The sequence below is a fragment of the Streptomyces sp. NPDC111507 genome (assembly GCF_055638955.1).
Genome location: NZ_JBVKBU010000008.1, coordinates 1 through 46,530, shown reverse-complemented (window position 1 = coordinate 46,530; position 46,530 = coordinate 1). Strand labels below are relative to the sequence as shown.

The 46,530-nt window shown below is 71.0% G+C and carries 41 protein-coding genes and 6 pseudogenes; 29 read left to right on the top strand and 18 right to left on the bottom strand.

What is annotated here, in order from left to right:
- Positions 1 to 270, bottom strand: a pseudogene (locus tag ACZ7M2_RS29610) (hypothetical protein); the annotation flags it as partial.
- A gap of 334 nt (positions 271 to 604) precedes the next feature.
- Here ACZ7M2_RS29610 and ACZ7M2_RS29605 point away from each other — a divergent pair.
- The 6 genes and pseudogenes from ACZ7M2_RS29605 to ACZ7M2_RS29580 all read left to right on the top strand — a co-directional run bounded on the left by ACZ7M2_RS29605 (position 605) and on the right by ACZ7M2_RS29580 (position 7,772).
- Positions 605 to 1,921, top strand: a complete 1,317-nt coding sequence (locus ACZ7M2_RS29605; protein WP_471597870.1) for an aminotransferase class V-fold PLP-dependent enzyme — start codon at positions 605 to 607, stop codon at positions 1,919 to 1,921.
- Positions 1,922 to 2,184: 263 nt separating this feature from the next.
- Positions 2,185 to 3,198: a serine/threonine-protein kinase gene (locus tag ACZ7M2_RS29600; RefSeq protein ID WP_471597869.1), complete on the top strand. Its 1,014-nt coding sequence runs from the start codon at positions 2,185 to 2,187 to the stop codon at positions 3,196 to 3,198.
- A 249-nt stretch (positions 3,199 to 3,447) separates the two neighbouring features.
- Positions 3,448 to 4,722: pseudogene (locus ACZ7M2_RS29595) on the top strand (DUF6777 domain-containing protein); the annotation flags it as partial.
- A gap of 1,060 nt (positions 4,723 to 5,782) precedes the next feature.
- Complete coding sequence (locus ACZ7M2_RS29590; protein WP_471597868.1) at positions 5,783 to 6,379, top strand: hypothetical protein; 597 nt, start codon at positions 5,783 to 5,785, stop codon at positions 6,377 to 6,379.
- A gap of 185 nt (positions 6,380 to 6,564) precedes the next feature.
- A complete protein-coding gene (locus ACZ7M2_RS29585; RefSeq protein ID WP_471597867.1) occupies positions 6,565 to 7,029 on the top strand; it encodes a DUF1153 domain-containing protein in 465 nt (154 codons plus the stop codon).
- Between the two features lie 152 nt (positions 7,030 to 7,181).
- Positions 7,182 to 7,772 carry a hypothetical protein gene (locus tag ACZ7M2_RS29580; RefSeq protein WP_471597866.1) on the top strand — a complete coding sequence of 197 codons (591 nt, stop codon included), beginning with the start codon at positions 7,182 to 7,184 and terminating at the stop codon, positions 7,770 to 7,772.
- A gap of 236 nt (positions 7,773 to 8,008) precedes the next feature.
- On the opposite strand, the gene ACZ7M2_RS29575 is transcribed toward ACZ7M2_RS29580, so the two are convergent.
- On the bottom strand, positions 8,009 to 8,191 hold the full coding sequence (locus ACZ7M2_RS29575) for a hypothetical protein (RefSeq protein ID WP_471597865.1): 183 nt from the start codon (positions 8,189 to 8,191) through the stop codon (positions 8,009 to 8,011).
- 46 nt (positions 8,192 to 8,237) lie between these two features.
- On the opposite strand from ACZ7M2_RS29575, the gene ACZ7M2_RS29570 reads away from it, so the two are divergent.
- Positions 8,238 to 9,473 (top strand): PP2C family protein-serine/threonine phosphatase, encoded by a 1,236-nt coding sequence (locus ACZ7M2_RS29570; RefSeq protein ID WP_471597864.1) that lies wholly within the window; start codon positions 8,238 to 8,240, stop codon positions 9,471 to 9,473.
- 26 nt (positions 9,474 to 9,499) lie between these two features.
- On the opposite strand, the gene ACZ7M2_RS29565 is transcribed toward ACZ7M2_RS29570, so the two are convergent.
- Entirely contained in the window at positions 9,500 to 12,061 is a 2,562-nt protein-coding gene (locus ACZ7M2_RS29565; RefSeq protein ID WP_471597863.1) for a SpoIIE family protein phosphatase, read from the bottom strand.
- 309 nt (positions 12,062 to 12,370) lie between these two features.
- On the opposite strand from ACZ7M2_RS29565, the gene ACZ7M2_RS29560 reads away from it, so the two are divergent.
- Positions 12,371 to 12,601: a response regulator transcription factor gene (locus ACZ7M2_RS29560; protein ID WP_470059153.1), complete on the top strand. Its 231-nt coding sequence runs from the start codon at positions 12,371 to 12,373 to the stop codon at positions 12,599 to 12,601.
- 183 nt (positions 12,602 to 12,784) lie between these two features.
- On the opposite strand, the gene ACZ7M2_RS29555 is transcribed toward ACZ7M2_RS29560, so the two are convergent.
- Both ACZ7M2_RS29555 and ACZ7M2_RS29550 read right to left on the bottom strand, forming a co-directional pair.
- Entirely contained in the window at positions 12,785 to 13,531 is a 747-nt protein-coding gene (locus tag ACZ7M2_RS29555; protein WP_471598159.1) for a hypothetical protein, read from the bottom strand.
- A 2-nt stretch (positions 13,532 to 13,533) separates the two neighbouring features.
- A complete protein-coding gene (locus ACZ7M2_RS29550; protein WP_471598170.1) occupies positions 13,534 to 14,010 on the bottom strand; it encodes a hypothetical protein in 477 nt (158 codons plus the stop codon).
- 160 nt (positions 14,011 to 14,170) lie between these two features.
- On the opposite strand from ACZ7M2_RS29550, the pseudogene ACZ7M2_RS29545 reads away from it, so the two are divergent.
- Positions 14,171 to 14,407 (top strand): annotated as a pseudogene (locus ACZ7M2_RS29545) (serine hydrolase); the annotation flags it as partial.
- A gap of 326 nt (positions 14,408 to 14,733) precedes the next feature.
- Positions 14,734 to 16,614, top strand: a complete 1,881-nt coding sequence (locus ACZ7M2_RS29540; RefSeq protein WP_471597862.1) for a glycoside hydrolase family 15 protein — start codon at positions 14,734 to 14,736, stop codon at positions 16,612 to 16,614.
- Positions 16,615 to 16,633: 19 nt separating this feature from the next.
- On the opposite strand, the pseudogene ACZ7M2_RS29535 reads toward ACZ7M2_RS29540, so the two are convergent.
- Together ACZ7M2_RS29535 and ACZ7M2_RS29530 are read right to left on the bottom strand one after the other, a co-directional pair.
- Positions 16,634 to 17,359, bottom strand: a pseudogene (locus tag ACZ7M2_RS29535) (transposase family protein).
- Positions 17,360 to 17,408: 49 nt separating this feature from the next.
- The gene (locus ACZ7M2_RS29530) at positions 17,409 to 17,921 is read right to left on the bottom strand and encodes a GNAT family N-acetyltransferase (RefSeq protein WP_099925061.1); all 513 of its coding nucleotides are present in this window, start codon (positions 17,919 to 17,921) and stop codon (positions 17,409 to 17,411) included.
- 298 nt (positions 17,922 to 18,219) lie between these two features.
- Here ACZ7M2_RS29530 and ACZ7M2_RS29525 point away from each other — a divergent pair, with 298 nt between their 5' ends.
- Positions 18,220 to 18,756, top strand: coding sequence for a hypothetical protein (locus tag ACZ7M2_RS29525; protein ID WP_471597861.1), 537 nt, complete (start codon positions 18,220 to 18,222; stop codon positions 18,754 to 18,756).
- A gap of 30 nt (positions 18,757 to 18,786) precedes the next feature.
- Here ACZ7M2_RS29525 and ACZ7M2_RS29520 read toward each other — a convergent pair whose 3' ends face one another.
- Positions 18,787 to 19,608: a maleylpyruvate isomerase family mycothiol-dependent enzyme gene (locus tag ACZ7M2_RS29520; RefSeq protein ID WP_471597860.1), complete on the bottom strand. Its 822-nt coding sequence runs from the start codon at positions 19,606 to 19,608 to the stop codon at positions 18,787 to 18,789.
- Positions 19,609 to 20,031: 423 nt separating this feature from the next.
- On the opposite strand from ACZ7M2_RS29520, the gene ACZ7M2_RS29515 reads away from it, so the two are divergent.
- The 3 genes from ACZ7M2_RS29515 (at position 20,032) to ACZ7M2_RS29505 (ending at position 21,933) form a co-directional block, all read left to right on the top strand.
- A complete protein-coding gene (locus ACZ7M2_RS29515) occupies positions 20,032 to 20,505 on the top strand; it encodes a carboxymuconolactone decarboxylase family protein (protein WP_471597859.1) in 474 nt (157 codons plus the stop codon).
- A 40-nt stretch (positions 20,506 to 20,545) separates the two neighbouring features.
- Positions 20,546 to 20,929, top strand: coding sequence for a DoxX family protein (locus ACZ7M2_RS29510; protein WP_471597858.1), 384 nt, complete (start codon positions 20,546 to 20,548; stop codon positions 20,927 to 20,929).
- Between the two features lie 80 nt (positions 20,930 to 21,009).
- Positions 21,010 to 21,933, top strand: a complete 924-nt coding sequence (locus ACZ7M2_RS29505; protein WP_471597857.1) for an RNA polymerase sigma-70 factor — start codon at positions 21,010 to 21,012, stop codon at positions 21,931 to 21,933.
- 58 nt (positions 21,934 to 21,991) lie between these two features.
- On the opposite strand, the gene ACZ7M2_RS29500 is transcribed toward ACZ7M2_RS29505, so the two are convergent.
- Positions 21,992 to 22,135, bottom strand: a complete 144-nt coding sequence (locus ACZ7M2_RS29500; protein ID WP_471597856.1) for a hypothetical protein — start codon at positions 22,133 to 22,135, stop codon at positions 21,992 to 21,994.
- Positions 22,136 to 22,253: 118 nt separating this feature from the next.
- Positions 22,254 to 22,988, bottom strand: a complete 735-nt coding sequence (locus tag ACZ7M2_RS29495) for a hypothetical protein (RefSeq protein WP_471597855.1) — start codon at positions 22,986 to 22,988, stop codon at positions 22,254 to 22,256.
- Between ACZ7M2_RS29495 and ACZ7M2_RS29490 the strand changes: the two genes are divergently transcribed.
- From ACZ7M2_RS29490 to ACZ7M2_RS29475, 4 genes and pseudogenes are all read left to right on the top strand, one after another.
- A complete protein-coding gene (locus ACZ7M2_RS29490) occupies positions 22,987 to 23,349 on the top strand; it encodes a hypothetical protein (protein WP_471597854.1) in 363 nt (120 codons plus the stop codon). The two genes, ACZ7M2_RS29495 and ACZ7M2_RS29490, sit on opposite strands and share 2 nt — an antisense overlap.
- Positions 23,349 to 23,841, top strand: a pseudogene (locus tag ACZ7M2_RS29485) (transcriptional regulator); the annotation flags it as partial. The gene ACZ7M2_RS29490 and the pseudogene ACZ7M2_RS29485, both read left to right, overlap by 1 nt.
- A gap of 175 nt (positions 23,842 to 24,016) precedes the next feature.
- Positions 24,017 to 24,557, top strand: a pseudogene (locus ACZ7M2_RS29480) (transcriptional regulator).
- Between the two features lie 123 nt (positions 24,558 to 24,680).
- On the top strand, positions 24,681 to 24,851 hold the full coding sequence (locus tag ACZ7M2_RS29475; protein WP_037652668.1) for a hypothetical protein: 171 nt from the start codon (positions 24,681 to 24,683) through the stop codon (positions 24,849 to 24,851).
- A 328-nt stretch (positions 24,852 to 25,179) separates the two neighbouring features.
- Here the strand turns inward: ACZ7M2_RS29475 and ACZ7M2_RS29470 are convergent, their stop codons facing one another.
- Positions 25,180 to 26,034 (bottom strand): NmrA/HSCARG family protein, encoded by an 855-nt coding sequence (locus ACZ7M2_RS29470; RefSeq protein WP_471597853.1) that lies wholly within the window; start codon positions 26,032 to 26,034, stop codon positions 25,180 to 25,182.
- 269 nt (positions 26,035 to 26,303) lie between these two features.
- Positions 26,304 to 27,467, bottom strand: coding sequence for an RNA-guided endonuclease InsQ/TnpB family protein (locus ACZ7M2_RS29465; RefSeq protein WP_471597852.1), 1,164 nt, complete (start codon positions 27,465 to 27,467; stop codon positions 26,304 to 26,306).
- 47 nt (positions 27,468 to 27,514) lie between these two features.
- Between ACZ7M2_RS29465 and ACZ7M2_RS29460 the strand changes: the two genes are divergently transcribed.
- Complete coding sequence (locus tag ACZ7M2_RS29460) at positions 27,515 to 27,700, top strand: Arc family DNA-binding protein (RefSeq protein WP_471597851.1); 186 nt, start codon at positions 27,515 to 27,517, stop codon at positions 27,698 to 27,700.
- An 84-nt stretch (positions 27,701 to 27,784) separates the two neighbouring features.
- A complete protein-coding gene (locus tag ACZ7M2_RS29455; protein ID WP_471597850.1) occupies positions 27,785 to 28,726 on the top strand; it encodes a DUF5996 family protein in 942 nt (313 codons plus the stop codon).
- A gap of 84 nt (positions 28,727 to 28,810) precedes the next feature.
- On the opposite strand, the gene ACZ7M2_RS29450 is transcribed toward ACZ7M2_RS29455, so the two are convergent.
- Positions 28,811 to 29,509 carry a TMEM175 family protein gene (locus tag ACZ7M2_RS29450; RefSeq protein WP_471597849.1) on the bottom strand — a complete coding sequence of 233 codons (699 nt, stop codon included), beginning with the start codon at positions 29,507 to 29,509 and terminating at the stop codon, positions 28,811 to 28,813.
- A gap of 218 nt (positions 29,510 to 29,727) precedes the next feature.
- Here ACZ7M2_RS29450 and ACZ7M2_RS29445 point away from each other — a divergent pair, with 218 nt between their 5' ends.
- Entirely contained in the window at positions 29,728 to 30,114 is a 387-nt protein-coding gene (locus ACZ7M2_RS29445) for a hypothetical protein (RefSeq protein ID WP_351431277.1), read from the top strand.
- Positions 30,115 to 30,226: 112 nt separating this feature from the next.
- On the opposite strand, the gene ACZ7M2_RS29440 is transcribed toward ACZ7M2_RS29445, so the two are convergent.
- Entirely contained in the window at positions 30,227 to 30,766 is a 540-nt protein-coding gene (locus tag ACZ7M2_RS29440) for a hypothetical protein (RefSeq protein ID WP_471597848.1), read from the bottom strand.
- A gap of 367 nt (positions 30,767 to 31,133) precedes the next feature.
- On the opposite strand from ACZ7M2_RS29440, the gene ACZ7M2_RS29435 reads away from it, so the two are divergent.
- From ACZ7M2_RS29435 to ACZ7M2_RS29405, 7 genes are all read left to right on the top strand, one after another.
- The gene (locus ACZ7M2_RS29435; RefSeq protein ID WP_471597847.1) at positions 31,134 to 31,517 is read left to right on the top strand and encodes a hypothetical protein; all 384 of its coding nucleotides are present in this window, start codon (positions 31,134 to 31,136) and stop codon (positions 31,515 to 31,517) included.
- A 259-nt stretch (positions 31,518 to 31,776) separates the two neighbouring features.
- Positions 31,777 to 32,820 carry a LacI family DNA-binding transcriptional regulator gene (locus ACZ7M2_RS29430; RefSeq protein WP_471597846.1) on the top strand — a complete coding sequence of 348 codons (1,044 nt, stop codon included), beginning with the start codon at positions 31,777 to 31,779 and terminating at the stop codon, positions 32,818 to 32,820.
- A gap of 347 nt (positions 32,821 to 33,167) precedes the next feature.
- Entirely contained in the window at positions 33,168 to 34,565 is a 1,398-nt protein-coding gene (locus ACZ7M2_RS29425; protein WP_471597845.1) for an ABC transporter substrate-binding protein, read from the top strand.
- Positions 34,566 to 34,567: 2 nt separating this feature from the next.
- Positions 34,568 to 35,503: a carbohydrate ABC transporter permease gene (locus ACZ7M2_RS29420; protein ID WP_471597844.1), complete on the top strand. Its 936-nt coding sequence runs from the start codon at positions 34,568 to 34,570 to the stop codon at positions 35,501 to 35,503.
- Positions 35,500 to 36,435, top strand: coding sequence for a carbohydrate ABC transporter permease (locus ACZ7M2_RS29415; RefSeq protein WP_471597843.1), 936 nt, complete (start codon positions 35,500 to 35,502; stop codon positions 36,433 to 36,435). The genes ACZ7M2_RS29420 and ACZ7M2_RS29415 overlap by 4 nt, the downstream gene beginning before the upstream one ends.
- 35 nt (positions 36,436 to 36,470) lie before the next feature.
- Positions 36,471 to 38,618 (top strand): beta-galactosidase, encoded by a 2,148-nt coding sequence (locus ACZ7M2_RS29410; RefSeq protein WP_471597842.1) that lies wholly within the window; start codon positions 36,471 to 36,473, stop codon positions 38,616 to 38,618.
- Between the two features lie 80 nt (positions 38,619 to 38,698).
- The gene (locus ACZ7M2_RS29405) at positions 38,699 to 40,438 is read left to right on the top strand and encodes an RICIN domain-containing protein (protein WP_471598158.1); all 1,740 of its coding nucleotides are present in this window, start codon (positions 38,699 to 38,701) and stop codon (positions 40,436 to 40,438) included.
- A gap of 180 nt (positions 40,439 to 40,618) precedes the next feature.
- Here the strand turns inward: ACZ7M2_RS29405 and ACZ7M2_RS29400 are convergent, their stop codons facing one another.
- From ACZ7M2_RS29400 to ACZ7M2_RS29390, 3 genes are all read right to left on the bottom strand, one after another.
- Positions 40,619 to 41,338, bottom strand: coding sequence for an SDR family oxidoreductase (locus ACZ7M2_RS29400; RefSeq protein WP_471597841.1), 720 nt, complete (start codon positions 41,336 to 41,338; stop codon positions 40,619 to 40,621).
- 3 nt (positions 41,339 to 41,341) lie between these two features.
- Complete coding sequence (locus ACZ7M2_RS29395) at positions 41,342 to 42,166, bottom strand: alpha/beta hydrolase (protein WP_471597840.1); 825 nt, start codon at positions 42,164 to 42,166, stop codon at positions 41,342 to 41,344.
- Between the two features lie 114 nt (positions 42,167 to 42,280).
- Entirely contained in the window at positions 42,281 to 44,758 is a 2,478-nt protein-coding gene (locus tag ACZ7M2_RS29390) for a SpoIIE family protein phosphatase (protein ID WP_471597839.1), read from the bottom strand.
- A 529-nt stretch (positions 44,759 to 45,287) separates the two neighbouring features.
- Here ACZ7M2_RS29390 and ACZ7M2_RS29385 point away from each other — a divergent pair.
- Entirely contained in the window at positions 45,288 to 46,016 is a 729-nt protein-coding gene (locus ACZ7M2_RS29385) for a hypothetical protein (RefSeq protein WP_471597838.1), read from the top strand.
- A gap of 38 nt (positions 46,017 to 46,054) precedes the next feature.
- Here ACZ7M2_RS29385 and ACZ7M2_RS29380 read toward each other — a convergent pair whose 3' ends face one another.
- Entirely contained in the window at positions 46,055 to 46,399 is a 345-nt protein-coding gene (locus ACZ7M2_RS29380; protein ID WP_471597837.1) for a hypothetical protein, read from the bottom strand.
- Positions 46,400 to 46,530 lie beyond the last annotated feature (131 nt).

Genomic DNA, 46,530 nt, shown 5'->3' with positions numbered 1-46,530 from the left:
GGTGGCGGTGGTCTTGGGCCAGCCGATGTTGCCGTTCGCCGAGACGACGGTGGCCTTGGGCCAGCCGATGTCGTCGGTGGCGGAGGCGGTGGTGGCGGTGGTCTTGGGCCAGCCGATGTTGCCCTCCGCGGAGGCGGCGGTCGTGGTGCTCGCCGCCTTGGGCCAGCCGATGCCGTCCGCGGCGGTGCTGATGCCGCCCGCGGTGAGTACGGCGGAGGCGACGGCGGCGGTGGCGGCGGTGACGGCGAGGCGGGCGACGAGGTTCTTCATGACAGCTCCTCCGTGGCAATGAAGCGAATCTGCGTTGGTAACTTCTTGCCAAGAAGCTTGGCAACGCCTCCTCGGGATCTGCTCGGTATTCGCTGGAGATGGGCTGGAGGCCGGCGAGAGACGCCGTACCGCCTGCGCAGATGCCTGGCAAAGTTTGTCAAACACCCCGCTCCGCGGGTCGTGCGGAGCCGGACCCGAGGGGGTTGAACAGCGCTTTTGCGGCCCCTCCGCTAGAGCGCCGCCGGAGCCCCCGTTGTCATCACGGCCTCAGGTTAGGCAATCTATTGCCAAGCAAGTTGGCAATATTTGGCGACAGCGGGGGGAGGCCCCGGAAATGAACGCGACGCCGTCATCCACGGACCACAGGGACCACACGTACGGCACGGACCGCACGGAGCCCGCGGACCAGGAGGGCCGGACGGTCCACCTGGACACGGCGGGCTGGGGCGCCATGCCCGCCGCCGTCCGCGCACTCGTCGCCGACTGCGCGAGCCGCGAGGACCGCTACGGCCCGCACGAGCTCGAGGAGGACCTCGAGGACGTCCTGCGCACCGAGGTCCACGAGCGTCTCGGCGCGCTGCTGGGCGTACCGGCCGCCGACACCGTCGTCGTCACGGACGCCGCCGGCGCCTTCGACGCGCTGGTCTCCCGCCTCACCCCCGGCCGCGGCGAGCGCGTCTGGACGACCCCCTACGAGAGCGCCGCCCGCCTGACCTCCCTCTACGCCCTGCGCGACCGCACCCGCTGCACGGTGGAGGTCGTCCCGCTGCGCGAGGACGGCGACCTGGACCTGGAGTGGATGGCCCGGCACATCGACGACGACGTCGCGCTCGTCTCGGTCGTCCACGTCCCCTCCGGCTGCGGAATCGTCAACCCGGTCGAGGAGATCGGGCAGATCCTCGCCCCGTACCGGTGCGTGTACGCCGTCGACGCCTCCTACTCCGTCGGCCAGATCCCCGTGGATGCCGGCCGCATCGGCTGCCAGCTGCTGACGGGGGACGGCTGGCGGTTCCTGCGCGGCCCGTACGCCGTCGGGTTCGCCTTCCTGGCGCCCCGGCTGCGTGCCGCGTTCGAGGACGCCGCCGCCCACCGCCCCCTGCCGCCGAACGCGGCCGTCGCGGGCCTGAACGCCGCCCTGGCCCACCACACCGCCACCGCCACGGCCACCCCCGACGGGCCCGACGGCCCGGCCGGGCAGGGGCTCCTGCCCGCCCTGCGCGCCGCCGTCGAGGAGTGCCCCGGCACCGAACTGATCACCCCCGGCCGGGTCCAGTCCGCCATCCTCGCCTTCCGCCACCGCGACCTGCCCGCCGCGCTCGTCCGCCGCCGGCTGGCGGCCCGCGGCGTCGTCCTGTGGAAGACGGTCGCGCAGGAAACCCCGCTCCACCTGCCCCGCTCCGGCGCCACCACCGCCCTGCGCGCCTCCCTCGGCCCCGACACCACCCCCCAGGACATCGCCCGCTTCGGCCGCGTCCTGCGGGAAGTCGTCCGCGAGGAGACCGCCGGTGCGCAACGCCCCCGCCCCGCCCGCACCCTCCCTCCCGCCCCCACTCCCGCCCTCGCCTCTGCCCCGGCCCCGGTCCCGCCCGCGGGGCCCCGGCCCCGGCCGTCCGTCGCCCGCCGCCACCTGACCCTGTGCCCCACGCCCTGACCCCGGCCCGACCCCGACCCCGACCCCGCCCCCGAATCCGAATCCGAACCCGAAGGATGCGTCCGGGACGCCCGTCTGCGGACCGGCCGTGATCAAGCGCTCGGAGATAGCGCTGGATAGAATTCGGGCATGGGTGAGCGGCCCGTCCACACGGCTGCGCAGGGACCCGCTCCGGGAGTCGGTTCCGGCGGCGCGGGGGGCTGTCCCGGGGCGCTCGCACGGTGGGCCGGCGGCGGTGTGTGATGGGTGCGGCGTCGGGGGGCATGGAGCTGTACTCCGGCCGGGCCTCGGGCCTGATCGGGGCGCAGATCGCGGGCTACCGGGTGGAGCGCGAGATCGGCCGCGGGGGCATGGCCGTCGTGTACTGCGCCAAGGACCTGCGTCTGGACCGTACGGTCGCGCTGAAACTGCTCGCCCCGGAACTGGCCCGCAACGACACCTTCCGGCGCCGCTTCACGCACGAGTCGCTGGTGGCCGCCGCCATCGACCATCCGCACATCGTGCCGGTCTTCGAGGCCGGTGAGACGGACGGTGTCCTGTACATCGCCATGCGGTACGTCTCGGGGCTGGATCTGCGGGCCCTGCTCGACCGGGACGGCCCGCTGCCGGTGACGACCGCGCTGCGGATCGCCGGGCAGGTGGCGTCGGCGCTGGACGCGGCCCATGAACACGACCTGGTGCACCGGGACGTCAAGCCCGGCAACATCCTGGTGGCCCGGGGTACGGACAGTGATCATCCCGAGTACGTCTACCTCACGGATTTCGGGCTGACGAAGAAGTCGCTGTCGCTGACCGGGTTCACGACCGTCGGCGAGTTCGTCGGCACGCTCGACTACGTGGCCCCGGAGCAGATCTCGGGCCGCCCGGTGGACGGCCGGTGCGACCTGTACGGCTTCGCCTGCGTCGTCTACGAAACCCTCGCGGGCGGCCCGCCCTTCCAGCGGGACGACGACATGGCACTGCTGTGGGCGCACCAGTACGACCAGCCGCCGCCCCTGAGCGGGCAACGGCCGGGTATCCCGCCGGCGCTGGACGGCGTGCTGGCCAAGGCCCTGGCGAAGGTCCCCGAGGACCGTTACGACTCCTGCCTGGAGTTCGTGGCGGCACTGCGGGCCGCCGCGAGCGGCGCGGACACCGCTGCCGCTGTCGGCAAGGACGTGCACGCGCCGACCCAGGTGGTCCCCGCGGTCGCCGAACCCGCGCGGGCACCCGATCCGGAGCCGGTGCCGGATCCGCCGCGGTGGGCCCGGCCGGTCTTCGGCCGTACGCCCGGATAGCCGCACGCCGTACACCCGGTCGGGGCGCGCCCGTACGCCCCGGTCCGGCCCTGCCCGCTCCTGCCGGGGTGCGGGGCCGTCGGCTTGCGAGGTGTGCGGGACGGCCGCACACAATGGTGTGAAGAGGAACCGACGGCCGGAGGGTGAGGGGGCGGGCGCGGGGCCGACGGCAGGAGGTTGTGTTGCGGGTTTCCTGAGGCTGTGCCGCTGGCCTGTGTGCCGCAGGCCCCGATGCCGGGAGTGGAGCTCGTGAGCATCGAACCGTCGTCGTCCCAACCGTCGTCCGACCGTCCCAAAGGTCCTCCGTCGGGGCCGCTGGCGGGGCCTTCCCAGACGGACCGGCCCATACCCCCGGAGGCCGAGACCCGCCCCGGCGGCGGGCGGTCGGGTCCGCCGGCCGGACCGCCCGGCGGACCCGGCGGCGGGGGCCGGGGCGGCGACGAGGGCCCGCACCACCCGTGGTGGAAGTCCGCGCCCCGGGTGGCCGTGGTCGCCACCGCGATCGTGGCCGCGGTGGCCCTGATCCTCGTGTTCACCCGCTCCGACGACACCTCGAACCAGCAGCGGGGCGAGGTCTTCCTGCAGTCCGCCGGGAGCACGGGCGCGGACCCGTTCACGGAGTCGACCGCGAAGGAGAGCACCGCGCCGACGGCGACACCCTCGCTGCCCTCCACGGCCACGGCCACGGGCACGGGCACCGCGGTACGGAGCGTGAGCGGTGACGCCCCCGGCCTCTACGGCGGGACACGCAACGTCGCCAGCTGCGACGTGGAGAAGCAGATCACCGCTCTCAAGGCGGACCCGTCGAAGAACGCGGCCTTCGCCTCGGTGCTGGGCATCCAGCCCTCCGCCGTCCCCGGCTATCTGCGCACCCTCACCCCCGTACGGCTACGGGCGGACACCCGGGTCACCAACCACGGCTACCGCAACGGTTCTGCCACCAGCTATCAGGCCGTGCTGCAGGCGGGGACCGCCGTCCTGGTCGACGACCGCGGGGTACCGCGGGTGCGCTGCGCCTGCGGGAATCCGCTGACACCGCCGGCCGCGCAGCAGAGTGCCGCCCCCAGGCCGGTGGGCCAGTCGTGGTCCGGCTACCGGTCCTCGCACGTGGTCGTCGTCGCACCGGCGCCCCGCCCGGTGAAGAAGTTTGTCGTGGCGGACCAGAAGAAGGGCGAATGGTTCACCCGGAAGCAGGGCGACCACCGCGGCGAGCACGACAAGAAGACGACACCGCCCCCGCCCCCACCAAAGCCGTCCACGCCGGGCAGGGAACAGACACCCTCGAACGGCAACACCTCGCAGGGACCGGGCAACCCGTCCAAGCCGTCGGAGTCGGGCAACCCGTCGAAGCCGTCGGAGTCGGGTAAGCCGTCGGAGTCGGGCAAGTCGTCGAAGTCCTCCGAGTCGGGTAAGCCCTCCAAGCCGTCGGAGTCGGGCAACCCGTCGAAGCCGTCGGAGTCGGGTAAGCCGTCGGAGTCGGGCAAGTCGTCGAAGTCCTCCGAGTCGGGTAAGCCCTCCAAGCCGTCGGAGTCGGGTAAGCCGTCGAAGTCCTCCGAGTCGGGTAAGCCGTCGGAGTCGGGCAAGTCGTCGAAGTCCTCGAAGCCGGGTAAGCCCTCCAAGCCGTCGGAGTCGGGTAAGCCGTCGAAGTCCTCCGAGTCGGGTAAGCCGTCCAAGCCGTCGAAGTCCTCCGAGTCGGGTAAGCCCTCCAAGCCGTCGGAGTCGGGTAAGCCCTCGAAGTCCTCCGAGTCGGGCAAGCCGTCCGAGTCGGGTAGGCCGTCGAAGTCCTCGAAGCCGGGCAAGCCGTCCAAGCCGTTGGAGTCGGGCAAGTCCTCGAAGTCCTCGGAGTCGGGTAAGCCGTCGGAGTCGGGTAAGCCGTCGGAGTCGGGCAAGTCGTCGAAGTCCTCGGAGTCGGGTAAGCCCTCCAAGCCGTCCGAGTCGTCGAAGTCCGGCAAGGAGTCGTCACCGTCGAAGGACAAGTCCTCGTCGGAGTCGGGCAAGCCGTCCTCTCCGTCGTCGCAGCAGTCGGCGCCGTCGTCCAAGGAGTCCTCGAAGCCGCAGGCCCCGTCCTCCGAGCCGCCCTCCTCGCAGCCAAAGACGTCCGCGCCCCAGACCTCCGCGCCTCCGCCCCTGTCCTCGGCCCCCCTGTCCTCCGCGCCCCAGAACACGGCGCCCCAGAATTCCGGACCCCCGCCCGCCGACACAGGACGGCAGCAACAGCAACAGCCCGGCCCCGAGGGGTCCTAGCAGCGCTGGCGCACATACGCCGCACGGTGTCCCAGGACCACCGTGCGGCTTCTTTTTGCGTGCTTTACCCGACTCGTCCCGCTGGGTCAAGTCACGACTCCTCGGAACGTGACCGTGCGGTGCCCGTGGGGCCTACTTGAAGTGCGGGCCTCGCCGGAAAGGAAATCCGGAAAATAAATGAGGCAGGACGGTAGGACGGAAATCTTCGGCAGAGGGTTTTCTCTTTCACCGAAACCGCGAATTATCCCGGTGTGGCGGTCCCGGTAAAACGGTCCGCCGGCTGTCGTCCCGAATTTCCGGGGCGGGCAGAAGAGTCCCCTTAATCGGTAGGAGAAAACCCATGACCCGTATTTTTCACACCCACAGCGATGTCCGTTCCAAGCGCCGGGGCTTCCGCCTCGCGACACTCGCCGCCTCGGCCGCGGTGATCACCGGGGGCATCGTCCTTCCGGCGTCCGCCGCGATGGCCGCCCCGATGCCTGCCGCGCATGTCGTGAGCTTCGTCCACGGCGGTGGCGCAGGCGGTGACGGCGGTGCCGGAGGCGGCGGCTTCGTCGGCGGCGGCGGTGGCTCCGGTGGCTCCGGCGGCGGCAGCGTCCTGGGCGTCGGCGGCGACGGAGGCAAGGGCGGCAACGGCGGCGACGGCATCCTGTCCGGCGGCGGTGGCGGCGGCGGTGGTGGCGGCGGCGACGGTGTCATCGGCGGCAACGGAGGCAAGGGCGGCGACGGTGGCACCGGCCTGTTCGGCGGCAGCGCCGGCTCCGGCGGCTCCGGCGGCGACGGCATCCTCAAGGGCGGCAACGGAGGCAAGGGCGGCAACGGCGGCTTCGGTGTCTTCCAGGGCGGCAGCGGCGGCAAGGGCGGCGCGGGCGGGCTGGGCGTCCTCTTCGGCGGCCTGGGCGGCGGCGGTGGCGCCGGCGGCGGCAGCATCTTCTGACCGTTTCGCCCCGCGCGGGGCGGAGGCCCGCACGGCCTCCGCCCCACCCGGAGCCCTCACCCCCCGCACCCCCTCACTCCCGCACCCCCTCACTCCCGCACCCCCATTGACCAGGACGCGGAGCCGGACGGCCGGCGCTGCGCCCGCAGAACCACAACTTCGCTCAAGGAAAACGGAGAACCCCCATGTCCAGAACTCGCTGGCAGCGTCCGCTCGTCCTGGCGGTGGTCTCGGTGGCCCTCGCCACCGGCACCGCGTGCGCAGCCCAGGCGGCGCCGGGTGTGACCACAGGCACCAGCCAGATGGCCCCGGCCGACCCGTCCCACTGCGGCCATGGCGGGAAGGGCGGGGAAGGCGGCAAGGGAGGGGAAGGCGGCAAGGGCGGTGAGCCCGGTCAGCCGGGGGAGCCCGGCAAGCCCGGCCAGTTCGGCTGCTTCAAGTTCGACGACCTGCCCGACAAGCCCAAGTCGGAGCTCACGGGCGTGGACAAGATACGGATCGTGCTGACCGTGGAGTCCGGGCAGGCGAAGAAGGCCGACGTCGCCAAGAAGTACAAGATCTCCGAGAAGGAGTTCGACACCTGGGACAAGCAGTTCCGCGACGGGGACTGGGCCGCGCTGATGGGTTTGAATTCCCTCTTCGGCTCCTGAGGAACTTTCTCTGACGCCCCGGCCCGGTGCGGGCCGGGGCGTTCCTGTCAAGCCCCGAATTCACGGGCCGTGACGACGAGGCCCTTGATCGGGTTTATTCGATACAGCGGAAACCGCGGTACGGAAAATAATTCTTTGGGAAGAGGAATGTCATGCGTATGCGTTCTTGGAAGGTCCGTCTCGGTCTCACGGTCTCGACCGCCCTGACCGCCGGTGTGGCGGCTGGCGCGCTGGCGCCGGCCGCGATGGCCGCGCCGGTGCCGCAGAGCCATACGGCGGTGGTGGCCGCCGCCCGGCAGCTCCCCGCCGACGGCGCCCAGCCGGGCGGCGGCCAGTTCACCAGCGGCCAGTTCGGCAGTGGCCAGTTCGGCACCATCAAGGTGGGCGACGGCAACGTGCGGATCGGCGACCAGGTGTGTGCGGGCAACTGCAACGGGACCGTCAACGGGAGCAACGGCGGCGAGGGCGGGATCTGCGCCGGGCTGTGCAACGGCAGCGCCAACGGCGGCACCGGCACGACCGGCGCGCCGGGCCGCGAGGGCGGTATCGGCGGCAAGGGCGGGATCTGCGCCGGGATCTGCGGCGGCAGCGCCAACGGCGGCACCGGCGGCACGGGCGGAGCCGCGGTGGGCACCGGTGACGGCGGCCGCGGCGGCAAGGGCGGCACCGGCGGGATCTGCCTCGGGCTCGGCTGTGAGAGCGGCGGCACGGGCGGCCGCGGCGGCACCGGCGGCGCCGGCTGACGTTTCTCCTCCGCTTGCGCCGGTCTTCGCATCGCGCTCGAGCGGGCCCGTTGCCCCGGAACTCCTGTTGACGGCCCTTCCGCGGCATTCCCCGCGCAACCTCAGTCGAAGGCGTGATCGCGGCTGGTCTGCAGGCGGGGCGGACCGCCTCGTCCTCGGCATGCACGCCAAAGGAGCCACCCTTCGGTGACTCCTCCCCCCCCCCGGATAAATCCGGGGGGCTTCTCCTGTCGTGGCTAGGCCGCGGCGGGAAGGACCAGCCTGGCCCTAATGGCGATGTTGAGTGCGCCGACGTGGTCGGCGTTGGCGGTGTGTCCGTGGAGCTGATCCCGTCGCAGACGGCGGCGCCGGGTGTTCGCCGGCCTCACCGGCCGGTCCCGCAGCGCGGGCGGCCCCGTGTCGTGGTCGAGTGGATTCATGGGCGGGGTGAGGACCGTGACGTCGGGGCGGTAGGGAGCGCGCGTGGTGAGGGAGCGGATCGACTACCGGGCGCTGTTCGCCGCCACCCCCAGCCCGTATCTGGTGCTGGGCCGCGACCTGGTGATCGTGGACGTCAACCGGGCCTACCTCCTGGCGACCGGCCGCCCCCGGACGGAACTGATCGGGCGGTACCTGTTCGACGCCTTCCCCGACAATCCCGCGGACCCGGTCGCCGACGGGGTGCGGAATCTGAACGCCTCCCTGCACTGGGTGCTGCGCTCGAAGGAACCGGACACCATGGCGGTGCAGAAGTACGACATCCCCGTCGCCGACCGTCCGGGCGAGTTCGAGGAGCGCTGGTGGTCGCCGATCAACACCCCGGTGCTCGGGCCGGACGGACAGGTGCAGTGGATCATCCACCGGGTGGAGGACGTGACCGAGTTCGTCCTGTCCCGCCCCCAGCGCGCGCAGAGAATCAGCGTGCTGGGCGAGCGGGAGGCGATGGAGGCCGAGCTGTATGCGCGGGCGCGCGAACTGCAGCAGCTGAACGAGGAACTGCGCAAGGCACACGCCCGGGAACGCCAGATCGCCGTCACCCTGCAGGAGGCCATGCTGCAGTCGCCCGACCTGGCGGGCCACCAGGACATCGCGGTGCGCTACCTGCCCGCCGCCGGGTCCCTGAACGTGTGCGGCGACTGGTACGACGTCGTCGACCTGCCCGGCGGCTTCGCCGTGGCCGTCGGTGACGTCGTCGGGCACGGCCTGGAGGCCGCCGCGACGATGGGCATGCTCCGCAGCGCCCTGTCCGCGGCGGTCCGCGCCCTGCACGAGCCGGCCAGAGCGCTGGAGGTGCTGGGCCTGTATGCCCGCTCGGTGGAAGGGGCGCTGGCCACCACCGCGGTCGAGGTCGTCATCGACAACCGGGGCCACCGCATCCGCTACAGCAGCGCGGGCCATTTCCCGCCCGTTCTGGTGCACCCCGGCGGCTCCTTCGACCTGCTCGACCAGGCCACCGACCCCCCGCTGGGCGCCCGCCCCCGCCATATGTCCCGCCCCCAGGCCGAACTGCCCTACACCCCGGGAGACACCCTCGTGCTCTACACCGACGGGCTGGTCGAACGCCGCGGGGAGGACATCGACGTCGGCCTGCACCGGCTCACCGACACCCTCACCCGCCACACCCGTCTTGCTCCCGAACGCCTGGCCGACACGCTGCTCGCCCGTCTCGGTGTCAGCAGCGGCGGACGCGACGACGTCGCCCTGGTCGTCGTGCGCCTTTAGCGGCCGCGGCCCCGTGCGGGCGGCGGTCAGCCGGGGGAGAGGGACTGCTCGGCCCAGACGGTCTTGCCGGTGAGAGCGTGCCGGGTGCCCCAGCGCCGGGCGAGCTGGCCGACCAGCAGCAGGCCCCGCCCGCCCTCGTCGAAGGTCCGGGCGCGCCGCATGTGCGGGGCGGTGCTGCTGGAGTCGAAGACCTCGCAGGTCAGCGTGGAGTCCTCGTGGATCAGCCGCAGCTGGATGGGCGGCCGGCCGTAGCGGATGGCGTTGGTGACCAGTTCACTGACCGTCAGTTCGGTGATGAAGGCGGCGTCGTCCAGCCCCCAGGCGGTCAGCTGCTCGGTGGCGTGCTTGCGTGCCCGGGCGACGACGGCCGGGTCGGAGGCCAGGTCCCAGGCGGCGACCCGGTCGGCGTGCAGGGCCCGGGTGCGGGCGACGAGCAGGGCGATGTCGTCGTCGGGACGGTGGGTCAGCATGGCGGTGAGGACTCTGTCGCAGACCGTGTCGAGGGTCTTCGCGGGGCGGGCGAGGGCGGCGAACATCTTGTCCAGCGCCTCGTCGATGTCGTGGTCACGGGCGGCGAGCAGCCCGTCGGTGTAGAGGGCCAGGAGGCTGCCCTCGGGCAGTTCGGTCTCGAAGGTCTCGAACGGCAGGCCGCCCAGGCCCAGCGGCGGGCCGGCCGGGACGTCGAGGAAGCGCACGGCGCCGTCCGGGGTGACCGCGGCGGGCGGCGGGTGGCCGGCCCGGGCCAGGGCGCAGCGGCGCGAGACCGGGTCGTAGACCGCGTACAGACAGGTGGTGCCGATGCCCCCGGCACTCTCGGCGGCACCGTCCGCGTGGCCCTCGTCGGCGGACAGGTGCAGGACGAGGTCGTCGAGGTGGGTGAGCAGTTCGTCGGGCGGCAGGTCGACGTCGGCCAGGGTGCGCACCGCGGTGCGCAGCCGGCCCATGGTGGCGGAGGCGCGGATGCCGTGCCCGACCACGTCGCCCACGACCAGGGCCACCCGCGCACCGGACAGCGGGATGACGTCGAACCAGTCGCCGCCCACACCGGCCCGGGTGCCGGCGGGCAGATAGCGGGTGGCGATGTCCAGGGCCCCCTGGTCGGGCAGCGTCTGCGGGAGCAGGCTGCGCTGCAGGGTCATGGTGCTGGTGTGCTCCCGGCTGTCGCGGCGGGTGGTGTGGATGCTGACGGCCGCCTTGGCGGTGAGTTCCTCCGCCAGCCACAGGTCGTCCGCCTCGAAGGGCTCCGCGCGCCGGTGCCGGCCGAAGAGGGCCACGCCGAGCGTGGCGCCGTGGGCCCGCATCGGCACCACCATCACCGAGTGCGTTCCGCTGCCCAGGAGCCGGGCGGCCCCCGGGTCCTGCCGCGCCCACCGCAGGAGGTCGGGATCGGCCGCGTCGTACAGGGCGCCGTGGCCCTGGGCCAGGCACCGGGCCACCGGTGACAGGTCCGGGTAGAGGATCTTTGTGCCCGCCGCGGAGGCGGTGGGGCCGTCCTCGAGGACCGAGCGCCCCGCGCTACGGGTCGCGGCGAGGGGCCTGGCCGGGGCGGCGGGGGAGGGCTCGCCACCGTGCCGGGGGGCGTCCAGCAGATCGACGGCGGCGAAGTCCGCGAGCCGGGGGACGGCGATGTCGGCCAGTTCCTGCGCGGTGCGCCCGCTGTCCGCGGTGGTGCCGATGCGGGCCGAGGCCTCGCTCAGCAGGAGCATCCGCTGCCGGGCGAGATGCTCCTGGAGCCGCTGGTGCGCCGCCAGGCACACCGCGCGCACGCGCCCGGCGGGGTCCTCCAGCGGGACGAGGGAGGTCGACCAGCCGTCGTCCGCCCCGCTGCCCGCGGGGCCTGCGCCCGCCCGCAGATGCTGCGGGCCGCCGCCCTCCAGCACCCGGCGCATCTTCGCCTCGGTCTCGTCGCTCACCGGATGCGGCACGATCTCCGGCAGACGCAGCCCCCGCATCTGCTCCTCGGTGAGTGACAGCACCTGCTCCATACCGGCGTTGGCCCGCACCAGCCGCAGGTCCGCGTCGAAGACGGCCAGGACACAGGGCGCCTGGCGAAACGCCCATTCCCCCAGCCGACCACTCCCGGCTGCCTCGCCCCCGGGCGCCTCGCTTCTGGGCGTCCCGCTTCCGGCTGCCTCGTTCCCGGGCGTCCCGCCCCCGGCTGTTTCTCCTTCGGGCGTGCCGGCGGGCGTTTGTCCCTCGGGTGTGCCGGTCACGGCGGACACCACGAACCACTCGGTGACGGGGCCGTCCGCCGTACGGCGGTGCGCCAGCAGTTCCCGCAGCAGCCGGCGGCCGTCGCGGTGCCGCAGTGCCACGGTCCCGCTCCACCGCTCCCGTCCGGCCGCCTCCCGCAGCACCGCCGTGCCGGCGTCGTCGGCGAGCAGACGGGCGGCGGGCTGTCCCACGACCTCCGAGGGCGGGTAGCCGAGCAACTGCCGGGCGCCTTCGCTCCACTCCGTCACGATGCCCCGCGCGTCGACGGCGGCGGTGGCCGTGGGAGGGGGGGTGGGAGGGGCCGTGCGGGCCGGACCGGGGGAGGCGTCCGACTCGTGTGGCCGCTCACCAGGATGGGTGGGAAGTCGCTCCATCGCCGCTCATCTCGCCCTTCGGGAACCTGCACGGCCGGGGGCTCTCCTGACAAGCATGATCCCGGGGGGCACGGAGCACCAACCCGGCGCCGTCACCGGGGGCGCGGCCCGCCGCCCCGTCCGTGACCGCGCCGCGGCAAACCCGCGGGGGATCGCCTGTGACAGGCCTGTGACAGTCGGCGGACACCGTCATGAAGTCCCCCGGCCACTCTTTATGTAAAGCGGACAAAAAGCCTTATTCGGTCATATGTCCCCTGCTTTCAAGGGTGTGAGCAGCGACGACCGAGCCGACACGTCGGAGGAAATCCCATGAGCCTCACACTCGCCACGTCGCACGCCGAAGCCCCCGTCCCCGCGCTGGCCCCCCGCGAGCAGGAGACGCTGCGACATATCGCCGCAGGACGCACCTACCTGCAGACGGCCCGCCACATGGGGCTTTCCAAGCACACCGTCGACGCCTACCTCCGCCGTATCCGGGCCAAGCTCAACATCAACAGCACCGCCGAACTCACCCGGCTGGCCATCTCCATGGGCCTTTGACCACCACGCTCCCCGAGACCGTGACTACCACGCTCCCCGCGACCGCGATGTGAGCGCCGCGCCGCGCCGCCGCTGCTCACCGGCCCGGGCCGAACCCCCCTCGGCCCGGCCCCGTCAGCAGCGGCACCCCGGCGCCGTCCCCGCGCCGCCCCGGTGTGCCGGAAGACCGTGCCCGGCCACGTCTCACATGCCCGGCCTGGACCGGCCCGCTCGTGCGGCCTGGGACAGGGCGACCCCCGCAAACGCCACGAAGGCGACGCCGCACCCGAGCAGGCCGGTCCGCTCGGGTGCGAGGAGGTCGGCCTCGCTGTCGGAGTAGGTGCAGGTGAGGGAGGGCGGGAAGGCCGTTCTTTCGATGTCCAGTACGTCGATCCGGATCAGCTTGGTTTCCGGCGGGACCGTCTTGTCGTGCAGGCACTCGTCGTAGAGCTCGGTCCGTGAGAGTTCCATCGCGGGGCCGACACCGGTCACCCAGATCATGGCGGCCACCAGCGGCGACCAGATCGCACCGGCCCGCACCCAGCGCGAGGCCCGCGACCTCCGCCCGATCAGGATGACGGAGAGGGCCACGACCAGAATCCCGGTGCCCCCCCACATGACCCACGTGCCCAGGACCGTGGGGTGCGACGGTCCATGGGCCCCCGAGTCGCTCCAGTAGCAGGTGACGTCGGGCGGGAAGGCGTCCACGCGCACGCGCACCAGCGGGAAGTCGTTGTCGAGGGTCTTCTGGCCGCACACCTGCACGGGATCGGCGAAGGCCAGCCCGTACGCCACGGCCCCCGCGTATCCGAGCACCGCCACACCCGCGCCGATGACGGCCCAGCGGGCCTGCCGGGACGGACGGCGCCGGGCCGTCCAAAGGAGGTATGCAACGGATCCGGCCGCGAGCAGGAAGAGGCTGACCAGCGGCACGGCGTAGAACACCAGCATGCTCACGGCCTCCGCGCGCGCTCGTCCGCGGGCCGGGCGGATGCGGACCGGGCGGACACGGACCGGGCGTATACGGCCAGGGCCACTGCGCTGACCGTGAGGCCGGCCAGCGCCGGGTTCACGTATCCGGGGACCTCCCGGTCGTAGGTGGTCCCGTCGCTTCGATGGCACACGAACCGGACCGGTACCCACCAGACGTGGTAGTCGTCGATCCAGTAGTCGCGTTCCTGCACGCCCGTGCGGCACGGCCGGATGGGCGACGAGTTTGCCCCGCCGTCCTCCGCGTCCAGCGCCGCGCCCGCGACGTACAGCATTCCCCAGGCGTACATCACGGCCGCGCCCGCCGCGATGACGTACGCGAGACCGCGGAGCGAGCGCGCGAGCCCGCCTCTCCAGACACAGGCCAGTCCCCGGCCCAGGAACACCACGCCGGAGACGACCGCGACCAGGACGACCAGCAGGCAGAGCAGGAAAGTCACTTCATCTCCCCCCGGCCCTCGTCCTCGAGACGTATGTGACCTCGCACCACGTGATCCCCTCCCGTCACGGTTCCCCCGGGGCGGGGACGATCAAGGGAGGGCGGGCGGTTGCACCGGGCCCGACCCAACGGCCGGCAGCCGGCACCGGGCCGCCCGCCGAGGGAACGGCCTGGGCATCTTCGACGTCCAGGGCTGGATCGGGCACAACGGCTCCCTGCCCGGCTACGAATCCCTGACGGTCTATCTCCCCGCGGCGCAGGCGACCCTCGTCGTCCTGCTGAACACCGACATCGACCACAACGGCGCGGAGCCCAGCACCCTCTTCGGCGAGGCGATCACGAAGATCGTCTCCCCGGGCCACGTCTTCAACCTCCCCGCCCAGCCAGCGGCCCGCTGACCACGCCCGCGAGGCGGCGCCGGCGTGCGGGGGAGAGGAGCGCGTACCGCCGCAGCCCCCGCTCCGCAGGCCCACGGGTGCGACAACTCGCCAGGGCCTGTCCGGCGGATCATGCCGGAGACGCGGGGTCTGGCACGCACCTCTGCGGCGTTGTCGTCACTGGCCGACGCTCCGCGTCGACTCCCTCCTCCGCCTTGCAGCCGCACGCACCAGACCCCGCTCACCTGCGCCGATGAGGCGCCGTTACTTCCCTCCGACCTGATCCGCCGGACAGGCCCTAGCCTGGACACCAGGGGGCGGCTCGGGCGAAGCCCAAGGAGGCTGACGTGGCTGAAGCGACTCCTGAGGCCGGAGCGAAAGACAGCGACCGGACCTACGCCGGCCCCCGCGGCACCGGCACCCCCGGCTACCTGCCCATCGCCGAGCACGGCCTGATCGGCGACCTGCGCAGCGCCGCCCTCGTCGGCACGAACGGCACCATCGACTGGTACTGCTGCCCCCGCTTCGACGCACCCAGCGTCTTCGCCTCGATCCTCGACGCCGAACGGGGCGGATCCTTCGAACTCGCCCCCGACGTCCCCACCCGCACCAAACAGTTCTACTTCCCCGACACCAACGTCCTGATCACCCGCTTCTTCGCGGACGACGGAGTCGGCGAGATCCAGGACTTCATGCCCGTCGTCGACGACTCACGCGAGGCCGACCGCCACCGCCTCATCCGCCGCGTGGTGTGTGTCCGCGGAGCACTCCCCTTCCGCGCCCGCGTCGCCCCCCGCTTCGAGTACGGCACCGCACCCCACACCGTGCACGCCGAGGCCCGCCAGGCGGTCTTCACCTCCGCCTCGCTGCGCCTCGCCCTGACCTCCACCGTGCCCATCGAGGTCGACGGCCCGGACGTCTGGGCCCTGTTCAAACTGCACGAGGGCGAGGCGGCCGTCTTCACCATCGACAAGATCGGCGGCGACGTGGCACCCCGCTTCTGCGCCGTCGCCGAGGCGGAACGAGAATTCAACGCGACCGTGCGCTACTGGCGCCGCTGGCTGTCCCGCTCCCGCTACCGCGGCCGCTGGCGGGAAATGGTCCACCGCTCCGCCCTCACCCTCAAACTCCTCACCTACGCCCCCACCGGCGCCATCGTCGCCGCGCCGACCACCAGCCTGCCCGAACAGATCGGCGGCGAACGCAACTGGGACTACCGCTACGTGTGGATCCGCGACGCCGCGTTCTGCGTGTACGCGATGCTCAGACTCGGCTTCACCGACGAGGCCGAAGCCTTCATGGGCTTCGTCACCGAACACGTCCAGCGCGCCCCCGACGGCCCGTGCGGACCCACCGGCCCCCTGCAGATCATGTACGGCATCGACGGATGCCGTGACCTGCCCGAACGCGAACTGCCCCACCTCGAGGGCTACCGCGGCTCGGCCCCCGTACGCATCGGCAACGCCGCCGTCGACCAGCTCCAGCTCGACATCTACGGGGCACTCGTCGACTCCCTCTACCTCTACGACAAGTGGGGCAAGCCCATCTCCAGCGCCCACTGGGACAGCATCAGCGAGCTCGTCGACTGGGTGTGCGACCACTGGGACCAGCCCGACGAGGGAGTCTGGGAGACCCGCGGCGGCCGCAAGACGTTCCTCTACTCCCGCCTCATGTGCTGGGTGGCGATCGAACGCGCCATGCGGCTGGCCCGGCACCGCGGCCTGCCCGCCGACATGGTCCGCTGGGGCGCCGTCCGCGACACGATCTACCGGCGGATCATGAGCCACGGCTGGTCCGCCGAACGCCACGCCTTCACCCAGTACGAGGACAGCGACATCCTCGACGCCTCCCTGCTGATGATGCCGCTGGCGAAGTTCATCGCCCCGACCGACCCCAAATGGCTCGCCACCCTCGACGCCCTCGGCGAGGACCTGGTGTCCGACTCCCTGGTCTACCGCTACGACCCCCAGGCCAGCCCCGACGGCCTCCAGGGCGAGGAAGGCACCTTCTCGATCTGCTCCTTCTGGTACGTCGAGGCACTCACCCGCGCGGGCCGCCTGGACGAGGCCCGCCTCGCCTTCGAGAAGATGCTCACCTACGCCAACCACCTCGGCCTCTACGCGGAGGAGATCGGCCACACCGGCGAACAGCGCGGCAACTTCCCCCAGGCCTTCACCCACCTCGCCCTGATCAGCGCCGCCTTCAACCTCGACCGCATGCTCGGCTAGACGAGTGGCTCCGAAGTGATCAGTGGTCGTAGGCAATCAGCGATCGGGTGATCGGTGCGTGGGTCTTGTTGTTGTGCCAGATCGTGGCAGCCATGGCCAGGATCCGTTGGGCAACTCGGCGAGGGCCTTCTCGAACGGCTTGGACGCGAAGCCCTTGTCCGAGACGAGCAGGATGCCCTCGCGGCTGGTGACGAGTCGGGCATCAACCTCCGGCATCGCGGCGAGCACCTCACGTCCGCCGATCTTCGGGTTGGCCAGAGCCCACATGATCGGCATGCCCGTCGGGGTGCACACCAGATACAGGCGCAGGCCCCAGAAGAAGCGTGAGTGGGAGGCGCAGGAGCCGTACCCGGCCCAGCCCGCCAGGTGGGAACGCTGCACGGTCGGACGGGACATCCCGCACGGCACCGGGGTCGAGTCGGTGATCCAGTGGTTGTCGAACCAGAAGTCGCTGTCTATCGCCAACTCTCGGATCATGCACTTGACCAGCGGAAGCGCCGAGCGAAGCCGTTTGTTGCAGCCAGCATGCTGCGGCAGGTACGGGAACATGCCGAGCAGGTGCTTGCGCACGTAGCGCAGCCATCGCACCTCGGAATGGTGGCCGAGCAGCGCCTGGGCCAACCGCTAGGCAGACAAGCTCGGAGTTGCTGAGCTGGGGCGGTCGTCCCATCCACCGCGTACCTGCGATCTCGTCGTCGATCTTCACATAGAGTGCGGTCAAGAGGCTCTCAAGGTCTGTCGTCACGCACGGATCGTTGAGGTCCTCGCCGCCTTGGTGGAGCCGAACGTGGGACTTACTCCAGCTCCTCCGCCAACAGGTCCATCAGCAGCCCGTCGTGCCAGCTGCCGTCCGGGCCGCGCTCGTACTGCCGCATGATGCCCACCGGGCGGAAGCCGACCTTGCGGTAGCACCGGATGGCAGCGGCATTGTCTGCGGCCGGGTCGATCACCAGTCTGCGGTATCCGTGATCATCGATCAGATGGCGTGCCAGGGCGCGGACGGCGTCAGTGCCAAGGCCGCGCCCGTGCACCGCCGGGTCGAGATAGATGTCGATGTTGGCATGCCGGTAGTCCGGCTCGTCCTCGGCGCCCCACTGGATAGCGCCGACCACCCGGCCGCCGTGCTCGACCGCGAAGGTCCGGGCCCCGGGATCTTCCAGGTCCTCGGTCACGGCGGCCGTCAGGTCGTCGCCGCCCCGCCAGCGCGTGTACACCTCAGGCGTGGTCCGGATCGCGGCCAGAGCCGGGATATCGCCCACCGTCGACGGGCGAAGCGTCACCAGGGCTCCGCGCAGGACCGTCCGCATGCCACTGATCATCCCCGCCTTCGGATCCACTCGTCCAGAGCGCACACCCGGCCGGCACCAGCAGCCCAGGACGCCGCCTGCCCCCGCGCCCGGCCCGGCCGCCCCGAGCGGCAACACCCGCCCCCTGGCCGCACCGCCCCACCGTCCCTGGCTGTGACGCAGCTCCTGTCGCCCCCGCAGGAGGCCGCCGTACCGTTGTCCGCCACGCACATCCCCGCCCGGGCGCGCAGTGCCCGCGACCGGATCACTCACACCGGAACACCCAGGACAGGCGGGCACACGCACAGGACGGTCCACCATGCCCACCACTCTCTCGCCCGTCATCACCGCCTCCACACGCTGGCTCCTGTCGGCCTTCCCCCCGGCCGCCGGCCCGCTGAACCAGGCCCTGGCCGAAGCCCAGGCAGGGCACGCCGCCACCATCGCCGCCGCCCTGCGCTACCCCACCGCGCTGGACGCCGAACTGCTGGACCTGCTCGGCCCCGGCGGCTCCGGCCGGCTGGACTTCGTCACCGGCGCCGACGCACCCCCGCTGACGGACGCCACCCACGCCTGGCGCACCCAGGTCGACGAGACCGTCGTCAGCTGGGCGGCCTGCCTGCTGGCCGACGCCGACCTCGCCGTCCTGGCCGCCGCCTGCCTGGCCGCCACCCACCACGGCCCCGACAGCGTGGGCGACGCGCGCCGGCTGACCATTCCCAGCCCGCGCGACCACCGCGCGGCCCCCCTGCTGCGCCACCCGGACTTCCTCGGCCCGATCGCGGACCTCCACCGCGAGACCCTCCTCGGCCTCCTCGGCGCCGCCCCGGCCGTCACCGCCCCCCGGCCCAGGTGACCGGCAGCCGGCCGCCGCGGCCCGTCGCGCTCAGGGCGCCTTGAACAGAGCGGGGAAACGAGGAGCGAGCCAGGGCTTGCGCCCCCCGACCAGGATGCGGCCCTGAGCGAGGGCGCCCCACTGGCCCCGGCGCCCGAGTGCCATCAGGAGAAACGTGACCGGCTCGATGAGGATGGTGCAGTCCGCACGCCCCGGCAGCCGCTCATCGACCGACACCGCATCCCCGGCCACCCGCACACCGAACCGGCCGCCGCCCCACAGGCGGATCGCGTAGCAGGCGCTCAGCCCGGCCGTGCGGGCCGTGTCGGTCACCCGTGGCATCGCCGTCATCAAGAACGGCAGCGTCAGCCGCACCCGCTCCCGGTCGATCATGTGCGCACGCCCCAGCGCACGGGCGAGATCGTAACCGTGTCCCAGCATGTGCGTGAGCAGATACGACCCCAGCACATCCGGTCCCATCGGGCCCAGCGGAGTGACCACCGTCCCCTGCGCGCTGCGCTCCTCCAGCGCCTTCACACACGCACCGGCCTGCTCCACGATCATCCCGGCCAGCGGCTCGGCCCCGCGCTCACCGAACACGGCGAGCGCCTGCTCGTTGGCCGCGGCGAGACTCTGCGGCGTGCCGTCCCCGTAGCTGCGCGCACGTCCCGCCGCGATGTCCGCCATCAGCTCGTTGGCCAGTGCCAGATGCGCGGCCGCCTCCCCGACGCTCCACTGCGACTGCGGCACCCGGCGTTCCATGCCGGCGCCCGCGCGCAGCAGTGCGGCGATCTCCTCGGCCGTATCCCGTATCGCCGCACCGAGCCCCTCGGGCACCGCGCCCCGTACGTCCGGTCCCGCCACTGGTTCCACGCCGCCTCATCCTCACTTCTCGTTCCCGTTCCGGTGCCCGGTTTTGCCCGTAGCCGGCGGGCGAACACGCGTCACGGATCACCCCGGCGTACAGAAGACCAGGTGACAAAGGCAGCGACAAGCCTCTGGACCACGCGGCCGGGACCAGACCCCGTCCGCGGCACCGGCCGCTCCTGCCCGGCGCCTTTGCCCTCACCGAGTCCGTTCGCCACGCCGGTTCGGCCGGCCGGTTCGCCAAGTCCGTTCGCTCCGGGCCGTGTTGCGGGGACGCCGCGAAAGGGCAGGTGGTGGGGAACCCTCGCCGAACTTCTCCGCACGGCCGCCGGCGGCGGGGAGACGCGGGTCACATCGGTCCGTGTCACAGGAGGTCGGGCTATCTCGTCTCGGGGGGTGTAGCCACGGACGACCACCAAGGAGCACGCGATGGACGCGCGAGTGAACTACTTCGCCGGCCCGACCGCCGGAAAAGCCCTCAAGTACTTCATATCGGCGGGCAAGGCGCTCAAGGACTCGCCGCTGCCGGCCGCGACGCAGGAACTGGTGGCACTGCGCGTGAGCCAGATCAACGGATGCGCCGTCTGCATCGACATGCACACCAAGGAGGCTGCCGCTGCCGGCGAGACCCCGGTACGCCTCAACCTGGTCGCGGCGTGGCGCGAGGCCACGGTCTTCACCGAGGCCGAGCGTGCCGCGCTGGAGCTGGCGGAGGAGGGGACCCGGGTCGCGGACGCGGCCGGCGGGGTCGGCGACGAGGTGTGGGCGCATGCCGCCAAGCACTATGACGAGGACCAGCTCACCGCCCTGGTGGTCCTGGTCTCCTTCATGAACGCGGTGAACCGGCTGAACATCATCACCCGGCAGCCGGCCGGCAACTACGAGGCGGGGCAGTTCCATTGAGAGGTGGAGGGGAGATGCCGGGCAACAGGAGGGTGACCTCATGAACCTCGCACTGTGGATCGGTGCCGGACTGCTGGCCGTGGTAGCCCTGACCGGCGGCATCAGCAAGACGTTCGTGCCCAAGGAGAGACTGGCCGCGGTCCAGGGCGGGGGATGGACCGAAGACGCCGGCGCCGGCTTCGTCAAGACCCTCGGTGTCCTCGAGCTCCTGGCCGCGGTGGGCCTGATCCTGCCCGCTGCGGTCGGCATCGCACCGGTTCTGGCGCCGGTGACCGCCATGTGCTGGATCTTGCTGATGGCCGGTGCGATGATCACCCACGGCCGCCGCGGCGAATCCCCGTATGTGGTGCTGAACCTGATGTATCTCGTGCTTGCGGCATTCGTGGCATGGGGCCGCTTCGGCCCCGAGTCCTTCAGCGGCTGACCAGTGCCACAGCGCACCGGAAGATGCCTGCGCCGACGGGTGCGGCCGGATGCGGGGCGTTCAAGGGAAGGGGGTTCGGCGTGAGCAAGGTCGAGGAGTTCGAGGAGCTGCGGCCGCTGCTGTTTTCGATCGCCTACCGGATTCTGGGCAGCGTGAGCGAGGCCGAGGACGCGGTGCAGGAGACATGGCTGCGCTTTGACGGCTCGTCGACCCGGCCCACGTCGACCAAGGCCTTCCTGTCGGCCGCGGTCACACGGATCTCCATCGATGTGCTGCGCTCCGCACGGGTGCGGCGGGAGGAGTACGTGGGCCCGTGGTTTCCCGAGCCGCTGCTGAGCGATCCGTATCAGGATCCGGTACAGGCGGTGGAGCTGGCCGACTCGGTGTCGATGGCGGCGCTGCTGCTGCTTGAGCGGCTCAGCCCGCTGGAGCGGGCGGTGTTCGTGCTGCGGGAGGTCTTCGCCTTCGAGTTCGACGAGGTCGCCGCGGCGGTGGGGCGTTCGGAGGCGGCATGCCGGCAGCTGCTGGTGCGGGCGCGGCGGCACATGGAGGCCGGGCGGCCGCGGTTCGAAGCGGACCGGCAGGAGCGGCACGAGCTGGCGAGGCGGTTCTTCGACGCGCTGAAGAGCGGCGATGTGGACGGGCTGCGGGATCTGCTGGCCGCCGACGTGCAACTGGTCGGGGACGGCGGCGGCAAGGCCCCGCAGCTGGCCAAGGCCGTCATGGGCGCGCAGAACGTGGCCCGGGTGCTGGGCACGGTCTTCCCCTTGATGAGCCGGATCGACGTGAGGTTCGAGCCGCACGAGGTCAACGGCCAGCCCGGCGCGATCTTCCGGGACCGGGACGGCAAGGTGCTCCACACCCTGGCCCTCGACGTGCTCGACGGGCAGATCCAGACCATCCGCACGGTGATCAATCCCGACAAGCTCGGCCACCTCGGGCCGGTCGCCGACGCCTGGGCCGTCGACCGCGAGGTGAAGCAGGCCCGCCGGCAGATGAACTGACCCCGGTGCGTGGCGCGGACCGGCTCATCCGCCGGCAGCTCATGTCAGCGGCCAGCGGTCACAGGGCGGTTCCCGACCGCCCTTCGGGCAGACGGCGGGAAGACGACGACAGGCCCTGGCCGATACGGACGAACGTGACCGTGACGGGCGGACTGCTCCAGGCCGGTGTCGCCGACGCCGAACCGGTGGCTGTTCCGCTCATCAGCCTGAAGCGATCACCCCCGTGGCGTGCCCGGATCGACCCGAACCATGGCGCGCCGCCCCCTGCGCGGCACACACGCACCGGCCGCCACTCGCCCGCACGCGGCCACGCGGCCCGGTCACTTGAGGATGTTGACGGCCCGGGCGACCACCAGCACCACCGTCACCAAGGAGACCGAGGACTGCAGCATCATCAGCATCTTGGCCCACCGCGACAGCGGCATCACGTCGGTCGGGCTGAAGGCGGTGGAGTTGGTGAACGACAGATACAGGTAGTCCAGGAACGCCGGCTCCCAGTCCGGCGGCGCGGTCTCCGGGCTCTGCATCTGCACGAAGAGGAAGTCGGCGTACTGACTCCGGCCGCGGACCCGCGCCATCGGCCCGCCGCGGTCCCACTCCCAGTACCACAGGGCGAACACGATGACGTTCGTCAGCCAGATACCGCCGCCGGTCAGCAGCAGCGGCCCGGCCTCCGTCGCTTCGGTGCCGTTGACCAGACCCGCCACCAGCCGGACCGCCGACCAGCCGTTGGCCAGACTGACCACACCGGTCAGAGCCAGCCCCCACCACCGCAGCCACCGGGTGCTCGGTTCGACCCGCCGGGGATTGGCCGCGATCAGACCGGCCAGCAGCACCAACTCCAGAGCCGGCAAAGCCCAGTACGGCTGGAAGGCGAGCCGGTGCGGCAGCATCCACTGCAGAGCGACCGCCACCAGGATCACCGCGGTCACCGCCCAGCGCGGCTCCCCCCGCGTCGCCCGCCGCCACGCGGGCGCCACCTCACGCTCACCGCTCTCCAGCAGCCGCTCGATCCGCGCCAGGCGGCTTTCGGCATCACCCGTACCGTCACTCATGGCGACGATTGTCCTCGGTGAAGGCCGCCCCTTCGAACAGGCCCCGATGCACTGGGCGCCGATGCCGACCAGCCCCGCCAGCAGGCATCGACACCAGCACAAGGGACACATGTTGCCGCCTCTGACGCACACCCTGCGGACCCGCACCGACCGCGGCTGCTCCTGGACGGTCACCGCCACCGGGGCCGACGACACCGGCATCGCGCACCGGGGCGCGGGAGCGGCATGCGACTTCGAGGCGATCGGCCAACTGCTCGCGGCCGCCGCCGAACCCGCCCCCTCCCGCCGGCCGAGCAGCGGCGGGCCCTGCGCGCGGCCCTCGGTCTCTCGCGCGCCGAAGTGGCCCGCGCCCTCGGCGTGAGTGCGATGGCCCTGCTGGACATCACCCGCAAAGGCGGCCGCTACGACATCGTGGCGCACCCCTGGATCCCGGACGTCCCGCGCAAGCAGTCCGCCCGCGGCGCGGACGAGATCTGGGAGGCCCGCCCGGACATGGACCCGGCCCGAACTCCCCGCGGGCCGACACGAGATGACGGCGCCCGACATCAACGGCGCCTATCTCTCCGCGCTCAAGACCCACCTGCCGATCCGCCGGCTGGAACACACCACCGGCCTCCCGCACGACCGCAGCCGCGCCGGAGTTCACCTGATCACACCCCCGGCAGGGGAGCACGAGCACACGCTCCCCAACCCCCTGGGCAGCAGGGACGAACCAGGCCCCCTGCGGGTCACCGAACCCCCCCTGCGCCTGCTGCTGCGCCTGTCCTCCCCGAAGTACGGGCTGTGCGACCCGCCCCAGATCCACGAGTCGTTCACCTCCGGCGCGACGGAGAACCTCTTGGAGAAGTTCCGCGCCCGGACACCGTAGGCCCCAAAGCGGTGCCGGACGACAGGAAAACCATTCCGGACCACTACTGCAGGAATTCACCGAAGCCCACTGCCGCCCCGATCCTGTATTCGTGACTCACCCTGAAATACGCGACGATGAGGCTCCGTCAAGTCGGCTGCCGGGAAAGCGAGGAGACGAAATGCCGGAAAGGAAAAATGATTTCGGCAAATTCGGCGCTCGCGGCATCAAGGGCCACGAGGCCGTGGCCCGGCAACTCGACGCGCTCGCAGGGTTCGTCGCCACCCCGGTCACCGCCCGGCGCGGCCTCCTCGCCCGGCTCCAACTACCTCACCCGCTCGGAGCGTGCCCGCGCCGCGGCCCGAGAGGGCGGTCCGACGGTCACCGGCCGGACGCTGAAGGCCTGGCTGGACGGCAGGCGGAGCCCCTCCAGGAAGAACCTGGGCAACATCGAGAGCGCGTACCTGCAGGTGCGCCGGCGCAACGTCGCGCGTTACCTGCTCGGCCGTCTCCACCGGGAAGGCCGCGGGACCCGCGTGGAGTTCCACCCGCTCAACCGGTCCCAGGTCACCAGGCCCCAGCACCGCGTCGTCGAGTTCCGCACCCTCAACGTCCGTCACTGGGACCGCATCGTCGAGGCCTGGGACGCCGCCGACGACCAGGCCCTCGACGACGCCTGGATCAACGAGGCCGTCGTGGAGGCCCGACTGCCTGACGGGTGAAGCCGGACTGGTGAAGGATTCGGGGCGGTACCGCATTCCCGCGCCGAAGGATAAGAAACCCATAAACTTCGGGTGTATGGCGGGGTGTTGCCGGGGAACTCGCTGCTTCGGAGGTTGATAACTATGGTTCCCCTGCTTCTCGTTCTTCTGCTTGCCCTGGTTCTCTTCGGCGCCGGTTTCGCGCTGAAGGCTCTGTGGATCGTGGCCGTGATCGTGCTGGCCGTGTGGCTGCTGGGTTTCGTCATGCGTTCCGCCGGAACCGGCGGCGGCCGTGGCCGTTGGTACCGCTGGTAGTGAACGGCAGTCCCACCCCCTGGTGCGGGGCGGCCCCGGACGCCAACGTCCGGGGCCGCCCCGCACGCATGTGACTCTTGCGTGAAAATGCCGGCGCCGAGGCGCGGGTGGTGGGGGAGCGGGGCAGGAGAACGGTGTGGCCGGGAGGCCCGCTGTGCGCGCCCGGAACCGCGCACCTCCAACACGGCGGACTTCCCGGGCACACCAGGCCGCACGCCTCGGGCAGAGCGTGGATCACCCCAGGCCGAGGCGGAGAGGCGCTGAGGGCTCGACGCCGCGAGCTCGGCACACGGCGGCGCCGCCTCTCAGTGGACCGGCAGGACCGTTGTCACGGTGCCGTTGCGAAGGCGTTCTCGGCCCAGTCGGCGAACGACGTCCAGCGCAGACGGGGACGGGCGGCGTGCAGCGCCGGCAGGTCGACGCGGTAGCCGGGGCCACGCAGGAATGCCCACATCGCTCGCATGTCGTCGTTGCCGATCTCGTCGAGCTGTACTTCGTTGTGGCGGACGGTCACACCGACTGTCGTGCTCAACGCGGCCGCCATGTCATCGGGCGTGGGGGCGTCGCCGGCCAGCTCGATGCGCTGCCCGGCGAACGCGTCGGGCGCGGCGAAGACGGCGGCGGCGAACTCGCCCAGATCGGGGCGCGCCAGTTGCTGCAGCGGACGGTCAGGTGGCAGGGGCAGATCGAGCACCCCCTGGCGGATCCGGTCCTCGCCGCCGAGGGCATTGTCGAAGAAGTAGGTGGGCCCCAGGATCGTGTAGGGCACCTCGCCCGCGGCCAGTTCCCGCTCGATGACGGCCTTGGTCTCGAAGTGCGGCACGCCGGTGTCCTGGTCGGCACCCGCCACGGAACTGAAGACCAGGTGCGGCACACGAGCATGACGGGCGGCGGCGAGAATGGTCCGGCCCTGTGCGATCTCGGCGGCCGGCCCTGACTCGAAGGGCGTGGTCATCGCGAACACACCGGCTGTGCCCCGCATGGCGGAGGCGAGGGACTCGCGGTCCATGAGATCTCCGCCCACCACCTCGGCGCCGCGCGCGGCCAGATCCCGGGCCGCAGCGGATCGAGGGTTGCGGACCAGGCCACGGACGGCGGCGCCGCGGGACAGCAACGCGCTGACGACGGCGCCGCCCTGCCCTCCGGTCGCCCCGAGAACCAGTACCGACTGGTCGACATTCACGATGAAAGCTCCTTCCGGTCGGCCCCGGAGGGCCCCGCCTCTGGTGGGACCGAGCCGCCGGATCACTCCTTGCGATGCGGGCGCACGGTTGCTCGTGGAGCATGCAACCGTCCCGGTCCGGTGGCCGGTGAGGCGCGCCGGGGGCCTGCCGGGTTGCCTGATTCCCCGGCTGAGGGCAGCGTGGTCGGTGTCGGCCGGCTGTCCCGGCGGGAGAGGAGTGTGCTGTGGCCTTGACATCCTCCCCTCCCTGAAGGGAGGGGATTCCTGGCTCAGACTGCCTCCGGGAGCAGCGCCCCCAGGGGTCTTGCGCCCTCAACACCAGCCGGGATGAGACCAGCCCGGACCAGCATCACACGCGCGGAGTTCTTGTCCCTGGGGGACACGGTTCCGCACGCGGTGCAGGTGTAGGTACGTTCCGAAAGAGGAAGTGCGTGCTTGGTTCTCGCTCCGCACGATGCGCAGTCCATGGTGGTGTGCGCGGGGTGCACGAGGCGGATGTCCCGCCCGTGCTTGCGGCCCATCTCGATCAGGGCCTGCTTGGTGGCGCCGATCGCGGCGTCAGCCGCCTTGCGGGCCATGGTGGTCTTCGCGAGGAACTTCGGCCGGAAGTCCTCGACAGCGACGGCGTCGTGTCCCCGGACGACGGACTTGGCCCACTTGCGGGCGGTGTCCTGCCGCTGCCGGGCGATCTTCGTGTAGGTCTTCGCGCGCCACTTCTTCGCCTCACGGTAGCCCTTCGAGGCCGCCCGGCCCTTCTTCGGCCTGCGGCGAGCCATCATCCGGTCGTACCTCGACAGCTTGGCCTGTGCCTTCCGGCCGTGCTCGGCATGCGGCAGGTCGTACGCGTCGGATGTGGTGGTGGCGGTCTCCTGCACGCCCCAGTCCACGCCGAGGACGGCACCGGTCTGAGGGAGCGGCTGAAGTCCGGTGGCCACGACGAACGACGCCCACCAGTGCCCCACCGCGTCCTGGTATACGCGCACCGAGCTGGGCGCGGCGGAAAGTTCGCGGGACCACACCACGGTGAGGACGATGTCCCCGGCGAGGTGCAGGCGGCCGCCCTTCAGCCGGAAGCCTCGGGTGGTGTAGTTCAGCGTCGGCAGCGCTTCACGCTTCTTCTTGTGCCTGGGCATGCCCGCGCGCTGCCGCATCGGCAGACGGCGTTCGACGTCCTTCAGCGCCTTGGAGCGGGACTTGGCGAAGTCCCTGACCGTCTGCTGCTGGGGGACGCTCGTGCCTTCTCGCAGCCACGGGGTCTTCGCGCGGGCCTCGGTGAGCATTTTGTCGAGTTGCGCCGGACCGCACGTCAGCTTGTCGCCCGGGTGTGCGCGATTGCGGGCGTGCACGGCGCGGGACTTGGCGGCGCATTCGTTCCACACCCACCGGCACCGGTCCCACTCGGCAAGCAGTGCCGTGCGAGCGGTCGACGACACGCGGAGCCGGCACGTGTACCGGGAATGCCCGGGGCCCTCCGATATTTATGGTGTCGTCATGGCATCATTTTGGCATGGCTGACGAGAGAAGAATCTCCCTTCGACTTCCAACGGACCTCCATGGACGGCTGGTTGAGCAAGCACGTACAGACCGGCGGTCCCTCAACTCTGAGATCGTCCACCTGCTTGAGGTCGCGCTCGGTCCGGTGGACGGAGACGACGAACCGCCCTGACGGCGATTCGTCTTTCCTTGCCCTGCTCCGCAGGGGTCCGATTCCTCCCCGGCCTGAAGGCCGGGGCATCCTCGGAGGTACTGGGTGATCTCCGATGGGGCGTCGCGGACGACGTGGCCGCGGCTGCGTGTCGCCGACTGGACCGAGACCCGGGACACACTGCACATGTGGACCCAGATCGTCGGCAAGATCCGGCTGGCCCACGCGCCCCTGGTCAATCACTGGTGGCAGGTCACCTTCTATGTCAGCCCGCGCGGCCTCACTACGTCGGCGATCCCCTACCGCTCAGGGGTCTTCGACATCGAGTTCGACTTCCTCGACCATCAGCTGCGCATCCGCGGCAGCGACGGCGCCGACCGCAGCGTGGCCCTGGAGCCGAGGCCGGTGGCCGACTTCTACCGCGAGACGATGCGGGCCCTGAGTGAGCTGGGAATCGAGACGAAGATCCAGGCGTCTCCCAACGAGGTGGACCCGGCGATCCCCTTCGAGGAAGACGACCGGCACACTTCCTACGACCCCAGGGCCGCGCAGCTCTTCTGGCGGCAGCTGCTGCAGGCCAACCGGGTGATGGGGGAGTTCCGCTCGTACTTCGCCGGCAAGGTGAGCCCGGTGCACTTCTTCTGGGGTGCCATGGACCTGGCCTGCACGAGGTTCTCCGGACGGGCGGCGCCGCCGCATCCCGGCGGGGCCCCGAACTGCGGTGACTGGGTGATGGTGGAGGGCTACTCCCGCGAGTTGAGCAGCTGTGGTTTCTGGCCCGGCGGCGGTGAAGAGGGAGCCTTCTACGCGTACGCCTATCCCGAGCCGGGTGGCTTCGCCGGCCACCCGGTCACCCCGGCCGACGCGTTCTACAGCTCTGACTTCGGCCAGTTCCTTCTGCCGTACGAGGCGGTGCGCAGCGCGGCCGACCCGGACCGGGCAGTGGCCGGTTTCCTGCACACGACCTACGAGGCCGCCGCGGAGCACGGCGGCTGGGACCGGGCGGCTCTGGAAGAGGACCCGAACCGGTGGCGACAGCGCAGGTAGAGGGGCGGCCGTGTGCGGGGTGGGTGCGCTCTCGGTACGCGGCCGGAGGGTTCGTGTTCGCTGCGGGATCGCGGCCGCCGGCGGTCACGTCCGGTGTCCACGCCGGCGCCGGCGCTTGGCTTCGGCGATCTCGCCCGCGATGGGATGCCAGAAGTAGAGGATGAAGGCGGCGATCACGGCCACGCCGAGGACGGGAATCAGGGCGCCGAGCAGGATTGCGGTGGCGAGCCAGACAAGGGCGAGCCGGAAGCGCCGGCTGATGGCTGCCACGCCGGCTGCGTCGATGGTGGTGCTGAGCAGGCGGCGGTCATGGCGGACGTACCCCCAGATGACGTTGAACAAGACGGCCAGGAGTGCGAAGGCGGTGCCGTGGAAGACGACAGCGGTGCGCTGCCCGTGTCCGTCCCGGAACGCCTCGGCCAGCACGGAGGCGGCGAACGGCAGGAGCGCGACGTCCATCAGCAGCACGGTGTTGAGGAAGAGCACCACCCGGTCGGCGCTGCGGATGTGGTCGAACATGAGGTGATGGTTGGCCCACACCTGCCCGATCAGCATGAAGGTGAGGACGTAGGCCAGGTAGGACGGCCAGAGTGCGGCGAGGCCGTGCAACAAGTGGCGGGTGTCGTGCGGCGGGCGGATCTCCAGGACGAGCAGTGTGATGGCGATGGCGATGACGCCGTCGCTGAACGCGACCACCCGGGCGGGATCGCGCTCCACCCCGAACGACGTCGCCCCTCCTCCCGGTCCATCCGGGCCGTCCGGTCCGTGAACAGGTTCTGTCATCGCCCCAGCCTCCGGCACCGCACGCTCCCGCACGCGCAACCAGGGAGCGTTTCCCCCGGAGACGGCCAAGGCCGCGCCCCGCACGGGGGTCACGATTCCATCAGGATCGAACTGATCGACCTGGGCGGCCCGTGCTCGGCATAGTGGCCGCAGCACACCGTGCCTCGACGCACCTTGATCCGGTCACCGCACGGTGACACGACAACGCGGGGGAATGCATGCGTGCTCACAGGAAGATCGGCGCGGCGTTGGCGACAGCGGCGCTGGCCGTCGGGTTCGGCGCGGTGGCGGCTCCGTCCGCCGATGCCGCCGCGGGCTGCTGGACCAACGACGGCGGCATCAGGTGGTACTGCAACAACGTGTCGGGCGCGCCCGTCTACGGCATCATCGGCAACAACCACTCCTACCCCGACCCCGGCAAGATCGTCGGCTACATGTACTCCAACCCGAGCTGGTTCTACTGCAAGGAAGACGGCCAGGCCTGGGTCGGCGGACCGCACCCGACCCGCTGGCTGATGACCGTCGCCGACAACGGTCAGCTGGGATTCATGAAGGACACCGCGATCTACAGCGAGACCGACCCGGTGCAGGACTGCTACCGCTAGGTCCTAGCGGGTCACCGCGTGGAGTTCAGGCCCTGACGGGACATGTGTCAGGGCCTGCCATGCCATGTCGTGCCCGATCATGTCGTCTCCTCGGCGGGAAGGCAGGGCGAGTTCAGGCGTCCGGGCGGCCCGGCTGCCCGCTGGTGTCGGCGGCGGCCTTGGCGGTGGGCCACTGGGCCAACGAGATCATCCCCATCACCCGGCGGATGAGGTAGAAGGCCAGCGGCAGTTCGACACACGCCGCGAGCACCGCCGACAGCCACACCCCCGAGGTGCCGGAAGCGAGCGACACGTCGAACCACGCGTCGCAGATCAACAGCACCGCCGTCGCGGTCGCCGACACGATCACAGCGCGGTGCCGCAGCCACCCGAGCAGCGCCGTGGCCGCCATCGCGACCATGAGCAGGGCGTCGAATCCGACCCACGTCACGCGCCACTGGCGGACCTCGTACACGGACGGCAGCGTCATCGCCAGCAGGACCGTCCAGGGGACAAGGCCGAGGGCGCAGACGGTGAGCAGCTCCAGTGTGTGGCGCCGGTGCCGGCGTATCCGCTCGGGCAGATCGGCCGGATCAGGCAGACCGGCCGGATCGGGCAGACCGGCCACCGGTGCCGCGGCTCCTTCCTGAGTGCTGGCTTGGGCGTCGCTCACGTCGGCTGCTCCGTTCTCGTCCGTCCCGGGCGGACAGCGGCGGGGGTGCTCCGCCGGCATCGGGCGGTCAGGTGCCGGTGATGATCCGGCCCGGAACTGCCAGGCTAGCCCGCACCCGTTCCGCCCCGGCTCCGGGCCCCTTGATGTGCCGCATGATGTGCCGCGCGTCCGCGGCAGAGCTGCCGTGAGCTGCCGTCGCCCGTCAAGTCCCGAGTTCTCCTGCCACGCATTCCAGGGGCATGACTCCTTTCGTCCGCCGGTGCCTAATGGAGATGCGGGCCCGTTCAGCAGCTGGCCCTCACCGAATGGCCGCGAATTGTCAGGACTGTTCGGAAACCCTGATTATTTCTCACGGAGGAGAATTCCCATGACCCGCACTTCCCGTACTCAGCGCCTTGTGATGCTTGCCGCCTCGACCGCCCTGGCGGCAGGAGGCGCGCTGATGCCCTCCAGCGCTTTCGCCGCCCCGGCGACGCCGCACACCGGGCCCGTGGCCGCGGTCACGGCAAGCCACCAGGGTCACCAGGCCGCCGAGATCGCGGGGCTGGTCAAGAACAGTACGACCACCATCACCAAAACGACGGTCAAGAAGGAACTGACCATCAACGGCCTCAAGATCACCACGATCACCAAGAAGATCAAAATAACCAAGAATTCCAAGGGTGTCGTGATCAAGAAGGTCATCACGACGACCAAGAATGTCAAGTTCATCAAAACCGGTGGAAACAACGACGACAACAATAATGAATAGCAGCCGCTAGGGCCGGGCTGAAGAACGTCGTCCCCGGCGGTGGGGGGGCTGCGGTGGGGGGACAACACCCCCCCCCTCCCCACGCCCGGCACCGGCCGCACCGGCGCCCGGCTCCGGACGGCGGAGATGTTGCGCGAAGTCTTGACGCGCCCCGCCCTGTTGCGTAGATATGACTGCGCAGTCATGACAGCGCAGTCATGCAGCGGAGTCATCCAGCGGACCGGGGCTAGGATGCGGCTGCCGAAGATCGGGAGACACCATGACACCAGGGGCAGGACGCGGCGCGGGAGCCGCGCCGCGCAGTGTGGATGTGGCGCGCCTGGCGGGTGTGTCGCAGAAGACGGTGTCCCGGGTCATGAACGACGAGCCGTACGTCTCGGCGGACGTGCGCCGCCGCGTCCTGGCGGCGGCCGAGGAACTCGGTTACCGCTCGAACAACGCGGCCCGCGCCCTGGCCTCCGGACGCACCCGGTCCATCGGCGTGGTGACGCTCGGCACCGCCCTGTACGGTCCGGCCTCGCTGCTCATGGGTGTCGAGCGTGCCGTGCGGGACACGGGCTACGCACTGCGTGTGGTCAACACCATGGAAGGCGAGAGGGCGGGCATCGCCGGGGCCGTGGACTCGCTCCTGGACCAGGGCGTGGACGGCATCGTCATCTCCGAGCCGATCGACGAGGCGGACGGCGCGGACCTGTCCGCACGGGTCGACGTGCCGGTCCTCGTCCTCGGCGCACCCCCGCCCTTCGCCGCCCCCCATGTGGTGACGGCCGGCATCGTCTCCAGCCAGATGGCGCGGGCGGCCACCGAGCACCTGCTGGAGCTGGGCCACACCACCGTCCACCACCTGGCGGGTCCACAGCGCTGGTACTCCGCCCGGGACCGCCTCGACGGATGGCGCGAGGCGCTCGCCGCGCACGGCCGGGCCGAGCCGCCGGTCGCCGAGGGCGACTGGTCGGCCGCCTCCGGCTACGCGGCCGGCCGTGGACTTCTCGCCGGCCCCGGTGTGACCGCGGTGTTCGCCGCCAACGACGACATGGCCATCGGCCTGATCCGCGCGCTGACGGAAGCCGGGCGGCGCGTGCCGGAGGACGTCAGCGTGGTCGGCTTCGACGACATCCCGGTCGCCGCCTACGTGAGCCCGCCGCTGACCACGGTGCGTCAGCCGTTCGACGCCATGGCGCAGGACGGCCTGAAGCTCCTCGTGCACGCCATCGACAACCCGCAGGCCGACCCGCTGCCGATGACCGACCCACCGGTCGAACTCGTCGTCCGCGCCTCGTCCGCGCCCCCGCCGCCCCGCTAGCCCCCGGGCCACCGCAGTCCCCCTCACCGACGGAGGTCCGCCCCCACCAGAGCCATCCACCGCCTCCACCGCTTCCGGCGCTGCCCCAAGCCAGCCCAGCCCAGTTCAGCCCAAGCCGGCTCAGCCCGGCCCAGTTCCTCAGCAGTACCCACCGCCGCTCCCCGGGCCTCGATCAGGCCCCGCACCGGCCGCCGTTTCCTCGCGCGCCCTCCCCGGCGCGACCTCTGACAGGCCCGCCCTCCCGGCCCCGCCCGTCACGCCACACCGCGCCTGACACCACCCGAATCCAGCTTCAGCACGCCGTCGCCCGGTGTGCCGGTCCCCAACACCCTTCACGGGAGTTCACCATGTCCGGACCCTTCTCCAGCCCCTTCTCCAGCCCGTCACCCCTCAGCCGCCGGGGCTTCCTCGCCGCCACGGGCGCGCTGTCGCTGGCCGCCACCCTGTCCGCCTGCGGTGGCGACGGCGGCTCCGCCGCCGGTTCCTCCGCCAAGCCGGTCGGCCAGGCCGACATCGACAAGGCCATGAAGACCCCGGCCCAACTGACGTTCTGGACCTGGGTCCCGAACATCGACAAGGAGGTCGCGCTCTTCGAGAAGAAGTACCCGGCCGTCAAGGTCAAGGTCGTCAACGCCGGTCAGGGCACACCGGAGTACACCAAACTGCGCACCGCGCTGAAGGCCGGCAGCGGCGCCCCGGACATGGTGCAGATCGAGTACCAGGCCATCCCCACGTTCACCATCACCGACAGCCTGCTGGACCTGCGCCCGTACGGCGCCTCCGCGCTCAAGTCCACCTTCGTCGACTGGACCTGGGGGCAGGTCTCCGGCAGCGGCGGCGAGATCTGGGCGATCCCCCAGGACACCGGCCCGATGGGCATGCTCTACCGCAAGGACATCTTCGACCGGCACGGCATCCAAGTCCCCACCACCTGGGACGAGTTCGCCGCCGCGGCCCGGGGGCTCCACAAGGCCGACCCCGACATCTACCTCACCAACCTCGCCGCCAACCAGGTCGCCGCCTGGCACGGCCTGCTCTGGCAGGCGGGCGCCAAGCCGTACATGACCTCCGGCAAGAGCGACATCACCATCAGCGTCGACGACACGGTCTCCCGGAAACTCGGCCAGTACTGGGGCGCCCTCGCCAAGGAAGGCGTGATCGGCGTCGAGCCGGACTTCACCGACTCCTGGTACGCCGCCCTCAACAAGGGCAAGTACGCCACCTGGCTCACCGGCGCCTGGGGCCCGGCCTTCCTGTCCGGCTCCGCCAAGGCCACCGCGGGCACATGGCGCGCGGCCCCGCTGCCGCAGTGGGACGCCGCCAAGCCCAGCGCGGGCAACTGGGGCGGCTCGACCACCGCGGTCATCCGCTCCACCAAGAACCCCGTCCAGGCGGCGGTGTTCGCGCAGTTCCTCAACAGCGACCCCGCCAGCGCCAGGATGTTCGCCACCGAACAGTTCTTCTTCCCGGCGACCAAGACCCTGCTCGCGGACGCGAGTTTCCTCGGGGACACGCCCGCCTTCTACGGCGGCCAGAAGGTCAACCAGGTCTTCGCGGACATCAGCACCCAGGTCAACCCCTCCTTCCAGTGGCCGCCGTTCCTCGACCGGGTCGCCACCGACTGGACCGAGACCGTCGGCAAGTCCCTCGCCGACAAGTCCGACACCGTCCGCGCCCTCGGCTCGTGGCAGTCGCGCATCACGACCTTCGCCAAGGGCCAGGGCTTCACGGTCGAAGGAGGCTGACGATGGCCACCACCACAGCGGCCACCACCACAGCACCCGCCCGCACCAGCCGCACGAAGTCCCCGCCCCGCCCGCGCCACGGCACCGCAGGAGCCCTGTTCATCGCCCCGTTCATGGCGCTGTTCCTGCTCCTCTTCCTCGCCCCGCTCGGCTACGCCGCCTACCTGAGCCTCTTCCAGGAGAAACTCATCGGCGGCTCGACGTTCGTCGGCCTGGACAACTACGTCACCGCCCTCAAAGACCCCCTCCTCCTCAAGGGCATCGGCCGCGTCGCGCTGTTCTTCGTCATCCAGGTCCCCGTGATGCTGCTGCTGGCCCTGTTCTTCGCCCTCGCCCTGGACAGCGGCCTGCTGCGCCTCGCCCGGGTGATCCGCCTCGGCATCTTCGTCCCGTACGCCGTCCCCAGCGTGATCGCCACCCTCATGTGGGGCTACCTCTACGGCCCCGACTTCGGCCCCTTCGCCCAGATCAGCCGCCATCTCCACCTGCCGGCCCCGCACTTCCTCTCCGACAGCTGGATGCTCGGCAGCCTCGCGAACATCGTGACCTGGGAGTTCGTCGGCTACAACATGATCATCCTGTACGCCGCCCTGCGCACCATCCCCGCCGAGCTGTACGAGGCGGCCGCCATGGACGGCGCCGGCGCCTGGCGCATCGCCTGGTCCATCAAACTCCCCGCACTGCGCCCGGCGCTGACCCTCACCCTGCTGTTCTCGGTGATCGGCAGCTTCCAGCTGTTCAACGAACCGAGCCTGCTGATGAAGGCCGCACCGGACGTCATCGACAGCTCCTACACCGCCAACCTCTACGCCTACTCCGTCGCCTTCATCAGCCAGCAGACCAACTACGCGGCCACGGTGTCCTTCATCCTCGGCCTGGTCATCGTGATCGTGTCGTACGCCTTCCTGCTCACCGCGAACCGCAGGAGGACCGCATGACCACCGTGACGCCCACCGCCTCAACCACCGCGGCGGCGAAGCGAGTTCCCGCCGAGGCCCGCCCGCCGCGCCGTTCAACGGTGCACCGCCGCAGCACCCCGCTCACCATCGCCATGCTGGCCGTCCTGGCCTACTTCCTGCTCCCGCTGTTCTGGCTGCTCATCGCCTCCACCAAGAGCACCCAGGACCTGTTCAACAGCTTCGGCCTGTGGTTCTCCCACGCCCCGCAGCTGCTGTCGAACATCAAGGCCACCTTCACCCAGGACGACGGCGTCTTCGGGCGCTGGCTGCTCAACACGGTCCTGTACGCCGGGGCCAGCGCACTGGGCGCCGCGCTGCTCGCGGCGGCGGCCGGATACGGCTTCGCCAAGTACCGCTTCCGCGGCCACGGCGCGGCCTTCAACCTCGTCCTCGGCGCGATCATGATCCCGACCACCGCGCTGGCGATCCCCACCTACCTCCTCTTCGCCAAGGCAGGCCTGGTCAACACCCCCTGGGCCGTCATCCTGCCCTCCCTCATCAGCCCCTTCGGCCTCTACCTCATGCGGATCTACGCCGAGGACGCCGTCCCCGACAGCCTCATCGAGGCGGCCCGCATGGACGGCGCCGGAGAGCTCCGGATCTTCCTCACCATCGCGCTGCGGCTGCTGGCCCCCGGTCTGGTGACCGTCATCCTCTTCACGCTCGTCGCCACCTGGAACAACTACTTCCTGCCGCTGATCATGCTCAACGACCCGGACCTGTACCCCCTCACCGTCGGGCTGTCCCGCTGGGCCGACCAGGCGCAGAACGGCGGCGCCGGAGCCAGCAGCGACATGCTCGCCCTCGTCGTGACCGGCTCCCTCATCTCGATCGTCCCGCTCGTCCTGGCCTTCCTGATGCTCCAGCGGTACTGGCAGAGCGGCCTGGCCACCGGCGGCGTCAAGCAGTAGCACCCCAACACCCCCTGCTCCCTGGAGGTTTGTCCATGGCGGACCTGCCCGCCCGCGTGCTGTTCGGCGCTGCCTACTACCACGAGTACCACCCCGCCTACGGCCCGGACCTGCGGCCCGACGAACAGCTCAAGACCGACCTCGACCTGATGGCCGACGCACACTTCACCGTCATCCGGGTCGGCGAGTCGGTCTGGTCGACCTGGGAACCCGAGAACGGCCGCTTCGCACTCGACTGGCTCCAGCCGGTGCTGGACGGCGCCCACGAACGCGGCATCTCCGTCATCCTCGGCACCCCCACGTACGCCGTACCGCCGTGGCTGGCCCGCCAGTACCCGGAGATCACCGGCGAGCGGCGCACCGGCGAACGCATCGGCTGGGGCGCCCGCCAGGAAGCGGACTTCACCCACCCCGCCTTCCGCTTCCACGCCGAGCGGATCATCCGCAAGATCGCCGCCCGGTACGCCGGCCACCCGGCCGTCATCGGCTTCCAGGTCGACAACGAACCGGGCCTGGAGCTCTTCCACAACCACGGCGTCTTCCAGCGCTTCAGCGACCACCTGCGCGCCAAGTACGGCGACGTCGAGACCCTCAACCGCGAATGGGGCCTGGTCTACTGGTCCCACCGCCTGTCCACCTGGGCCGACCTGTGGACGCCCGACGGCAACGTGCAGCCCCAGTACGACGTCGCCTGGCGGGAGTTCCAGGCCCGCCAGTGCACCGAGTTCATCGGCTGGCAGGCCGACCTCGTCCGCGAGTACGCCCGCCCCGGGCAGTTCGTCACCACCTGCATCTCCTACACCCGCCCCGCCGTGGAGGACGACGAGCTCACCGACCGCCTCGACATCGCCACCGGAAACCCCTACTACGCCATGCAGGACGGCCTGCTGCTGCCCGACCCGACACCGGACGGCCACGAGCAGAAGTGGCAGAGCACCGGCGTCTGGTCGCTGTACCAGACCGCCGACTGGATGTTCTCCTCCCGGCAGGAACCGTTCCTGGTCACCGAGACCAACGCCTCCTCCATCGGCTACGCGTGGGACAACCGCCCCGCCTACGACGGCCAGTGGCGCCAGGCCGCCTGGGCCCTCGTCGGCCGCGGCGCCCGCATGATCGAGTACTGGCAGTGGCAGACCCTGCGCTTCGGCGCGGAAACCTACTGGGGCGGCGTCCTGCCGCACAGCGGCCGGCCGGGCCGCACCTACGCCGAACTGGCCCGGCTGGGGGAGGAGTTCGAGACCGCAGGACCGCTCGTCGCGGGCCTCGAACCCGACGCCGACATCACGATCGTCTACTCCACCCCCAGCAAGTGGCTGATGCAGAAGCACCCGCCCCTCGCGACCCCCGACGGCGCACCGGACCCGGCCGCCTACCACCGCATCCTCGACCCCTTCTACCGCGGCGCCTTCGACGCCGGACGGCAGGTCCGCATCGTCCACGCCCGCCAGCTGCACGACCCGCGCGGCCGGCGCGACGGCATGGCCCCCGGCGAGGCCGCCCGCCGCCACCCCGTCCTCGTCGTCCCCGCCCTCTACCTCGCCGAGGACACCACCCTCGACTGGCTCGCCGCCTACGCCCACGCCGGCGGCCACCTGGTCCTGGGCCCCCGCACGGGCTACGCCGACCACGAGGCCCGGGCCCGGCACGAGGCGGCCCCCGCCCGCCTCACCGGCGCCGCGGGAGTGACGTACGACGAATTCAGCAACCTCACCCACGCTCTCCCGGTCCGCGCCGCACCCGACAGCCCCCTCCCGCTGCCGCGGACCGCGACGGCGACCCACTGGGCCGACGGCCTCACCGTCACCGACGCCGACGTCCTCGCCACCTACGAGCACCCGCACTTCGGCCGCTTTCCCGCCCTCACCACCCGCTGCCACGGCGAAGGCCGCGTCACCTGCGTCGGCACCGTGCCCGGCCGCGACCTCGCCCGGGCACTGGCCGCCTGGATGGCACCGGCCCGCCGCAGCGCGTGGCGTGACCTGCCGGCGTCCGTCACCGCGACGACCGGCACAGCGCCCGACGGCCGCCGCGTCCACATCGTCCACAACTGGAGCTGGCAGCCCGCGAGCGTCCACGCTCCGGTGGACCTCGCCGACGCCCTGAACGGCACACCCCTTTCCGCGGGCACCGCGGTGGACCTCGGCCCGTGGGACGTACGCGTCCTCGTCTCCCCGAAGGAGTAGCCGTGCAAGCTGTGCGGGCAAGAAGAGCGGCAAAGGCACTGGGCACGTTCCTCGCGGCAGCCGCGATACTGGCGATCCCCATGACCACCGGTGCGCAGGCGTACAACCCGACGGGCGGGATCCTCTACCAGCTCGGCAGCGAACCGTGCCTGAAGGGGCGCGGCAACTGCGCCGTCTACCCGAAGTCGGCGCAACTGCCGAGCGGACGCCTGGTCGCGTCGTTCGAGAAGTCCACCGTCGTACCGGCGACGGGCAGCGCCGACAGGCAGACCCTTCCGGTCTACAGGAGCGACGACCACGCAACGACCTGGCAGCCGCTGTCGGAGGTCAAGGCTCCCGCCTACCTCTCCAGCGACCCCCAGTACGCCAAGTACACGAGCAACTGGACCAATCCGTACCTCTACACGCTTCCGCAGGACGTCGGGAACCTGAAGCAGGGCACGCTGCTCCTGGCGAGTGTCGTGTCGGGCGACGACCAGTACTACCGTGAGCACAAGGCGGCCGACCCCCACTGGACACCCTCCAACGACGGCGACCGCAGCGACCTGGCCATCGCGCTGTACTCCAGCACCGACGAGGGCGCGACGTGGAAGGTCGTCAACGTCATCGCGACCGGCGGCTGGCAGGGCGGCAGCGCGGGCGCGATCGGCCAGAACATCGCCACCGCCAATACACACCGGCAGGTGGACCCCGTCTGGGAGCCGTACCTGATGGTCTACCAGGGCCAACTCGTCTGCTACTACTCCGACGAGAACGACTACACCGGCTTCAACGCGACCACCGGCGCCTTGACCCTCGACCCCGCCAACGACACCGCCGCCGACTCGCACGGCCAGATCCTCGCCCACAAGACGTGGGACGGCCGCAGTGCGCGGTGGAGCGCCCCTGTCGTCGACATCGCGGGCCTGAGCCAGAGCACGGGAGGCGGCAGGACGCAGATCGGCGGCGGGCGGCCGGGCATGGCGAACGTCGTGCGCACCGCGGACGGCAAGTGGCTGCTCACCTTCGAGTACTGGGGCGGCGGAGCCGACACCAGGTACGTGATCGCCGACAACCCGCTGCAGTTCTACCGCGGTTCGCCGACCGGCGAAGCCGTCACCTCACTGCCGGTCGACACCGGCTCCCGGCCGCTCGCGACGGGCGGCAGCCCGGTCGTCATCAGGCTTCCCGGGGGACGCCTGGTCTACAACGCGGCCGGCAGCGGCAACGTGTGGGTCAACGAGAGCGGACGCAGCGACGGTGTCTGGAAGGAGTACCAGACGACCTCGAAGGCCGGTTACAGCCGCAGCCTGCAGTACGTCGAGGGCACCGGCCGTATCGCGATCCTCAATAACCAGGGCACCTCGACGATCGCCTACGCCGAGGTCGACCTCGGCCGGTCGGACGGGGCCTACTACCAGTTGGTGAACCGCAGGACCGGCCAGGTGATCGGCACCGGGAACAAGACCAACGACGCGAACATCGGCAACGCGGACGTCCCCGACGTCGCCCTGGAGGACCCCGGCTCCGCGGCGAACCCGGACACCCAGTACTGGCATGTGGTGACCGAGCCGAACGGCGGCGTGAGCCTGCTGAACAAGTCCGGCGGCCGCGCGGCGGCCGTCTGGACCGGCAACGCGATGGCCGGGCAGCGGATCGGCCAGTGGGTCGACAACAGCGCCACCGGCAGCTGGAACCTCGTCAAGACCACCGACGGGTTCTACCGGCTCCAGTCGGTCAGGAACACGGACCTGTATCTGACCGGCCCGTTTGACGGCGCGCCGCTCACCTTGCAGAACGCGCTCACGGACGGCTCGCAGGACTGGGAACTCGTCCGGTAGCCGCCTCCCACAGGCCACCGAGAGGCTCCGCCGCCTGCCGGCGGAGCCTCAGGGGGTGTCCCAGGTGCGCGGCTGGCGGGCGATCCGGGCGACGCCGATGGCGGCGGCATCGCGGACCAGGGCCACGGCGTCCTCCGCTCGCGGCGACAGCGCCGATCCGCCCCACCGTGCCAGCCGTTCTCAGGCGCTGTTGCGGCCGATGCTCGCACCGCCGTCGACGCGCAGGATCTGGCCGGTGATGAAACCCGCCTTCTCGGAGAGCAGGAAGGCGATGGCGGCTGCGAGCTCGTCCGGGCGCCCGAACCTTCTCATGGGAACAGCCGCCAGGTAGCCGGCGGCTCCGGCCGACCCGGGCGGGTTGCTCTCCCGGAACAACTCGGTCTCGGTGGGACCCGGGGCGACAGCGTTGACGGTGATCCCGTGTGCGGCGAGCTCTCCGGCCCAGCCTCGCGTCAAGAACTCCACGGCGGCCTTGGCCGCACCGTAGGACGTTCGTTCGGGCCACCCCAGGGTGACCAGGCTGGTGACGTTCACCACGCGGCCCCAGGACCGTTCGAGCATGCCGGGCAGGACGGCCTGGACGATCTGGAGCGCGGTGCGCACGTTCATGTCGAGAACCGCGTCGAGGTCGGACAGCGCGACCTCCCCGACGGGCGCGGGCCGCACCATCCCCACATTGTTGACCACGGCGTCGACCGGTCCCGCGCCCGTCACTTCGGCCAGGACCTGATCGGTGGCCGCACGGTCGGCAAGGTCGGCTTCGTGGAACTCGCCGGGAAAGGACTGCGGCGCGCTGCGGGCGATGCCCACGGGGGTATGGCCTTCTTCTGCCAGCTGCTCGGCGAGGGCGCGGCCGATGCCTTTGGACGCGCCCGTGACGAGTACTCGTCTGCGGGTCATGATTCACTCCTTTGCTGCGCTGATCCGCGCGTCGCTCGTGTGGGCGAGCGCCCAGCCGAGGGCGTGGTCGGCGATCTCCTGCCAGCCGTCCTGGGCGGGCATCAGGTGGGACCGGCCGGGGAACGCCGTGACCTCGGTGGTGGTGCCGTCGGCCTTGTAGTGCTTGGCGTTGGACTGCTGCACCTTGGGCGGCATGAGGTGGTCGTGCTCGCCGGAGCAGAAGAGCAGGGGTGCCCGGCCGGCGTGGTGGTAGTCGACGTAGGTGTCGGTGTGCCCGGGGTGGACGTTGGCCAGGGCGCTGCCCCACACGATGCGGCCCGGTGCGGGGATGTGGTAGCGCTCGTAGGCCGCGCGGGCCTGGTCCTCGGGGAAGGTGTTGGTGAAGGCGTAGCGCCAGTGGCCGTAGTCGAAACCGACGGCGCGGTGGCGGTTGGCCGGGTTCTTCAGCACCGGAAGGGTGGACCGGACCTGGGACAGCGGTACGACAGCCACGCCCTCGGTGGGTGCGGAGTTGATCGCCACTCCGGCGGCACCGAAGCCGCGGTCGAGCAGGATCTGAGTGAACGCGCCGCCGGCCGAGTGCCCCATGATGACCGGCGGCCGGTCCAGCCCGGTGATGATCTTCTCCAGGGCGGAGATGATGGCGGGGACGGTCACGGTCTCGATGGGGGTCGGGTCGGCGTTGAGGGCCTCGACCTCCGCCTCGAAGCCGGGGTAGGGCGGGGCGATGACACGGAAGCCCTTGTTCTCGTAGTGGGCGATCCAGTTCTCCCAGGCCCGCGGCGTCACCCAGAAGCCGTGGACGAGGACGATGGTGTCGGGTTGCATCAGTGTGCTCCTCAGTGGGTGGACCGATGGCCGGTCGGACTTGGGACCGATAGAGGTCCCAAGGTGTGCCGGACGCCCCTGCGAAGCCGGCTTCGCGAGGCCGGCGGGTTCGCCTCAGGCAGCCGCGGACCAGGGGCCGGGCGTGTGGGGGAGGTCTTGTTCGGCCCAGACGACCTTGCCCCCCGGTACCGGGCGGGAGCCCCATCTGCGGGACAGGTTGGTGACGAGGAAGAGGCCGCGGCCGTTCTCGTCCATGGTGTGTGCGCGGCGCGGACGCGGGGTGCAGGGGGCGGTGTCGGACACTTCGCAGGTCAGGACTTGGTGCCGGATGAGCCGTAGCCCGATCTGTCCGGTGCTGTGGCGGACGGCGTTGGTGACGAGTTCGCTGACGATCAGTTTCGTGGCGTCCTCAAGACCTTGCAGGCCCCATTCCGTCAGTTGTCGTGCCGCCAGGGTGCGGGCGCTGCTGACGGCGGACTGGTCACCGGGCAGCGTCCAGCAGGCAACCCGGGCCGGGCTGAGGCAGCGGGTGCGGACGAGGAGGAGTGTGACGTCGTCGCACGGTGCCTGGTCCGGAAGGGACTGCGTCGCGATGTCGCAGAGGTCTTCCAGAGACCGGCCCGGTTGTGCGAGGACAGTGCCCAGCCGGCGCATTCCCTCTTCGATGTCGTGGTCGCGGGTCTCGATCAGGCCGTCGGTGTACAGGGCGAGGACGCTTCCCTCGGCCAGTTCCAGTTCCACGGATTCGGGGGGGTCCCCCAGCCCGATACCCAGGGGGGCTCCCGGGGGGAGGTCGAGGTACGTGACCTGTCCCCGCGGGTCGATGACCGCGGGCGGGGGATGCCCGGCCCGCGCCATGGTGCACCGGCGGGTGGCCGGGTCGTAGACGGCGTACAGGCAGGTGGCGCCCACCACCGCGGGGATCTGGTCCGGGGTGTCGGGGTTTTCCTCGCCCAGTCGCTGGACCGTGTCGTCGAGGTGGGCCAGCAGTTCGTCGGGGGGCAGTTCCATGGTGGCGAGGGTGTGGACGGCGGTGCGGAGCCTGCCCATGGTCGCGGCGGCGTGGAGGCCGTGTCCGATCACGTCGCCGACGACGAGCGCCACCCGTGCGCCGGACAGCGGGATCACGTCGAACCAGTCGCCGCCGACACCGTGGTCCAGGTCCGCGGGCAGGTAGCGCGACGCTGCCTCGACCGCTGTGCCGCCTGTCAACCGGTTGGGCAGCAGATGGCGTTGCAGTGTGAGGGCGGCGGTGTGTTTGCGAGCGTACTGACGGGCGTTGTTCAACGACTGCGCGGCGCGGCCGACGAGCTCTTCGGCCAGGAGGAGATCGACCTCCTGGAACGGCACGGGATCCTCTGTGCGGACGAACAGCGCCACGCCCAGCAGGGAGCGCCGTGCACGGATGGGTACGATCATGATCGAGTGCACGCCGTGTACGCGGACCCCGTGCGCCAGTTCCGGCACCTCGTCGACCCATCTGCTCGAGGCGGTGTCCAGGACCGGCTCCAGGAGGGACTTCCCGGCACGTAGGACGTCGGCCAAGGGTGAGACCGGCGGCACGAACACCGGCTCGCCGCGCCCCCATCGGGATTCCGGGACCCCCTGGAGGATCGAGGCCAGACCGGCACGTCGCAGACCGGGCAGGTGCTTGCCCGTCGCGCCGATGCGGACCGGGGGCCCCTCCCCGCACGAGATCGACTGCTCCAGGTCCACGGCGACGTGGTCGGCGAGCAACGGCACGGCCAGGTCGGCCAGTTCCTGGCTGGCCTGCGTCACATCCAGGGTGCTGCCCAGATGCGTACTGGCCTGGCTGAGGGCGGCGAGGTGCTCACGCGTCCGCCGGCTCGCGGTGACGTCAGCGCCGATGACGCACACCCCCAGCGCTTGGCCGTCGGCGCCCTGGAGGCACTGGAACGAGGCCGCGAACTGGTGCTCCGGGCCCTGGCTCGTCGGCAGCCACGTCCGGTACTCGTGGATCTTGGGCGCACCGTTTTGGAGAACCTGCCGCATCACCGCCTCAATCGTTTCGGCATTGGCACCGGGCAGTACCTCGGTGAATCGGCGTCCGAGACGCCGGTCACGGGGAAGACCGTCGTAGCTCTCAGCAACGTCGTTCACGTAGATGGACCGCAGGTGCCGGTCACGAATGCCGACACCGATCGGCGCGCGGGCGAGAAGCGGTCCCCGCACCGATCGGTCTATCGCGTCCCCGGACTGCGGGAGGGCGTCGGTCACGGACACGAGCCATCGCGCTGTCCCGTCCTGACCGTGCAACATCGTGAGCCGTACGCTGGCGTCGAGTGCGCGGCCGTCCCGGTGGCGCACCGCCGTCGCCCCTGACCACCCGTTTTCGGCACGGCACCGCTCGACGAACGCTGCCGTCGTCGTCGCTTCCTCGAAGGACGGCAGCACAAGTGCGGCGGACCGGCCCACGACGTCCCCGGCGCGGAATCCGACGAGCCGTTCGGCGGTGTGTGTCCATGCGGCGACCATCCCCTGCTCGTCGAGCAGCGCGATGGCTGTATCGGATACATCGGACACGTTCAACTGCTTGCCGAGCGTCACCGCATCGGGACTGGTCGTGGTCATCGAGTGCCGTCCTCGGGGTCTGGGAAAGTCGGCGGTGCGGGGCTCCAGCGGAATGCCCCTTTTTTCATTGAATGACCGGATAGCGATCGGTTTTGTGACAGCGCTGCGGCCGTGACCGATACAGCCCCCGTCACCCAGGCCGTCGCAGGGCCGCCGGCCAGGTGAAACTCCAAGCCGCCGGCTGACCCGCCCGCCCCCGGCGACCTCTGCGCGCACCTCGAACGATTGCGCCGATCACCCATCACCACCACTTTGACCTGCGGCGCAGCGGATCGGGTGACAGTGGCGGCACATACTGTGCCCACCGCGCCCCGCCGGCCTGGTCTCCGAAACCTGTTCCTCAAGGCCGGACCGGGCCAGTGGCGACATGCCGCAGCGGGTCGCCGGTCACCCCGGGCAAATCCGATGGCACCGGCAGTCTCCAGGCGACAAGACTGCACGCGTGAACACCCTGCCGCCGTTGCCCGGCCCGCTCCCTGCACCAGTACCGGACCCGCGCGCCCACGACGTCGTTGCCGACTATGCGGGCATGCACGCCTTGGTCGCCGACCTGGTTCTGCCCGGCGACGCGTCGATGTACGTGATGAGCGCGATGGAAACCTCCCGCGAGCTCATCCGGCACTCCTACTACCGGTACGAGTTCGCCACCGTCGCCGTCACGCACTCCCTGTACGCCCTGGAACACGTCCTTGCCGAGCGTCTGGCCGTCAACAAGCCACTCCAGGACCTGATCGAGCAGGCCGCCGACGCAGGGCTCATCACGGCCGGACTCGCCGCCGGACTCGACCGCGGCCGACTGCTGCGCGACCAGCTCACGCAGGGCGCCGTGACAAGTGCCGCCCTCGGCCCGGCCAGGGCCACCGACATGGTGCGTGCCGTCTTCGATGCTGTTTCCCTGCTCCTTCGCCCACCGGCTGTGGCAGAAGCGACAGCCGCCGGCACGAGCGGACCACAGCCTGAAGACCCACTCGCCCGGCTGCGGGAGGAACACCGGCGCGCGCCGTTCCCCGCAAGCTTCCGCGCCGTGGACATCGAGGGCGTGAGCCTGGTCCTCCTGGACGCCGACATCGATGGCCTCGTCCAGAGGGAACTGAACGGCGGACTCGACGACCGTGGCATCGCCACTCTCTGGGCGTGCATCGCCGACCTCGACAAGACCGTGCCCCTGATCAACGAGGAGTACTGCGCCGCCTACTTCGCGAGACTTCGAACGATGGCCAAACGGGCAGCAGCGCGCTACCTCCCCACCGCGACCTGACCACCGGCTTCGAACCGAGTGGGGCACCGTTCCTGGGCTCAGGCCAGCCGGCCCAGCGCTGTTGCCAGCGGTTCCAGCACGGCGGGGGTATAAGGCGGCGGCAGGTAGACGACGGCAAGCTCCGCACCGGCCTCGCCGAACTCGGCGGCGGTGGCCGCCGTCGCGGCCGGATCCCCGCTGAACCGCACCTGGCTCGACAGCAGGATCTCCGCCGGGTCCCGGCGGACGTCGGCGCAGTGCTGGTGAAGTACGTCGCGCGCGCGGATGAACTGCCCGACCGTGCCGCTGTCGAAGTTCCAGTGCTGTGCGAAACGGGCGGCGGTGCGCAGTGTGCGCCTCTCGCCGCTGCCGCCGATGCACAGCGGCGGGTGCGGCCGCTGCACGGGCTTGGGGCTGCAGCGGGGCGCCAGTCAGCTCGTATTGACTTGCTCCTCGGGCTGAAGCCCGAGGGTTCTGGCCTTCTCGTCCGCCCTGTGCCGCTACGCGGCACGGGGTTCGGGCGGGATTCCGTGGC

Excerpts from the sequence above, each read along its gene's own strand:
- ACZ7M2_RS29605 (WP_471597870.1), top strand. The coding sequence starts at position 605 with ATGAACGCGACGCCGTCATCCACGGACCACAGGGACCACACGTACGGC.
- ACZ7M2_RS29600 (WP_471597869.1), top strand. The coding sequence starts at position 2,185 with ATGGAGCTGTACTCCGGCCGGGCCTCGGGCCTGATCGGGGCGCAGATC.
- ACZ7M2_RS29590 (WP_471597868.1), top strand. The coding sequence starts at position 5,783 with ATGACCCGTATTTTTCACACCCACAGCGATGTCCGTTCCAAGCGCCGG.
- ACZ7M2_RS29585 (WP_471597867.1), top strand. The coding sequence starts at position 6,565 with ATGTCCAGAACTCGCTGGCAGCGTCCGCTCGTCCTGGCGGTGGTCTCG.
- ACZ7M2_RS29580 (WP_471597866.1), top strand. The coding sequence starts at position 7,182 with ATGCGTATGCGTTCTTGGAAGGTCCGTCTCGGTCTCACGGTCTCGACC.
- ACZ7M2_RS29575 (WP_471597865.1), bottom strand. The coding sequence starts at position 8,191 with ATGAATCCACTCGACCACGACACGGGGCCGCCCGCGCTGCGGGACCGG.
- ACZ7M2_RS29565 (WP_471597863.1), bottom strand. The coding sequence starts at position 12,061 with ATGGAGCGACTTCCCACCCATCCTGGTGAGCGGCCACACGAGTCGGAC.
- ACZ7M2_RS29560 (WP_470059153.1), top strand. The coding sequence starts at position 12,371 with ATGAGCCTCACACTCGCCACGTCGCACGCCGAAGCCCCCGTCCCCGCG.
- ACZ7M2_RS29555 (WP_471598159.1), bottom strand. The coding sequence starts at position 13,531 with ATGCTGGTGTTCTACGCCGTGCCGCTGGTCAGCCTCTTCCTGCTCGCG.
- ACZ7M2_RS29530 (WP_099925061.1), bottom strand. The coding sequence starts at position 17,921 with ATGCGGACGGTCCTGCGCGGAGCCCTGGTGACGCTTCGCCCGTCGACG.
- ACZ7M2_RS29525 (WP_471597861.1), top strand. The coding sequence starts at position 18,220 with ATGCCCACCACTCTCTCGCCCGTCATCACCGCCTCCACACGCTGGCTC.
- ACZ7M2_RS29515 (WP_471597859.1), top strand. The coding sequence starts at position 20,032 with ATGGACGCGCGAGTGAACTACTTCGCCGGCCCGACCGCCGGAAAAGCC.
- ACZ7M2_RS29510 (WP_471597858.1), top strand. The coding sequence starts at position 20,546 with ATGAACCTCGCACTGTGGATCGGTGCCGGACTGCTGGCCGTGGTAGCC.
- ACZ7M2_RS29500 (WP_471597856.1), bottom strand. The coding sequence starts at position 22,135 with ATGAGCGGAACAGCCACCGGTTCGGCGTCGGCGACACCGGCCTGGAGC.
- ACZ7M2_RS29490 (WP_471597854.1), top strand. The coding sequence starts at position 22,987 with ATGGCGACGATTGTCCTCGGTGAAGGCCGCCCCTTCGAACAGGCCCCG.
- ACZ7M2_RS29495 (WP_471597855.1), bottom strand. The coding sequence starts at position 22,988 with ATGAGTGACGGTACGGGTGATGCCGAAAGCCGCCTGGCGCGGATCGAG.
- ACZ7M2_RS29475 (WP_037652668.1), top strand. The coding sequence starts at position 24,681 with ATGGTTCCCCTGCTTCTCGTTCTTCTGCTTGCCCTGGTTCTCTTCGGC.
- ACZ7M2_RS29460 (WP_471597851.1), top strand. The coding sequence starts at position 27,515 with ATGGTGTCGTCATGGCATCATTTTGGCATGGCTGACGAGAGAAGAATC.
- ACZ7M2_RS29450 (WP_471597849.1), bottom strand. The coding sequence starts at position 29,509 with ATGACAGAACCTGTTCACGGACCGGACGGCCCGGATGGACCGGGAGGA.
- ACZ7M2_RS29445 (WP_351431277.1), top strand. The coding sequence starts at position 29,728 with ATGCGTGCTCACAGGAAGATCGGCGCGGCGTTGGCGACAGCGGCGCTG.
- ACZ7M2_RS29435 (WP_471597847.1), top strand. The coding sequence starts at position 31,134 with ATGACCCGCACTTCCCGTACTCAGCGCCTTGTGATGCTTGCCGCCTCG.
- ACZ7M2_RS29430 (WP_471597846.1), top strand. The coding sequence starts at position 31,777 with ATGACACCAGGGGCAGGACGCGGCGCGGGAGCCGCGCCGCGCAGTGTG.
- ACZ7M2_RS29425 (WP_471597845.1), top strand. The coding sequence starts at position 33,168 with ATGTCCGGACCCTTCTCCAGCCCCTTCTCCAGCCCGTCACCCCTCAGC.
- ACZ7M2_RS29420 (WP_471597844.1), top strand. The coding sequence starts at position 34,568 with ATGGCCACCACCACAGCGGCCACCACCACAGCACCCGCCCGCACCAGC.
- ACZ7M2_RS29415 (WP_471597843.1), top strand. The coding sequence starts at position 35,500 with ATGACCACCGTGACGCCCACCGCCTCAACCACCGCGGCGGCGAAGCGA.
- ACZ7M2_RS29410 (WP_471597842.1), top strand. The coding sequence starts at position 36,471 with ATGGCGGACCTGCCCGCCCGCGTGCTGTTCGGCGCTGCCTACTACCAC.
- ACZ7M2_RS29405 (WP_471598158.1), top strand. The coding sequence starts at position 38,699 with ATGACCACCGGTGCGCAGGCGTACAACCCGACGGGCGGGATCCTCTAC.
- ACZ7M2_RS29400 (WP_471597841.1), bottom strand. The coding sequence starts at position 41,338 with ATGACCCGCAGACGAGTACTCGTCACGGGCGCGTCCAAAGGCATCGGC.
- ACZ7M2_RS29395 (WP_471597840.1), bottom strand. The coding sequence starts at position 42,166 with ATGCAACCCGACACCATCGTCCTCGTCCACGGCTTCTGGGTGACGCCG.
- ACZ7M2_RS29390 (WP_471597839.1), bottom strand. The coding sequence starts at position 44,758 with ATGACCACGACCAGTCCCGATGCGGTGACGCTCGGCAAGCAGTTGAAC.
- ACZ7M2_RS29385 (WP_471597838.1), top strand. The coding sequence starts at position 45,288 with ATGCACGCCTTGGTCGCCGACCTGGTTCTGCCCGGCGACGCGTCGATG.